Annotated in this window: 45 protein-coding genes, 1 pseudogene and 1 riboswitch (2 of these 47 only partly in view); of the genes and pseudogenes, 31 read left to right on the plus strand and 15 right to left on the minus strand. The window is 71.5% G+C overall.

From position 1 onward, the window contains the following. From pulA to AB0F88_RS15275, 3 genes are all read left to right on the plus strand, one after another. A protein-coding gene (pulA, locus tag AB0F88_RS15265) for a pullulanase-type alpha-1,6-glucosidase (protein WP_362682971.1) crosses the window boundary here: on the plus strand, positions 1 to 1787 show its 3' portion. 4078 nt of this gene lie to the left of the window's left edge; only the last 1787 of its 5865 coding nucleotides appear in the window; its start codon lies beyond the left edge, outside the window; it ends in the stop codon at positions 1785 to 1787. A gap of 127 nt (positions 1788 to 1914) precedes the next feature. Next, entirely contained in the window at positions 1915 to 3645 is a 1731-nt protein-coding gene (locus AB0F88_RS15270; RefSeq protein ID WP_362682974.1) for a carbohydrate-binding module family 20 domain-containing protein, read from the plus strand. 94 nt (positions 3646 to 3739) lie between these two features. Continuing rightward, on the plus strand, positions 3740 to 4615 hold the full coding sequence (locus AB0F88_RS15275; protein WP_362682977.1) for an AEC family transporter: 876 nt from the start codon (positions 3740 to 3742) through the stop codon (positions 4613 to 4615). A 13-nt stretch (positions 4616 to 4628) separates the two neighbouring features. Here AB0F88_RS15275 and AB0F88_RS15280 read toward each other — a convergent pair whose 3' ends face one another. Further along, a complete protein-coding gene (locus AB0F88_RS15280) occupies positions 4629 to 5585 on the minus strand; it encodes a GntR family transcriptional regulator (RefSeq protein ID WP_362682980.1) in 957 nt (318 codons plus the stop codon). Between the two features lie 137 nt (positions 5586 to 5722). Between AB0F88_RS15280 and AB0F88_RS15285 the strand changes: the two genes are divergently transcribed. Both AB0F88_RS15285 and AB0F88_RS15290 read left to right on the plus strand, forming a co-directional pair. Further along, the gene (locus AB0F88_RS15285) at positions 5723 to 6334 is read left to right on the plus strand and encodes a GNAT family N-acetyltransferase (protein WP_362682983.1); all 612 of its coding nucleotides are present in this window, start codon (positions 5723 to 5725) and stop codon (positions 6332 to 6334) included. A gap of 48 nt (positions 6335 to 6382) precedes the next feature. Then, positions 6383 to 7261, plus strand: a complete 879-nt coding sequence (locus tag AB0F88_RS15290) for an alpha/beta hydrolase (RefSeq protein ID WP_362682986.1) — start codon at positions 6383 to 6385, stop codon at positions 7259 to 7261. A 162-nt stretch (positions 7262 to 7423) separates the two neighbouring features. On the opposite strand, the gene AB0F88_RS15295 is transcribed toward AB0F88_RS15290, so the two are convergent. The 3 genes from AB0F88_RS15295 to AB0F88_RS15305 form a co-directional block, all read right to left on the minus strand. Further along, complete coding sequence (locus tag AB0F88_RS15295; RefSeq protein WP_362682989.1) at positions 7424 to 9820, minus strand: serine/threonine-protein kinase; 2397 nt, start codon at positions 9818 to 9820, stop codon at positions 7424 to 7426. 137 nt (positions 9821 to 9957) lie between these two features. Then, positions 9958 to 10608: a response regulator transcription factor gene (locus tag AB0F88_RS15300; protein WP_362682992.1), complete on the minus strand. Its 651-nt coding sequence runs from the start codon at positions 10606 to 10608 to the stop codon at positions 9958 to 9960. Beyond that, positions 10605 to 11714 (minus strand): histidine kinase, encoded by a 1110-nt coding sequence (locus AB0F88_RS15305; protein ID WP_362682995.1) that lies wholly within the window; start codon positions 11712 to 11714, stop codon positions 10605 to 10607. The genes AB0F88_RS15300 and AB0F88_RS15305 overlap by 4 nt, the downstream gene beginning before the upstream one ends. Positions 11715 to 11824: 110 nt before the next feature. On the opposite strand from AB0F88_RS15305, the gene AB0F88_RS15310 reads away from it, so the two are divergent. Continuing rightward, positions 11825 to 12781 (plus strand): ABC transporter ATP-binding protein, encoded by a 957-nt coding sequence (locus AB0F88_RS15310; protein WP_362682998.1) that lies wholly within the window; start codon positions 11825 to 11827, stop codon positions 12779 to 12781. After that, positions 12778 to 13542, plus strand: coding sequence for an ABC transporter permease (locus AB0F88_RS15315; protein ID WP_362683001.1), 765 nt, complete (start codon positions 12778 to 12780; stop codon positions 13540 to 13542). The genes AB0F88_RS15310 and AB0F88_RS15315 overlap by 4 nt, the downstream gene beginning before the upstream one ends. A 377-nt stretch (positions 13543 to 13919) precedes the next feature. On the opposite strand, the gene AB0F88_RS15320 is transcribed toward AB0F88_RS15315, so the two are convergent. The 4 genes from AB0F88_RS15320 to AB0F88_RS15335 all read right to left on the minus strand — a co-directional run bounded on the left by AB0F88_RS15320 (position 13920) and on the right by AB0F88_RS15335 (position 19787). Beyond that, complete coding sequence (locus AB0F88_RS15320; protein WP_362683004.1) at positions 13920 to 14717, minus strand: metalloregulator ArsR/SmtB family transcription factor; 798 nt, start codon at positions 14715 to 14717, stop codon at positions 13920 to 13922. Positions 14718 to 14889: 172 nt separating this feature from the next. Further along, complete coding sequence (locus AB0F88_RS15325; protein WP_362683007.1) at positions 14890 to 15606, minus strand: MgtC/SapB family protein; 717 nt, start codon at positions 15604 to 15606, stop codon at positions 14890 to 14892. A gap of 159 nt (positions 15607 to 15765) precedes the next feature. After that, a complete protein-coding gene (locus tag AB0F88_RS15330) occupies positions 15766 to 16038 on the minus strand; it encodes a hypothetical protein (RefSeq protein ID WP_362683010.1) in 273 nt (90 codons plus the stop codon). Between the two features lie 227 nt (positions 16039 to 16265). Beyond that, positions 16266 to 19787 carry a S8 family serine peptidase gene (locus tag AB0F88_RS15335; RefSeq protein ID WP_362683013.1) on the minus strand — a complete coding sequence of 1174 codons (3522 nt, stop codon included), beginning with the start codon at positions 19785 to 19787 and terminating at the stop codon, positions 16266 to 16268. Positions 19788 to 20088: 301 nt separating this feature from the next. On the opposite strand from AB0F88_RS15335, the gene AB0F88_RS15340 reads away from it, so the two are divergent. The 7 genes from AB0F88_RS15340 to AB0F88_RS15370 all read left to right on the plus strand — a co-directional run bounded on the left by AB0F88_RS15340 (position 20089) and on the right by AB0F88_RS15370 (position 29250). Next, positions 20089 to 21051: an alpha/beta hydrolase family protein gene (locus AB0F88_RS15340; protein ID WP_362683016.1), complete on the plus strand. Its 963-nt coding sequence runs from the start codon at positions 20089 to 20091 to the stop codon at positions 21049 to 21051. Positions 21052 to 21288: 237 nt separating this feature from the next. Then, positions 21289 to 23346, plus strand: coding sequence for an N-acetylneuraminate synthase family protein (locus tag AB0F88_RS15345; protein WP_362683019.1), 2058 nt, complete (start codon positions 21289 to 21291; stop codon positions 23344 to 23346). A 57-nt stretch (positions 23347 to 23403) separates the two neighbouring features. After that, complete coding sequence (locus AB0F88_RS15350; protein ID WP_362683021.1) at positions 23404 to 24333, plus strand: glycosyltransferase family 2 protein; 930 nt, start codon at positions 23404 to 23406, stop codon at positions 24331 to 24333. Further along, entirely contained in the window at positions 24330 to 25619 is a 1290-nt protein-coding gene (locus tag AB0F88_RS15355; RefSeq protein ID WP_362683024.1) for a polysialyltransferase family glycosyltransferase, read from the plus strand. Before AB0F88_RS15350 ends, AB0F88_RS15355 begins: the two co-directional genes overlap by 4 nt. A 191-nt stretch (positions 25620 to 25810) precedes the next feature. Further along, positions 25811 to 27514 (plus strand): serine hydrolase domain-containing protein, encoded by a 1704-nt coding sequence (locus tag AB0F88_RS15360; protein ID WP_362683027.1) that lies wholly within the window; start codon positions 25811 to 25813, stop codon positions 27512 to 27514. 6 nt (positions 27515 to 27520) lie between these two features. Continuing rightward, complete coding sequence (locus tag AB0F88_RS15365) at positions 27521 to 28195, plus strand: response regulator transcription factor (RefSeq protein WP_362683030.1); 675 nt, start codon at positions 27521 to 27523, stop codon at positions 28193 to 28195. Continuing rightward, on the plus strand, positions 28192 to 29250 hold the full coding sequence (locus tag AB0F88_RS15370) for a HAMP domain-containing sensor histidine kinase (protein ID WP_362683033.1): 1059 nt from the start codon (positions 28192 to 28194) through the stop codon (positions 29248 to 29250). The genes AB0F88_RS15365 and AB0F88_RS15370 overlap by 4 nt, the downstream gene beginning before the upstream one ends. A gap of 30 nt (positions 29251 to 29280) precedes the next feature. On the opposite strand, the gene AB0F88_RS15375 is transcribed toward AB0F88_RS15370, so the two are convergent. Further along, entirely contained in the window at positions 29281 to 30483 is a 1203-nt protein-coding gene (locus AB0F88_RS15375; RefSeq protein ID WP_362683036.1) for a DUF6716 putative glycosyltransferase, read from the minus strand. Between the two features lie 115 nt (positions 30484 to 30598). Then, a complete protein-coding gene (locus AB0F88_RS15380; protein WP_362683039.1) occupies positions 30599 to 31639 on the minus strand; it encodes a hypothetical protein in 1041 nt (346 codons plus the stop codon). A 188-nt stretch (positions 31640 to 31827) separates the two neighbouring features. Here AB0F88_RS15380 and AB0F88_RS15385 point away from each other — a divergent pair, with 188 nt between their 5' ends. From AB0F88_RS15385 to AB0F88_RS15425, 9 genes are all read left to right on the plus strand, one after another. Next, the gene (locus tag AB0F88_RS15385; protein WP_362683042.1) at positions 31828 to 32709 is read left to right on the plus strand and encodes an oxidoreductase; all 882 of its coding nucleotides are present in this window, start codon (positions 31828 to 31830) and stop codon (positions 32707 to 32709) included. A gap of 15 nt (positions 32710 to 32724) precedes the next feature. Next, the gene (locus AB0F88_RS15390; RefSeq protein ID WP_362683045.1) at positions 32725 to 33303 is read left to right on the plus strand and encodes a TetR/AcrR family transcriptional regulator; all 579 of its coding nucleotides are present in this window, start codon (positions 32725 to 32727) and stop codon (positions 33301 to 33303) included. Positions 33304 to 34002: 699 nt separating this feature from the next. Then, a riboswitch (cyclic di-AMP (ydaO/yuaA leader) is annotated at positions 34003 to 34141 on the plus strand. Positions 34142 to 34159: 18 nt separating this feature from the next. Next, a complete protein-coding gene (locus tag AB0F88_RS15395) occupies positions 34160 to 34855 on the plus strand; it encodes a CHAP domain-containing protein (RefSeq protein WP_362683048.1) in 696 nt (231 codons plus the stop codon). A 682-nt stretch (positions 34856 to 35537) separates the two neighbouring features. Continuing rightward, on the plus strand, positions 35538 to 36887 hold the full coding sequence (locus AB0F88_RS15400; protein WP_362683051.1) for an ABC transporter substrate-binding protein: 1350 nt from the start codon (positions 35538 to 35540) through the stop codon (positions 36885 to 36887). Between the two features lie 83 nt (positions 36888 to 36970). Further along, on the plus strand, positions 36971 to 37915 hold the full coding sequence (locus AB0F88_RS15405; protein WP_362683054.1) for a sugar ABC transporter permease: 945 nt from the start codon (positions 36971 to 36973) through the stop codon (positions 37913 to 37915). 95 nt (positions 37916 to 38010) lie between these two features. Continuing rightward, positions 38011 to 38817, plus strand: coding sequence for a carbohydrate ABC transporter permease (locus AB0F88_RS15410; RefSeq protein ID WP_362683057.1), 807 nt, complete (start codon positions 38011 to 38013; stop codon positions 38815 to 38817). Continuing rightward, the gene (locus tag AB0F88_RS15415) at positions 38814 to 40238 is read left to right on the plus strand and encodes a GH1 family beta-glucosidase (protein ID WP_362683060.1); all 1425 of its coding nucleotides are present in this window, start codon (positions 38814 to 38816) and stop codon (positions 40236 to 40238) included. The genes AB0F88_RS15410 and AB0F88_RS15415 overlap by 4 nt, the downstream gene beginning before the upstream one ends. A gap of 34 nt (positions 40239 to 40272) precedes the next feature. After that, positions 40273 to 41280, plus strand: coding sequence for a LacI family DNA-binding transcriptional regulator (locus AB0F88_RS15420; RefSeq protein WP_362683063.1), 1008 nt, complete (start codon positions 40273 to 40275; stop codon positions 41278 to 41280). A gap of 106 nt (positions 41281 to 41386) precedes the next feature. Next, positions 41387 to 42376 (plus strand): phosphotransferase, encoded by a 990-nt coding sequence (locus tag AB0F88_RS15425; protein ID WP_362683066.1) that lies wholly within the window; start codon positions 41387 to 41389, stop codon positions 42374 to 42376. A gap of 86 nt (positions 42377 to 42462) precedes the next feature. On the opposite strand, the gene AB0F88_RS15430 is transcribed toward AB0F88_RS15425, so the two are convergent. Beyond that, entirely contained in the window at positions 42463 to 43071 is a 609-nt protein-coding gene (locus AB0F88_RS15430; protein WP_362683069.1) for a TetR family transcriptional regulator, read from the minus strand. A 130-nt stretch (positions 43072 to 43201) separates the two neighbouring features. Between AB0F88_RS15430 and AB0F88_RS15435 the strand changes: the two are divergent. From AB0F88_RS15435 to AB0F88_RS15445, 3 genes and pseudogenes are all read left to right on the plus strand, one after another. Then, a pseudogene (locus AB0F88_RS15435) lies at positions 43202 to 43321 on the plus strand (SDR family NAD(P)-dependent oxidoreductase); the annotation flags it as partial. Between the two features lie 266 nt (positions 43322 to 43587). Continuing rightward, positions 43588 to 44805 carry an FAD-dependent oxidoreductase gene (locus AB0F88_RS15440; protein ID WP_362683072.1) on the plus strand — a complete coding sequence of 406 codons (1218 nt, stop codon included), beginning with the start codon at positions 43588 to 43590 and terminating at the stop codon, positions 44803 to 44805. A 65-nt stretch (positions 44806 to 44870) separates the two neighbouring features. Further along, a complete protein-coding gene (locus AB0F88_RS15445; protein WP_362683075.1) occupies positions 44871 to 46202 on the plus strand; it encodes a class II 3-deoxy-7-phosphoheptulonate synthase in 1332 nt (443 codons plus the stop codon). Between the two features lie 89 nt (positions 46203 to 46291). On the opposite strand, the gene trxA is transcribed toward AB0F88_RS15445, so the two are convergent. Next, entirely contained in the window at positions 46292 to 46663 is a 372-nt protein-coding gene (trxA, locus tag AB0F88_RS15450; RefSeq protein ID WP_329083319.1) for a thioredoxin, read from the minus strand. A gap of 398 nt (positions 46664 to 47061) precedes the next feature. On the opposite strand from trxA, the gene AB0F88_RS15455 reads away from it, so the two are divergent. From AB0F88_RS15455 to AB0F88_RS15465, 3 genes are all read left to right on the plus strand, one after another. Next, positions 47062 to 48960, plus strand: a complete 1899-nt coding sequence (locus AB0F88_RS15455) for a cellulose binding domain-containing protein (protein WP_362683078.1) — start codon at positions 47062 to 47064, stop codon at positions 48958 to 48960. A 240-nt stretch (positions 48961 to 49200) separates the two neighbouring features. Continuing rightward, positions 49201 to 50085, plus strand: a complete 885-nt coding sequence (locus AB0F88_RS15460) for a hypothetical protein (protein WP_362683081.1) — start codon at positions 49201 to 49203, stop codon at positions 50083 to 50085. Between the two features lie 455 nt (positions 50086 to 50540). Continuing rightward, on the plus strand, positions 50541 to 52043 hold the full coding sequence (locus tag AB0F88_RS15465) for a DUF1996 domain-containing protein (RefSeq protein ID WP_362683084.1): 1503 nt from the start codon (positions 50541 to 50543) through the stop codon (positions 52041 to 52043). Between the two features lie 116 nt (positions 52044 to 52159). Here the strand turns inward: AB0F88_RS15465 and AB0F88_RS15470 are convergent, their stop codons facing one another. Continuing rightward, positions 52160 to 54535, minus strand: a complete 2376-nt coding sequence (locus AB0F88_RS15470) for an ExeM/NucH family extracellular endonuclease (RefSeq protein WP_362683087.1) — start codon at positions 54533 to 54535, stop codon at positions 52160 to 52162. A gap of 162 nt (positions 54536 to 54697) precedes the next feature. Between AB0F88_RS15470 and AB0F88_RS15475 the strand changes: the two genes are divergently transcribed. Further along, positions 54698 to 55759 (plus strand): pentapeptide repeat-containing protein, encoded by a 1062-nt coding sequence (locus tag AB0F88_RS15475; RefSeq protein ID WP_362683090.1) that lies wholly within the window; start codon positions 54698 to 54700, stop codon positions 55757 to 55759. Between the two features lie 105 nt (positions 55760 to 55864). Here the strand turns inward: AB0F88_RS15475 and AB0F88_RS15480 are convergent, their stop codons facing one another. Next, a complete protein-coding gene (locus AB0F88_RS15480) occupies positions 55865 to 56701 on the minus strand; it encodes an alpha/beta hydrolase (protein ID WP_362683093.1) in 837 nt (278 codons plus the stop codon). A 165-nt stretch (positions 56702 to 56866) separates the two neighbouring features. On the opposite strand from AB0F88_RS15480, the gene AB0F88_RS15485 reads away from it, so the two are divergent. Then, positions 56867 to 57553, plus strand: a complete 687-nt coding sequence (locus AB0F88_RS15485; protein WP_362683096.1) for a permease prefix domain 1-containing protein — start codon at positions 56867 to 56869, stop codon at positions 57551 to 57553. A gap of 88 nt (positions 57554 to 57641) precedes the next feature. Here AB0F88_RS15485 and AB0F88_RS15490 read toward each other — a convergent pair whose 3' ends face one another. Then, positions 57642 to 57671, minus strand: partial view of a helix-turn-helix transcriptional regulator gene (locus AB0F88_RS15490; protein WP_362683099.1) — the 3' portion only. The gene runs 300 nt beyond the window's last position; only the last 30 of its 330 coding nucleotides appear in the window; the start codon falls outside the window, past its right edge; the stop codon is at positions 57642 to 57644.

Genomic DNA, 57671 nt, shown 5'->3' on the forward strand with positions numbered 1-57671 from the left:
CCGCGTTCACCGGCGACTCGGCGGGGATGGGGGAGCTGCGCGGGCTGGCGAAGGACGGGCTCACCCACGTGCACCTGCTGCCCGTCTTCGACATGGCGACCGTCCCGGAGAAGAAGGCCGACCGGACCGAGCCCGACTGCGACCTCGCCTCGATGCCCCCCGACTCCGAGGAGCAGCAGGCCTGCGTCGCGAGGACGGCGGCGAAGGACTCCTTCAACTGGGGCTACGACCCGCTGCACTACACCGTGCCCGAGGGCTCCTACGCCGCCGACCCCGACGGGTCGTCGCGGATCAGGGAGTTCCGCGGCATGGTCGGCGGCCTGAACAAGGCAGGGCTGCGGGTGGTGATGGACGTGGTCTACAACCACACCCACGCCGCCGGCCAGGACCCCGCCTCGGTGCTCGACCGCATCGTGCCCGGCTACTACCACCGGCTGCTCGACGACGGCACGGTGGCCACCTCCACCTGCTGCGCCAACACCGCGCCCGAGCACGCCATGATGGGCAGGCTCGTCGTCGACTCCGTCGTCACCTGGGCCCGCGAGTACAAGGTGGACGGCTTCAGGTTCGACCTGATGGGCCACCACCCGAAGGCGAACATGGTCGCGGTCCGCGCGGCCCTCGACAGGCTCACCGTCGCCCGCGACGGCGTCGACGGAAAGTCGATCATCCTGTACGGGGAGGGCTGGAACTTCGGCGAGGTGGCCGACGACGCCCGCTTCGAGCAGGCCACCCAGGCCAACATGGCGGGCACCGGGATCGGCACCTTCAGCGACCGGCTGCGCGACGCGGTGCGCGGCGGCGGCCCGTTCGACGCCGACCCCCGCGTGCAGGGCTTCGGCTCGGGGCTCGCCGGGGCGCCCAACGGCTCACCGGCCAACGGCGACGAGGCGCAGCAGAGGTCCCGGCTGCTGAACTACCACGACCTGATCAAGGTCGGGCTCGCCGGCAACCTCCGTGACTACACCTTCACCGCCTCCGGCGGCGAGCAGGTCAAGGGCTCGCAGGTGAGCTACAACGGCTCCCCCGCCGGGTACGCCGCCGCGCCGGGCGAGATCGTCACCTACGTGGACGCCCACGACAACGAGACACTGTTCGACGCGCTGGCGTACAAGCTGCCCCCGGCGACCGCGATGGCCGACCGGGTGCGCATGCAGTCGCTCTCGCTGGCCACAGCCGTCCTCGGGCAGGGCACCTCGTTCATCCACGCGGGCAGCGAGCGGCTGCGGTCCAAGTCGCTCGACCGCAACTCCTACGACTCGGGCGACTGGTTCAACCGATTGCTGTGGGACTGCTCGGCGGGCAACGGCTTCGGCGCCGGGCTCCCCCCGAAGCCCGACAACGAGGACAAGTGGCAGTACGCCAGGCCGCTGCTCGGCGACCCGGCGCTGAAGCCGGACTGCGCTGCGATCGGCGCGGCCCGCGCCCGGTACGGGGAGCTGCTGAGGATCCGCTCCTCCTCGCCGGTCTTCGGCCTCGCCACCCTGGCCGAGGTGCAGAGGCGCGTCACCTTCCCTGTCGGCGGCGCCTCGGAGACCCCGGGTGTCGTGACCATGCACCTGGACGCCACCGGGATCGACCCGCGCTGGAAGTCGGTCACCGTCGTCTTCAACGCCACTCCCGAGGCACGGCCGCAGACCGTCGCCGCGCTGAAGGGCGCCCAGGTGACGCTCCACCCCGTCCAGGCGGCCGGCGACGACGCCGTCGTGAAGCGGTCGGCGTTCGACTCCGCCACGGGCACGCTGACGGTCCCGGCCCGCACGGTCGCCGTCTTCGTCCAGCCCTGACCCCGCACACCCCGGAAAGGCTTCGTCCAACCCTGACCCCGCACACCCCGGAAAGACGGCCGGGCCAGGTGTTGCAGCACCCGGCCCGGCCAGGGAACCCGTCCATCGATCCTGGAGGCCCCCCACCGTGAAACCCTACAGAGTCGTCATTGCCACGGCGTTAAGCGCTCTGGCAGGCGCCGCCACGCTGGTGCCCGGCGCGCTCAGCGCCCCGGCGCAGGCCGCGCCGCCCACCCCCGGCCCGATCGTGAAGCTGTGGAACTGGAACTGGAACTCCGTCGCCAGGGAGTGCGTCGACGTCCTCGGCCCGGCCGGGTACGCCGCCGTGCAGGTCTCCCCGCCCAGCGACTCGATGTCGCGGGGCGGCGCGGTCTGGTGGGACGTCTACCAGCCCGCCCGCTACACCCTCACCAGCAAGTTCGGCGACGAGAACGCGTTCAGGAAGATGGTGAACGCCTGCCACTCCGCCGGGCTCAAGGTCCACGCCGACGCCGTGATCAACCACATGACCGGCCAGGGCAGCACCAGCTACGGCGGCTACACCTTCGGCAAGTACGACTACCCCGGCCTCTACTCCGCCGCCGACTTCCACTCCCCCACCTGCGGGATCAACGGCTCCGACTACGTCAACGACGGCCGGCGGGTGCAGAACTGCGAGCTGGTCGGCCTGGCCGACCTCGACACCGGCTCCGAGTACGTCCGCACCCAGATCGCGGGCTACCTCAACAAGCTGACCTCCCTGGGCGTGGACGGCTTCCGCGTCGACGCCGCCAAGCACATCAACCCCGGTGACCTGGCCGCGATCAAGGGCAAGCTCACCGGCTCGCCGTACATCCACCAGGAGGTCATCCAGGGCGACGGCGAGGCGATCAGCCCGAGCCAGTACACCGGCGTCGGCGACGTGCACGAGTTCGTGTACGGGCGCAAGCTCAAGGAGCAGTTCAACGGCGGCCAGATCAGGAACCTGCAGTCCTTCGGGCAGAGCTGGGGCCTGTCGGTGCCCGGCGACAAGGCCGTGGTGTTCGTCGACAACCACGACACCGAGCGCAACGGCTCGACCATGAACTACAAGTACGGCGACGCCTACCGGCTGGCCAACGTCTTCATGCTCGCCTGGCCGTACGGCACGCCGAGGGTCTACTCCGGGTTCACCTGGAGCGACGCCGAGGCCGGCCCGCCCTCGGCCGGCGGGGGCTTCGCCACCGACGCCGACTGCGGCAACGGCCGGTGGACCTGCTTCCACCGCCAGATGAACGGCATGATCGGCTTCAACCGCGCCGTGCAGGGCACCTCGGTCGGCAACTGGTACGACAACGGCAACAACGTGATCGCCTTCAGCCGGGGCGCCAAGGGCTGGGTCGCGATCAACAACGAGGGCGGCGCCGTCACCCGCACCTTCGCGACCGGCCTGCCCGCCGGGACCTACGCCAACGTCGCGGGGAGCGGCTCGGTGACCGTCGGCTCGGGCGGCTCGGCCTCGGTGACCGTCCCGGCCAGGGGCGCGGTCGCCGTCCACACCGGCGCCTCGGGCCCCGGCCCCAGCCCGACCCCGACGGTCAACCCCGGCCAGGTCGCCACCACGTTCAACGCCACCGTGACCACGAACTGGGGCCAGAACGTCTTCGTCGTCGGCGACGTCGCCCAGCTCGGCTCCTGGAACCCGGCGAACGCCGTCGCCCTGTCGTCGGCCGCGTACCCGGTCTGGAGGGCCACGGTGAACCTGCCGTCCGGCACGGCGATCCAGTACAAGTACATCAAGAAGAACTCCGACGGCTCGGTGACCTGGGAGAGCGATCCCAACCGCTTCTTCACCACCCCCTCCGGCGGCACCGCGACCCGCACCGACTCCTGGCGCTGACCTCGGGCCGGCCCAGACCGGCGCGGCCCGGAAAGCCGTGCCGGTCGGGGCCGGGCTCCCGGCCCCGCGCGAGGGCCCGGCTACGGTATGCCGGGTGCAGTCGGTTATCGCGGCATTTATCCCCATATGGTGTATCGGCGCCCTCGGCTGGCTGGCCGCCCGGTTCGAGTGGGCGAGCGACCAGGCCCGGCAGGCGCTGACGCGGTTCGCGTTCACCGTCGCGATGCCCGCGGTGCTGTTCACCACGCTCAGCCGTACCCCGCTCGACCGGATCCAGCCCGGCCCGCTGCTCGCCTTCGCGATCAGCACCTTCGCCGTCGGCCTGCTCGCGCTCGCGCTGTTCCGCGGCGGGCTGCCCGAACGGGTGCTCGCCGCGATGTCGTCGTCCTACGTCAACGCCGGCAACCTCGGCATCCCCGTCGGCCTGTACGTCCTGAACGACGCGACGTTCGTGGTGTCGGTCCTGATCTTCCAGGTCCTGATGGTCTCCCCGCTGATCTTCCTCGGCCTCGGGGCCGGGCGCGCGTCCTTCCTCGCCCCGCTGCGGACGCCGATCGTGATCGCCTCGTTCCTCGGCCTGGGCGTGTCGGCCCTCGGCCTGCGGCCGCCCGACCTCGCGCTGAGGCCACTGGAGATCCTCGGCGGCGCCGCGGTGCCCCTGGCGCTCTTCTCGCTGGGCATGTCCCTGAACGGCTCCGCCGTCTCCTGGCGCAGGACGGCACCGGCGGTGATGTTCAAGCTGCTGCTCCAGCCGCTGGTGGCCTTCCTCGTCGGGCGCTTCCTGCTGCACCTCGACGGCCCGGCGCTCTTCGCTGCCGTCCTGTTCGCCGGGCTCCCCACCGCGCAGAACACCTATGTGTACGCCGCCGAGTACGGCCGCCCCACCGACCTGCCCCGCGACGCCATCCTCGTCTCCAGCGTCCTGTCCCTGGGCACCCTGTCCGTCATCGCCCTGCTGGGAGCCGCCTGATCCGAAGACGGGACTACGGGCGCGTCCGTTCCACCAGGGCGGCGAACCCGTCGAGGTGGCGCGCGAGGCTGTACTCGAACAATCCGTCCACGTCCGGCACCTCCTCCCCGGTGAGCGTGGCCAGCAGCGGGAATCGTCCGGAGCCGAGGAGCTCGTCGGCCCGCTCCCGCTGTGCCAGCCACCACCGGTCGAGCGTCACACCGGTCTCCTGCTCGGCCTCGGCCTCGTCCGCCATGGACAGCGCGACGCTGAGGACCAGTGCGGGCAGCGTGAGCGCCTCGCGGATCCGTGTCGTCATGGGCAGTGCGAGCCCGTCGAGCGCGCGCAGGGTCCACTCGGTGTGCCTCATCACGTTGGGCGCCAGCGACGGGCGGACGAGCGAGACGGCCCTGGGCAGCCAGAGGTGTCGCCGGCACAGCTCCCACTGCAGGCGGGAGATCAGTTCGAGCTTGGCCCGCCAGCCGTCCGGCCCCGGGACGGGAAGCTCCGGTTCGCCGAAGACCTCGTCGGTCATCTGCGTCACCAGTTCCTCCTTGCTCGAAACGTGCCGGTACAGCGACATCGGGCCGACACCGAACTCGGCCGCGAGCCGCCGCATGGACACGGCGTCGAGTCCCTCGGCGTCGGCGATCGCCACGGCGGTGCGGAGAGTCCGCTTCCGGTCCAGTGCCCGCTTGGGAACGCCGGCCCGCCGTGGTCTCGGGGGAGGGGTCACACCGACCGGCTGCTTCCGGCCCGTGAGGGCGCCGACCACCGTGCCGGCGCCGACCCTCGTCTCGACCAGCCCGTCGTCGCGGAGGGTGGCCATCACCCTGGTCGCGGTCGCGACCGCGACACCCCATCGCCGGGCGATCTCCCGGACCGAGGGCACCCGGTCTCCTGGCCGCAGGTCTCCGGCCAGGATCCGGGCACGGATCTCCGCGACGATCTGCCGGTACGGCGGTTCCGCTCGCTGCGTCGACGACGGCATGGAAAAGTCCCCGATCTCCTGGTGAGGTGGCCACTCGCCAAAAGTGTACTAGTTCAATCTCTCCGTACCAGTTCACTTCAACGCGCTGAATACTCGAAAAATGACCGTTTTCCAGGCTGTCTCAATACGCTGTACCCATGACAGTCGATACACCGTATGCATCAGTGCGACGGGCGGATGACACGGACCGGCAGGCGGTGATGGACGTCCTGACCGAGGCGTTCACGGACGATCCCCTTGTCCGCTGGCTCTTCCCCGAGGCGGGCAGGCGCGGCCCTCTCCAGGTGCGCCATTACCGCTCCCTGCTCGCCCATCCCACCGCCGAGGCCTACCTGGCCGGCCGTCGCGAGGGCGCCGCGGTATGGCTGACGCCGGCCGCGGGCCGGACGCCCTACCAGGAGCACCCGGACGCGCCCGAGGCGGGCCGGGAGACGGCCTCCGGTGAGGACGGGGCACGTCTGGCGGTCCTGGGCCGGGCGCTGGCCCGGCGCCACCCCGATCGCGAACCGCACCTCTACCTCCCGTGCATGGGGGTGGTCGGCGGGCGGCGGGGCGCCGGGCTCGGCTCGGCGATGTTGCGGCACCGGCTGGAGCGAGCGGACGCCGACGGGCTCGCCGCGTATCTGGAGGCGAGCTCGCCCCGGAGCCGCGCCCTCTACCTGCGGCACGGATTCGAGGACCTCGGCGAGCCGGTTCGCGTGGCGGACAGCCCGCCCCTGTGGCCGATGTGGCGCCCGCCGCGTCGTTGACCGTCACCCCGCACATCACCCGTCCGACGAACAGAAGGAAGAACGTCGATGACAACGAACCGCGACGCCGACCGGCGACCGGCGACCCTGGTGCTCGTCCACGGCACCCACTCCTCGTCGGCCTGGGCCTCCGGGCTGACCGCCGAGCTCACCCTGCGCGGGCACCGGTGCGTGGCCGTCGACCTTCCGGGACACGGCGCCGAGGCGTTCTATCCCCGTTCGTACCAGGCCCCGCAGGACCTCGAGGAGCTGGCGACCGAACCGTCACCGCTCGCCGAGATCACCATCGACGACTACGTCGAGCGCGTGGTGGACGTGGTGCGCCGCGCCCGCCGCCACGGGCCCGTGATCCTGGCGGGCATGAGCCAGGGCGGCGTCACCGTGAGCAGGGTCGGCAACGCCGTCCCCGAACTGCTCGAGCGGGTCGTCTACGTCGCGGCGTACTGCTGCGTGGACCTGCCGAACATGGCCGCCTACCTCGAGACGCCGGAGAACGGCGACAGCCTGCTCCCCCGGATCGCCGCGACCGTGGTCGCCGATCCGGCGGTCCTGGGGGTGACCCGGCTCAACTGGCGCTCGGCCGACCCGGCGGTGTTCCACGCCGTCAAGGACACCCTCGCCGGGGACTTCACCGACGAGGGGGTACGGCGGCTGCTCGGCGTGCTGGAGCCGGACGAGACCGCCGGCATCCCGCTGGCCGAGGCCCGGGGCGAGGCACACACCTGGGGCCGGATTCCCCGGACCTACGTGCGTTTCACCCTCGACCGGCTGATCCCGCCCGCGTTGCAGGACCGGTTCATCGAGGAGGCCGACCGCCTCACCCCGGACAACCCCACCGACGTGCGAAGCGTCGCGGCCCCCCATGTCGGCCCGTTCGACCGGCCCGAACTGGTGGAGATCTTCTCGGAGCTCGCCGCCGGTCGCTGACCCGGCGCGGCACGTTCCTGGAACAGTCGCGTACGGGAACAGTCGCGTACGGCCGGTGATCGGGAGTTCCGGCGAGGCGGAGCGGGCCCCCGGAAACCCGGGGACCGTAAGCTCAGGGACCAGGCACCCGGAGCCCAGGACACCAGGGCACCGGGGCGCCGGTCAGCCCAGGCGCCAGACGCGGACGGTGTCGTCACCGCCTCCGGTGACCGCGACGGGGCGCCCGCCGAGCTCGGTCACCGCGGCGGCGAACACGTTGTGGTCGTGGGCCTTGAACGGCCGCCCCGCCGGCTTTCCGGTGTCGAGGTCGTGGACCCGCGCGGTGGAGTCGTTGCTGCCGGAGACGACGACGGTGAGCGACCCCACCCGGCCGACGGCCAGGGAGTAGACCCAGCCGCTGTGGCTCCGGATGGGCGGGCGTGCCTCACCCGCGCCCGCGGCGTCGTCGATGTGGATGTCCTGCGCGCCGCCGGCGGACAGCACCACGAGCCTGCCGTCCAGCTCGGCCGTGGTGACGACGGTGACCTGGCCCCGCTGGGTGAGGATCGTCTCGCCGGGCCCGGAGCGGAGCGGCCAGCGGCGCACCGTGCCGTCGCCGCCGCCGGTGAACACGACGGGCTCGCCGTCGAGCTCGGCGACGGCCAGGCCGAACACGGCGCCGTCGGAGGCACGGCGGGCCTTGCCGATCGCGGCGCCTGTCCTCAGGTCCCACACGCGCAGGCTCCCGTCGCGGCCCCCGGTCACCACGACGGGCTCGCCGTCGAGGGTGGCCAGGGCGAGGGAGAAGACGGGCGCGGCGGCGTCGATGGCCCTGCCGACCGGCTTGCGGGCGGCGAGGTCCCAGCGGCGTACGGTGCCGTCGTCGCCGCCCGACACCGCGATCGTCCTGCCGTCCAGCTCGGTGACCGCGACGGAGCGCACCCAGTTGGTGTGCCCGGCGAGCGTGGCCAGCGGCCTGCGGGTGGCCAGGTCCCACAGGCGGACGGTGCGGTCGTTGGCGCCGGAGACGATCACGGACCTGCCGCCGACCCGGGCGATCGCCACCGACTGCAGGTCGTCGCGATGGCCGCGCAGCGGGCCGCCGACCGGCGCGCTCCTCCAGTCCCCGGTGACCGAGGTGGGGGTGGCCGCGGGGGACGCCGATCCACCGGGAGAGGGGGAACCGCCGGGAGACGGCGAAGTGCTGGGCGGCGCTGATTCGCCGGGCGAGGGGGAACCGCCGGAGACCGACGGGGATCCGGTCAGCGCGACGGGGGTGGGGTCCGCGGGCTCCTCCCCCGTACCCGCCAGCAGTGGCGGGAGCACGAAGACCCCCGCGGAGACCGCGACGGCGGTGGCGGCGACGGCGACCCCGATCCGCCACGGCCGCGACCGTCCGGACCCACCGGGCACGGTCGCGTCGGCGAACCCCTCCCGCGCGTCACCGGGAAAGGCCGGTACCCCGGGATCCGCCGGGCGCCACTGCCCCGGCGCGGCGCCCGGGCCGATCGGTGACGGCCCGGCGTACGACGGCTGCGGGGGCGCGGTGCTCCGCCCGGGTGGCGGCAACGGCGGGGACGGCGGCTCGGACGGCGACCGAGAGAGCGGCTGCCGGGACGGCGGGAGCCGGGTGGGCCGCCGGGAGTCGGCACCCCACCCGGGAGACGGCTGCCCGGACTCGCCGTCCCGACCGGGGGGCGGCTGGGGCGACGGTGGCCGGTCCCGTACCGGGTGCCCGGCCTGCGGCGGTGAAGGTGGCGCGACGGCGCCCGCCGACGGCTGGCGGATCAGCCGGAACAGCAGGTCGGAGGCGACCGGCCGGTCGCCGGGGTTCTTGGCCAGGCAGGTGCTCAGCAGCGGCCGAAGCCCTTCGGGCACCCCCGACAGGTCGGGCTCGGCGTTGAGGATGCGGTGGAGCACGGCCGGGATGGAGTCCTGGCCGAACGCGGGGCTGCCGGTGGCGGCGAACACCATCGTCACGGCCCAGCTGAACACGTCCGAGGGGGCGGCGACGAGCTGACCGTGCACCTGCTCGGGTGACATGTAGGCCGGGGTCCCGATGGCGCCGCTGGTCTGGGCGGACCCGGCGTCGAGCGCCTTGGAGATGCCGAAGTCGATGACCCGCGGGCCGTCGAAGCCGAGGAGCACGTTGGCCGGTTTGAAGTCGCGGTGCGCGATCCCCGCCTGGTGGATGGCGACGAGCGCGGTGACCGTGCTGATCGCGACGCGCTGCAGGGCGGCGCCGTCGCGCGGCCCCTCGCTCTCGACGGACTGTTGCAGCGACGGCCCGTCGATGAACTCGCTCACCACGTAGAGGTGGTCGTCGCTCTCCCCCGCGTCGAGCACCCGGGCGGTGCAGAACTCGGCGATCTGCCGGGCGACGGCGATCTCCCGCTGGAAGCGCGCCCTCGCGACCTGGTCGGCGGCGAACCTCGGGTGCAGCACCTTGACCGCGACGCGCTCACCGGCCGGGTCACGGCCGAGGTAGACCGTGCCCTGCCCGCCCTCGCCGAGCCTGGCCTCGATCGCGTACGGCCCGAAGGCGGTGGGGTCGCCGGATCTGAGCTTCGTACCGGCCATCGTGCTCCTCCCCACCGCGAACCCGCCCGAGTGGTCCGGCGGCCGACGCCCTGCCGCGCGCCGGGTTCCGGGCAGCCGAGTCCCGGAAAAGAGCATGCCAGTATCGGCAAATTGCACCAAATGACGGCTGACTACTATCAGTCGAGGATGCTGGCGTGCAGGGCGCGCAGCACCGCGTTGGTCCGGTCGCGCGCCCCGAGTTTGAGCAGCACGGTCGAGACGTGGTTCTTCACCGTGCCTTCCGCCAGGAACAGGGCCTGGGCGATCTCGCGGTTGCTGTATCCCTCCGCGACGAGCCGCAGCACCTCCACCTCCCGTTCGGTGAGCTGCTGGATCGCGGGCAGATCGTCGTCATCCGCCGGCCGGCGGCGGTGCACCGCGCGCAGCAGCCGATCGGTGATCGACGGCGAGATCAGCGTCCCCCCGTCGGCCAGGACGCGGATGGCCCGGGTCAGCCGTTCGAGCGTCACGTCCTTCAGCAGGTAGCCGCACGCCCCCGCCCGCATCGCGTCCAGCACCAGGGTGTCGTTGTCGAACGTGGTCAGCACGAGCACCGGCGGCGAGCCGTCCGCGCGCTCCTGCAACGCCCTGAGCACCCAGATGCCGTCGTGGCGGGGCATGCGCAGGTCGAGCAGGACGACGTCGGGGGCGTGCTCCTCGATCGCCGCCAGCGCGGACATGCCGTCGTCGGACTCCCCCACCACCTCGATGTCGTCGGTCAGGTCGAGCAGGCTGCGGATGCCCTGCCGCACCAGGGTCTGGTCGTCGACCACGATCACCCGGATCATCGCGCGGGCACCCTGGCGGTGACGCGGAAACCGTCGCTGCCGTCGAGCCGCACGTCGCCGCCGATCGCGTCGATCCGCTCGCTCAGGCCGCGCAGCCCGTTGCCCGGTAGCAGCTGGGGACTGCCGCGCCCGTCGTCGACGGAGGTGAGCCTCACACCCCGGTCCGGTGTGCTCTCGATCCGGATGCGCAGCGAGGTCGCGTCCGCGTGCCGGACGGTGTTGGTGACGATCTCCTGGACGACGCGGATGAGCGTCATGGCCACCTCCTCGGTGGGGCGTACGTCGTCGTCGATCCACACGCCGATCTCGAGGCCGGGGATGTCGCGTACCACGGCGGTCAGGGACTCGCGCAGATCGGGTGCGTCGGCGCGCAGCTGCCCGACGGTCGTGCGCACGTCGCGGAGCAGGTCCCGCGCCACCCGGTCGGCGCGTTCGATGTGCACGCGCGCGCCGGGGCCGTCGCGGTGCCGGGCGACCTCCAGCTCCAGGGTGAGCGCCGTGAGCTGGTGCCCCATCAGGTCGTGCAGTTCCCGGGCGATGCGCAGGCGTTCGTGGGCGCGTGCGGTGTCGGCCAGGATGACACTCGCCGCCCGCAGCTCCAGATGCGCCTCGCTCAGCTCGCGGCGCATCCGCTGCTCCCGGATGATCGCCAGCGAGCTCAGCAGCGTCGCGGTCTGGATCAGCAGGTACAGCAGCGCGCTGAGGCCGATCTGGGGGAAGGCGGCGCCGGCGAGGCCCGCCGTCACGGCGATGACGGCGGTGTTGAGCACGACCACCAGCGGGCCCGCCCACGGCGGCGCGATGTACGCGCCCAGGGCCGCGACGAAGACCAGCAGGATCGGCAGCCACCCGGCGCCGGGCGCCGTCAGGATCGTCAGCCACCCCAGCACGACGGCCGCGCCGTAGCAGGCCCACGCCCGCCTTCGCCGGCAGTCCTCCCAGAGCACGGCGGTCAGCGAGGTGACCAGCAGCGCCACGAACAGCGCGCCCCACACCGGCCGGGGCACCCACGTCCCGGCCGCGCCGAGCAGTATCGGAGTGCCCACCGCGAGGCACACCAGCAGCACCGCCAGCCCCGCCCACACGTCCGGCTCGATTCGCCGCATACCACCACTTTACTGGCGCTCGCATCCGCGCCGAGGTGCCGAAAGTCATGGGTGCCGATGCTGACCATCGGCACAGGCGCCAGGGGCTCGCCCTTCCTAACGTCGACGGCATGCATGCGACAACGTCATCTCCCGCCGTCGAGGCGGACCGTCTGCACAAGCGCTACCGCTCCAAGGTCGCCGTCGAGGAGGTCAGCCTCTCGGTCACCACCGGCGAGATCTTCGGCATCCTGGGACGCAACGGAGCCGGCAAGACCACCACCGTCGAGCTGATCGCCGGGCTCAGGCGGCCCGACCGCGGCACCGTCCGCGTGCTCGGCCTGGACGCCCGGCGCGACCGGGCCCGGCTGCGCCAGGTCCTCGGAGTCCAGTTGCAGGAGGCCACCTTGCACTCCGCGCTCACGGTCACCGAGCTGGTCCGCCTGTACGGGACCTTCTACCGCGACCCGCAGCCGACCGGCGACCTGATCGAGTCGGTCGGCCTGACCGCCTCCCGCCGCACCCGCTTCGAGAATCTCTCCGGCGGCCAGCAGCAACGGCTGTCGATCGCGCTCGCCCTCGTCGGGCGGCCCCGGGTGGTGATCCTCGACGAGCTCACCACCGGTCTCGACCCCGAGGCACGCCGCCAGATGTGGTCGACCCTCGAGCGGCTGCGCGAGTCCGGCGTGACCGTCCTGCTCGTCAGCCACTCCATGGAGGAGATCGAACGACTGTGCGACCGGGTCGCGCTGCTCGACGAGGGACGGGTCATCGCCCTCGACTCGCCCTCCGGACTCGTGCGAAGGGCCGGGTTCGCCCAGAGGGTCACCTTCCGCACGGCCGCCCCCGTACCGGGCGGGCTGCTCGAAGGACTCGACGAGGTCGAGCGGGTACGCGCCGACGGCGACCGCGTCGTCGTCGAAGGCCGTGGTGACCTGCTCCAGGCCGTCAGCGTCGCGCTCGTCCGCGCCGGCGTCGTGGCGACCGGGACGCGCAGCGAACAGGCCGGCCTGGACGACGCCTTCGCCGTCCTGACCGGGCACCGGCTCGACACCAGGCTCGACACCGAGGAGGGGACGGTCCGATGACGGACATCGTCGTCCACCGCCCCGGCCCGCGCGCCTGGGCCGAACTGCTGATCTGCGAGCTCAAGGTGGTCGCCCGCGACACCGCCGGGCTGGTCGTGCCGATCGGCATGCCCATGCTCATCCTGGTGATGAACGCCTCGTCCGCCGGCCGGGAGACGGTCGCGCACGGCCGCACGGCGTTCGACGTCTACGTACTGCCGCTGGTGTTCACGATGGTCGTGGCCACGACCGGCATCGTCAACATGCCGAGCTTCCTGGCCTACTACCGCCGTAGCGGCATCCTGCGACGCCTCGGGGTGACGCCCGCCTCGCCCGCGCTGGTTCTCGTCGCCCAGGCGGCCGCCGGCGCGCTGCAGATCACCGTCGGCATCGCGGCCGCCTGGCTCCTGGCCCTGCTGGCGTTCGACGCCAACCCCCCGGTGCGTGTCGGCGCGGCGCTCGGCGTGCTGGCGCTGACGGTGGCCGCCATGTACGCCGTGGGCCTGATCGTCGCCGCGCTGTCGCCCACCCCGAACTCCTCCGTGGCGATCGGCCTGAGCGTCTTCTTCGTCCTGGGCGCCACCGGCGGCATGTTCGGCGGGCGCGACAGCCTCCCGGAGGTGATCACGACGATCGGGCAGTGGCTGCCGTTCGGCGCCGGGAGCCAGGCCCTGTCGGCCGCCTGGATCGGCGCCCCCGTCGAGGCCTCCAACCTGATCGGCCTCGCCGCCTGCGTCGTGTTCGGCAGCGTCGTCGCGGCCGTGTTCTTCCGCTGGGACTAGCCGGCCGTACCCCCGCCCAGCCCCGGCCCCGGCCCCCGGGGACGGCCGGACGGGACGGTCCGCGAGCCGGCCCCCGCCAGGCTCGCGGCTTTCCCGGCAGCCGGTACGACACCCACGGGGAGCGGCACCGGCGTCATCGAAACGATGACGAGGACGGATCCAGCGCTTGCACACCCGCCCCCGGTGGATCGGTCAGGACGGGTCTTTTTGAACGTTAGGCAGGACGGCGGCGGAAATCACGAGTATCCCCTACTCATCCCGCGGGATCCCCGCCCAGCAAAAGCCGCGAATCCTCACGTCATGGGCCGGGGAGCGGTCGATGACGGGGCCGGGGTGTTCCTCCGCGTTCCGCGGGGAACCAGGGCCCCGCCCGCTCCCTAGCCGAGCGGCAGCGTCTCGCCCGATTCCAGCAGGGTCTTCAGGTTCGACAGGATCTCGGGCCAGCCCTCGCTGACACCCTTGATCATCTCGCTGCCCGCGACGAGGCCCTCGTGGGTCACGGTCAGCTTGACCGTGGCCCCGCCGGCGGGCTCGATCTCGAAGGTGATCTTCGAGATCGGCTCCTTCCTGAGCTCGGCGAGCTTCTCGTCGCTCCAGCCGAACATGTCGGCCACTTCCTGCTCGTAGTTGTGCCAGGTGTACGACAGGCGCTTGCCGGGCTCGGCCTCGAGCACCCGCTGGCCCCAGTCGTTGTACTCGCCGTCCGCGGTCACCTTCCACTCGATCGGGGCCCCGGGCGTCCAGTCGGATCGCGGGCCCCCGCCACCGAAGTAGCGGCTGATGAAGGCCGGGCCGGTCAGGGCCTCCCACAGCCGGTCGGGAGTGGTCCTGATGTAGCTGATGTAGACGAAGCTGGTCTCGGACACGTCCGTACCCTCCAGGGCTCGTTTCAGGTCGGCGAGCGCGCGCGCCCGCTCGCGGTCGTAGCGGCCGATCCACCGATCGGCGATCTCGTTGATGGGCGCGGCGTTGAGGTAGTGCAGCTTCTCCCTGCCACGCCTGACCGTCTCCACCAGACCGGCCGCCTCCAGGACGGACAGGTGCTTGGTCACGGCCTGCCGGGTCATGTCCAGCCCCTCGCACAGCTCGCGCAGGGTCTGGCCGTTGTCCCGGTTGAGGCTGTCGAGCAGCCTCCGGCGACTGGTGTCGGCGAGGGCTTTGAATACCGCGTCCATGCTGTCTCACAGAGTTAGGCAACCATTCGGATGCATGTCCGAATATAGGCAACTTTTTGGTTGCATGTCAACACGTACGTCGCGGCCCTCGCCTAAAGATCTTTCGCGGGGTGACGAGCACGGCGGCCGTGACGACGCCGAGGAGCGATCACCGAGGGCGCGCGACCGCGGGTCAGGGCATCGCCGAGTTGGCGTCCCGGCTCACCACGGCGAGCACCCCGTCGATCTCGGAGAGCGCCGTGGTGAGCTCCGCTATCGAGCCGGCGCCGTGCACCGTGAGCCAGAGCGAGACGGTCGCCGGGCTCTGCCCCTCGGGGCGCTGGCCGACGGACAGCTCGTCCACGCCGAATCCCCGCCGCGTGCATTCGGCCAGTGCCCGCCGCAGCACGCCCTGCTCTCCGAGGTAGGTCAGGTGGAGCCGCGAGGGTGCGTATTTGGACCGGGGAAGCCGGTCGGCCAGCGGCGTGAGGACGAACACCGTCGCGAAGTACCCGGCGGTCACGATGATCGCCAGCAGCCACAGCCCGGCCCCCGCCGCCATGCCCACCCCGGCGGTGAGCCAGACCGCCGCGGCGGTGGTGAGGCCGCGGACCGCGTCACCGCGGACGAATATCAGTCCCGCGCCCAGGAAGCCGATGCCGGACACGATCTGGGCGGCCACGCGGGACGGATCGAGATTGACGTCCTTGCCCAGGACATCGGTGAAGCCGTATTTCGACACCAGCATGATCAGGGCGGCGGCGAAGCCGACCAGGGTGTGGGTGCGCAGGCCCGCGCTCTTCTGGCGGACCTCCCGCTCAAGGCCGATCATGGCCGAGAGCGCGAAGGCCAGGCACAGTGCCCCTATCTGCGCCCAGCCCTGTCCGGCGAGTTCACCGAGAGGCGCCATCCCCATCACCCCCGGTCCTGGTCCCGGTCCCGTGTCCCGGTGAAAACGTCCCCGACCCCTGGCCCGGTGAAGGCACCCCGGGTCCGATCCCGATCCCGGTGAAGGCGGCCTCGATCCCCATCCCGGCCCCGGTGAAGGCGCCCCCGGTCCCGGCCTCGGTTACGCCGCCTCGGCGGCCAGCCCGGCCTGCCGCAGGGCGGGGAACCGCCGCTGTTCCGACAGGTAGTGACCGAATCCGACGACGAGCGCGACGGGCCATTCGATGACTCCAAAGGCTCCCAGCGCGCCCAGCACCCCGTAGAAGACCAGCCGATCCGGCGGCGGCAGGGTCAACGTCCCGATCACCGGCACGTCGATGTGCGGCGGCAGCCGTTCCTCCTTCGCCCGGACACGCGTCCTGCCGTTCGAAGCGGTGGTGGTTGTCCTGGCCATGGCAGCCTCCGTGAATCACGACACACCCCGCCAATCCCCGGCCACGCACGACCCGTAACGTCCTTTGGCCAGGACTTTGCCCACCCGATCCGCTCTCGGCCCATCGGCCCGCGAACCGTCGAGCCGTCGGTCCACCGGCCCGTCCCCCGGTGGCCCGTGGAGCACCTGGGACGAGCACGGCCCGTCCCGTGGGGAAGACGGGACGGGCCGGTGGGGGGTTCAGGCCACTACGGGGTGGCCTTGTCGGGGCGCTCGGAGATACGGACGCTGTTGAGCACGGTGTCGCCGGTCCGCTTGGCGAACCGCACGTTGAGCTGGCCGTCGGTGACCTTCACCGTGTACTGCCGGGTGGTGGCGGTGTACGCGCCGGTCTCCAGGGCGAGGTCCAGCGCGGGGATCGCCAGCTGACCCTCGACGATGACGTCGAAGACGCGCTGGCCCTCACGCTTGCCCCGGGTCTCGGCGAAGCCCAGCTCGACGGCGTAGGTGCCGTTGGGCACCTGGTCGAACCGGTACTCCAGCATCCCCTCGCGGACGCTCCTGAACAGCGCCTGCTCGGTGGTGCCGGTGATCGTCCTGCTCGTCGTGTTCGTCTTGGTGCCGGTGCCGACGTAGCCGTGACCGCCGGTGCCGTGCTTGCGGTCCGCGGTCCAGCGGTCACCGGCGGCGTCGACGACGTCCCTGGTGCCGCCCACCTCGACGGCGACCTGGTGCTTGGGCACCACGACCGTCACGACGATCTCGATCTGCGGGTTGCGGCCGCTCGCCGAGCGCACCAGCAGCTTGCCGGTGCGTACGGTGCCCGGCGTGACGCCCGCGCTGGAGGCTGTCACCTTCAGCGTCACCGACGCGCCCTTGGCGAGCTCGCCGGTGGCGGGCGCCACGCTCAGCCACCCCTGGGCGGGGTCTGTCAGCACGGTGTAGGCCGTGGTGACGCCCAAGTTGGACAGTTCGACCGTGCCCGTCCTGGTGGTCTCCGCCGGTTGCACCAGGGTCAGCTCGGCGGCCGAGGCCGTCACCCGGCCGGTGGCCAGCGCGGTGTCGGCCCGGGTCACGCCCCCGGCGGTGACGGTGACCTCCTGGGTGAAGGTCCCGTAGTTCTCCTTGGAGACCTCGACCCGGTAGTCGCCCAGCAGGATCTGCCCGAGGAAGGTGCCGTCCGCCCCGGTGGTGAAGGTCGCCACGTCGCCGACCTTCACCGTCGCGCCCGCCAGCGGTTCGCCGTCGTTGGCGTCGGTGACGACGCCGGTCAGCAGGCCGTGCCGGCTCGCGGTGAAGGTCAGGCTCTGGCCGTCGCCGATCGCGGCGCCGTTGAAGGAGTACTGCAGCGCGTCGGTGCCGTCGGCGTTCTCGATGCCCACCGTGGCACCGATCCCGGCGTCGCGCTCGCTGTCGACGCTGTCGTAGCGGTACCCGACCGACCCGTTCTCGCCGAGCAGCGCCGAGAACGAGACGCGCTGGGTGGCGTCGGCGTAGAAGCGGGCGTTGCGCCACTCGACGACGAAGGTCCGGTTCGGCGCGGTCCCGACGGTGGCGGTGTAGACCCCGGACTGGTCGTCCAGCACGAGGTCGTCCCAGAAGGCGTAGAGCGCCGCGTTGGGCGCGCCGGCGGCGGGCAGGGCCACGTTGGCCGCCAGGGCGGTGCTCTCCCTGAAGGCCAGGAACCCGTTGCTGCTCACCCAGGCGCCGGTGTAGCCGGTGCCGTAGAACGGGAAGGTGAACGGCAGCGCGATCTGCTGGACCGCGTCGTCGCCGGTGAGCGTGCTCCTGGCGGTGCCCGCGACGTACGCCTCGGCGGCGCTGTCACAGGTGTAGCCGAAGGAGTCGGCGCGGCGCGGCAGGTCCACGTCCTTGGTGAGGTCGCCGTTCACCGTGATCGGCACGGTGAGTTCTCCCGCGCACCGGGAGCCGGGGGTGACCTTCAGCCGGTGGTCGCCGTCGGGCAGCGTCAGCCGGTACCGGCCCGCCGCGTCGGCGACCGCGCTGACCGGGGTGCCCACCGCGGTCAGCGTGGCGCCCGGCTCGGGGGCTCCCGCGGCGGTGACCGTGCCGGAGACCGTGCCCGAGGACAGCCGCGTCACCGACACGTCCTGGGTGACCGTCCGGTCGGACACGACGGTGACGGTCTCGACGGTGGCGTCGTCGTACCCGAACTTCTTCACGGTGAGCCGATAGTCGCCCGCGAGCAGGCGGGGCAGCTCGTACGTCCCGTCCTGCGCGGTGGTGGTCGCGCGGTTCAGCGGCCCGGTGACGGTGACGGCCGCCGCGGCCAGCGGCTCGCCGCCTGAGGTGACGGTGCCGCTCAGCCCGCCGAGCTCGGCGGTGGGGGTGGCCTGGACCGCCGCGAACGCGTCGAGCCTGCCCTCGCCCCAGATGTTGTTGTCCGCGGCGGTGCCGCCGCAGCGCGTGTCGTCGACGTCGATCGCGGTCCGGTCGAGCAGCTCCCGGGTGGTGGCGATGTCGCCCAGCAGGGGCGGGGAGGCCGACCACATCAGCGCGACGGTGGCCGCCAGGTGCGGCGCGGCCATCGACGTGCCGGAGTTGGACCCGTAGCCGCCGTTGGTCACGGACGAGCGCACGTTCACGCCGGGTGCCGCGAGGTTGGGCTTGATCTCGCCGTTCTCGCCGGCGCCCCGGGTGGAGAAGGTGGCGATCGCGTTGTTGACGTCGAACGCGCCGGCGCTGTAGCCGGCGACGTACTGGCCGGGCGAGCCGCTGGAGTTGCAGCCCGCGTTCGTGACGTTGCCGTTGGCGAAGACGGGGAAGATGCCCGCCGCGACCCACGCGTCGACGGTCTCCTTGTACCAGGGGTCGAAGCCGTCGCCGCCCCAGGAGTTGTTGACGATGTGCGGCGCCAGGTCGGGACGCGGGTTCTCGCCGTCCAGGTCGGTGGGCGCGAGCACCCACTGCCCGGCGGCCAGCAGCGAGGCGTCGGAGCAGGTGGTGGACTCGCAGCCCTTGGCGGCGATCCACTTCGCGCCGGGGGCGACACCGATCGTGTTGGCGCCTCCGTCGTCGCCCACCATGGTGCCCATGGTGTGGGTGCCGTGGCCGTTGTTGTCGCACGGCGCGGTGCCGGAGCAGACGCCGGCCGGGTCGAACCAGTTGTGGTCGTGGTCGACGACGCCGTCCGCGCTCCTGCCCCGGTACTTGGCGGCCAGCGCGGGGTGGTCGAACTGCACGCCGGTGTCGATGTTGGCCACGACGACGCCCTCGCCGCGGACGCCGAGCTCGCCCCAGACCCGGGGGGCGTTGACCCGGTCGATGTTCCACTCGATCGCGTTGATCCTCGCCACCTCCTTGCCGGGCAGCGGCTCGGGCACCTTGGTGACCCGGCTGGGCTCGATCCGGTCCACCTCGGGCCGCTCGGCGATCTCCTCGGCCAGCTTGGCGTTGCCGGTCACCCGGATGGCGTTGACGATCCAGAAGGAGGTGAAGTCGGCGTTCTCCGCGGTCAGGAGCTTGCGCAGGCCCGCCTGCGACGAGGTGGCGAGTTCGGTCTTGGCCCGGAAGACCTGCGCGGCCTTCTCCGTCCTGGCCTTCGCCCTGCGGGCCGCGCCGAGGTCGGCGTCGCTGTTCAGGCGTACCCAGAAAGTGGCCTTGTCGTCGGTGGCCAGATCCGCCAGGACGGCCTTGTGGATCTTGTCAGGGGCGGGTGCGGCCTGGGCCACCCCCTGCGGGAGGACGAGCATCAGGGCGGTGGCGATCCCGGCCAGGACCGATCGCCGGTGTCGAGGGGTGTTTGACACACGATCTCCTTCACTCACTCCGGGCGGGAGTCTCCCGCCCGGCAGAGCGACGCGGGGTGCGCACGATCTTTACAGCCCACGTGGAGAATCTTGAATAGATCTTGTGTAATTTTCAAGCTTTCGGATTACTAAAAGGCCATATGTCACCAGAATTAACATGAATGGACCGGCCCAAACAGCGGGCCGTACCGGCCATGAGCTCCCGCGCCCGCACCGGACACGCCGCCTCACCACCTCCTCCGCGGGGCCGTTACGGCATGTGGGCTTCACGCGATCAGCGGGACGCGGGAGGATTGACGGCGTGAACCGCACCGCTGTACGTCTGGGAGTGCTCCTGCTGGCCGCCGTCGCGGTCGTGGCGGTGATCCTCGCCCTGCTGCCCCCGTCCTCCACCGGCACGTACGGCAAGGAGGACGCCCGAGCCTCCGCCGTCGCGGTGAAGAAGCTGGGCGAGCGCGACCACGAGCTCACCGTCACCTCCGCCTCGCTCGGCCGCGAGGGCAAGGTCAGGGTCCTGCTGCCCGCCGGGTGGGAGCCGGGCTCTGGTCCGTGGCCGGTGCTGTATCTGCTGAACGGCTGCTGCCAGTCCGGATACGACACCTGGGTGACCAAGGGGGGCGCAGCGGAGCTCACCTCGGGCTACCCCGCGCTCGTGGTCATCCCCGAGAGCGGTCCCGTCGGTTTCTACTCCGACTGGCGGGAGGGGCCCGGCTGGGAGACCTTCCACCTCACCGAGGTGCGGTCCGTCCTGGAGCGCGACTACGGCGCCGGGGACCGGCGGGCGGTGGCGGGACTGTCCATGGGCGGGTTCGGGGCGATGTCGTACGCGGCCCGCCACCCCGGCATGTTCCAGGCTGCGGCCTCCTACTCCGGGGTGCTGCACACCCGCGACGGCAACGGCGGCGTCGACTGGCTGCTCGGGCAGTACGGCGAGAAGTCCGTGAAGCTCTGGGGCTCCCCCCAGGATCCGGAGTGGGCCGCCCACAATCCGGCCGACCTCACCGGCGCGCTGCGCGGGGTGCGGCTCTTCGTCTCCAGCGGCGACGGCGCCCCCGGCCCGCTGGACGACGCCTCCGAGGCGCGGGACGAGGGCGAGGCGTCCCTGCTCCTGCAGGCCGTGACCTTCGTCGAGCGCGCCAAGGCGAGCGGCGCCGACGTGGCGGTCGACTTCTACGGGCCCGGCACCCACTCCTGGCCCTACTGGCGCCGCGGCCTCGAACGCTCGCTCCCCATGCTCATGGGCTCCATCGGCGCGTCCGTCTGAGGATCTGCGGGTCACCGGCGGACCGGTGACTAGGAAGCCGGTACCCCGCGGGCCACCGGCGGGCCGGTGGCCGAGGGGCCGTGGAGCACCGGCGAGCCGGAGCTCCCGGTCGCGCGGAAAGTTAAGACGGGCGACTCTGGGCGTTCAGCTCAGACACCCCTTTCCGGTCACCCCCGTGGCTAGGTTCCTATGACACCCCAGCTCAGGGGCGTTCGCCGTATGTCATGAGGAGCCACCTTGCGAGTCCTGGCCGTTGTCCCCGCCCGTGGAGGTTCGGTGGGGGTCCCCCTGAAGAACCTGGCCGCGGTGGGCGGCAGTCCCCTGGTCGCCCGTGCGGTACGGGCCTGCGTGCGCGCCGAGCTGGTCGACGAGGTCGTGGTCAGCACCGACCACGAGGGGATCGCCGAGGCCGCCCGCGCCGCGGGCGCCACCGTGATCCACCGGCCGGAGGAGCTGAGCGACGCGAGCGCCTCCAGCGAGTCCGCCGTGCTGCACGCGCTGGACCACCTGTCCGAGGTCCCCGACGTGGTCGTCCTGGTGCAGTGCACCAGCGCGTTCATCGACCCCGCCGACCTGGACAGCGCGATCGCCAAGGTCCTGGACGGCAGCGCCGACGTGGTGTTCTCCGGGCTGGAGACGCACGAGTTCCTGTGGAGCGCCGCCGGCGCGGGCGTCAACCACGACCCGTCCCACCGCCCCCGCCGCCAGGACCGCGAGCCGAACTTCCGCGAGACCGGCGCGTTCTACGTGATGCGCGCCGAGGGCCTGCGCGAGCACGGCCACCGCTTCTTCGGCGCCGTCGCCGTGCAGCAGGTGCCCTCGCGCCACGCCATCGAGATCGACACCCCCGAGGACCTCGAGATCGTACGGGCGCTCGCGCCCTTCGTCGACGAGCCCGAGCCGATCGACGTGGACGCGGTGATCACCGACTTCGACGGCGTGCACACCGACGACCGCGCCTACGTCGACCAGGACGGCCGCGAGATGGTCGCGGTCAGCCGCTCCGACGGCATGGGCATCTCGCTGCTGCGCCGCTCCGGCGTCAAACTGATGATCATGTCCACCGAGCACAACCCGGTGGTCGCGGCCCGCGCCCGCAAGCTCGGCGTGCCCGTCCTGCAGGGCCTGACCGACAAGCGGACCGTGCTGCGCGACTGGCTCGCCATCGAGGGGATCGACCCGTCCCGCGTCGCGTACGTCGGCAACGACGTCAACGACCTGGGCCCGATGAGCGACGTCGGCTGGCCCGTCACGGTCCCCGACGCCCACCCCAAGGTCCGCGCCGCCGCCAGGACCGTGCTGACCCGGGCCGGAGGGGCCGGGGCCGTACGGGAGCTGTGCGACCGGGTCCTCGCGGCCCGCCCGCTGGAGGAGGCCGTCACCGCTCCCGCGCCCCGCGCCGAGCTGCGGCTCACCCCGGTCGCCAAGCCCGTCCAGATCGGCGACTCGCTGGTCGGCGCCGGCCAGCCGGTCTACATGATCGCCGAGATCGGCATCAACCACAACGGCGACCTGGACATCGCGCGCAGGCTGATCGACGTGGCGGCCGAGGCGGGCTGCCAGGCGGTCAAGTTCCAGAAGCGCACGCCGGAGATCTGCGTGCCGCTGGAGCAGCGCGACCAGATCCGGCAGACGCCCTGGGGCGAGATGACCTACATGGAGTACAAGATCAGGACCGAGTTCGGCCTGAAGGAGTACACCGAGATCGCCAAGCACTGCCAGGAGCGCGGCCTGGACTGGTTCGCCTCCCCGTGGGACGTGCCGTCGGTGGAGTTCCTCGAGTCGATGGACGTGGTCACCCACAAGATCGCCTCGGCGAGCGTGACCGACCTGGAGCTGCTGCGCGCGCTCGCCTCCACCGGCAAGCCGCTCATCCTGTCCACCGGCATGTCCACGCTGCAGGAGATCGACCAGGCGGTGGAGATCCTCGGCACCTCCAAGCTGGTGATGATGCACGCCACCTCCACCTACCCGCTTCCCCCCGAGGAGGCCAACCTCCGCGCGATCGTCACCCTCCAGGAGCGGTACGGCGTGCCGGTCGGCTACTCCGGCCACGAGCGCGGCCTGCAGATCTCGCTCGCGGCGGTGACCCTGGGCGCGGTGACCGTGGAGCGGCACATCACGCTCGACCGCACCATGTGGGGCTCCGACCACGCCGCCTCGCTGGAGCCGGCCGGGCTGGAGCACCTGGTCCGCGACATCCGGATCATCGAGACCGCCCTGGGCGACGGCGTCAAGCGGGTCTTCCCCGGCGAGGAGGCGCCCAAGTCGCGCCTGCGCCGCGTCACCGTGTGACCCTCCGGCCGGAAAGCCGCCTCGTACGAACCTCCGACCGGGAACGGGAAGAACAACTTGATCAAGCTGTCCGTCGTCGTCCCGGTGCGGGACGCGGAGGCCTACATCGGTGACGCGCTGACCTCGCTGGTCAGGAACGCGCGCCGGGACTTCGAGTTCATCGTGGTGGACGACGGATCCGCGGACGCGACCGGGCAGATCGTCGAGGACTTCCGCGACGACCTGCCCGGTCTGGTCGTGCTGCACAACGACGCGCCGGTCGGGCTGGCCGACGCGCGCAACCTCGGGGTCGCCCTGGCCTCGGGCCGCTACCTGACGTTCATGGACGGCGACGACTGGCTCGCGCCCGGCTACCTGGAGGACCTGGTCGGGGCGATCGAGCGGCTCGGCTGCGACTTCGTCCGGGTCGACCACGTCCAGGCCGAGGGCAGGAAGCGGGTGATCCACCGGGCGCCGCTCGCCACCCGGGAGGTGGTGCTGAAGCCGCGCGACCACATCCTGCCCGCCCGGTCGAAGACCATGGTCGACTACCCGTACGCGTGGGCGGGGATCTACCGCCGCGACCTCGGCGAGCTGCTGACCTTCCCCGGGCACCTGCACACCGCCGAGGACAGGCCGTGGATCTGGCGGCTGCACCGCGCCGCGAGCTCGTTCGCGGTGGTGTCGCTGGCCGGGCTGTTCTACCGGCGGATGGTGGCGGGCTCGCTGACGCAGATCGGCGACGCCAGGCAGCTGCACTTCTTCGACGCCTTCGACCTGGTCTTCGAGGACCTGGAGGAGGAGTTCGCACCCAAGGCGGTGCGCATGTTCCGCGCGCTCCTGGCCCACCACCTGGAGATGGGCGAGCGGTTCTCCCCCGAACTGCGCGCCCGCTTCGAGGAGCGCGGCGCCGCCACCCTGAGGCGGTTCCCCGCGGACCTGCTCGCCGAGACCCGCCTGGACCCGGAACGCGACCAGATCCTGCAGAGACTCCTGGAGGGCCGATGACGCAGCTGTTCTACGCCTCGACCCTGTTCGGCGCGATGACGCTGGCGGCGGCGATCGACGACGGCCGCTTCGGTCCCCGCGCGGGGCGCCGGATCCTGCTGGTGTCCAACAACGCGGCCATCCCGGAGATCACCCCGTCCCTGGACGAGACCCCCGGTTTCGCCGCGCTGCGCCCGCGCTTCGACGAGGTCCACTCGTGGAACGAGATCGTGGCCCCGCTGCACCCCTCCGACTGGAAGGCCCGCGTCATCGAGGTGCCGATGCTGAGCCGCCTGGTCGGCTCGCACCTGTCCCTGGGCGACGGGCCCGCCGAACTGGTCCTGGAGTCCGTCGCGGTCCCCCCGGCCAGGACCCTGGCGGGGCTGGTCAAGGACTGCCCGATCTCGGTCTACTCCGACGGCCTGATGAGCTATGGCCCGACCCGCGACCCGCTGCCGCTGGAGATCTCCGGCCGGATCACCCGGCTGCTCCACCTCGACCTGGTCCCCGGCCTGACGCCGCTGCTGCTGTCGGAGTACGGGGTCCCCGCCGAGATCATCCCCGGCCGGGCCTTCCTCGACGTGATCGGAAGTGTCGGCGGGGAGACCAGCGACGCTCCCCCGGGCCGGGCGATGATCCTCGGGCAGTACCTGTCCGCCCTCGACCTCGTCACCCCCGAGGAGGAGTCGCGGCTGCACGACGACATGCTGCGCGGCCTCGCCGCGCGGGGGTTTCGCGGCGTGCTGTTCAAGCCCCACCCGGCCGCCGGGCGCGGGCACGCCAGGCGGCTGCGCGAGACGGCCGCCGAGCTGGGCGTCGAGCTCGAGGTGGTGGCGGAGACCGTACCCGCCGAGTCGTGCTTCGCCGCGCTGCGGCCCGAGCTCGTGGTCGGCTGCTTCTCCACCGCCCTGATCACCGCGAGCCGCTACTTCGGGCTCCCGGTGGCGACGGTGGGCGGCGAGCTGGTCCTGGAGTGGCTCACCCCGTACGAGAACAGCAACCGGATCCCGGCCACCGTCACCGACGCCCTGCTGCCGCGCCTGTCGGCGGACGGCTCGCTGGAGGAACCGCCGCCGGTCGACCTTCCCGCCCTGGTGGGCGCGGTCGGCTACTGCATGCAGGCCGAGGTCCATCCGGGGCTGCGCGAGAGCGCCGCCGCCTACCTGGAGGCGCACGGCCCCGCCCGCTACTTCAAGCGCCAGCGCCTCGGCGCCCTGGACCTGATCGCCCCGCGGGCCGCCGCCGCCCCCCGGGAGCGGAGTCCCCTGGGCAGGCTCCGCGACCGCCTGTCGAAGGCGTTCCCCTAGACCCGCGGACCCGGTAGACCCGCGGACCCGGCCCCGCCAAGGCAGGGCCACAGCAGGGCCACGGCAGGGCCACGGCAGGGCCACGGCGGGGCCGGTGAACGGCCGCCGTCGTGGCGGGGCCGGGCGGGACCCCGGCCCGGCGCGGTGGCCGTTCACATCAGGTTTGCAGGCGGGGTCCTAGCTTCGCCCTCATGCGAAAATCCTTTCCAGCGATCGCCGCCGTCGCGCTGATCGCGACCCTGGCGGCGTGCGACGCCGGCCCGGCCGGCCCGGCGGGCCAGGAGCCGCGACGGACCGCGGACGCCGGCGCGACGCGGTGCGACCACCGGCTGGACACGGCGTTCCGCGCGTGGGCGAGGGCCGGGTTCAGCGGATCGATCGCGATCACGAAGGGCGGCAGGGTCGAGTGTCTCGCCGCCTACGGCACGGCCGACGACGCCACTGCAAGGCCGAACACGCCGGAGACGGTGTTCAGCATCGGATCGGTCACCAAGGCCTTCACCGCGGCGGCCGTGTTCGCCCTGGTGGAGGAGGGGAAGCTCTCGCTCGACGACCGGGCGGGGCGGATCCTGCCCGAGCTGGGCGGCGCCGCGGCCAAGGCGACGGTCAGGCAGCTGCTGCTGCACACCGGCGGGCTCAACGGCTCGCACGCCGGCGGCGACCACGAGCCGCTCGGCCGGGACGCCGCGGTGGCGGCGATCGGCGCGCTGGAGCCGGCCCACAAGCCCGGGCGCGGCTACCTGTACTCCAACGCCGGCTACACGTTGCTGGCGCTCGTCGTCGAGAAGGCGTCCGGCCGGAGTTTCCGCGCCTACCTGGCATCGAGGATCCTGCGGCTGCCCGGCGGACGGGTCGCGGGGGGATTCTGGGACGGCGAGCCGGCTGTGGCCGGCCCCCGGGCCGCCGGCCGCCTCGAGAACGGCACGACCGGCCACCCGGGTGGTTTCGAAGGGCCGTACTGGGCCGTGGAGGGCAACGGGGGCCTCGCCATGACCATGCGGGATCTGGCGGCCTGGACGCACGCGCTGTTCACCGGGCGGCTGCTCTCCCGCGAGTCGGCCAAGACCATCGGCAGGCCGGGGCACGACCTGGGCGGCGGCAGGTCCGAGACCCCCGGCTGGGTGGCGTTCGACGAGTCGCTGTTCGGCGAACCGTTCCTCGCCACGGCCGGGGGCGGCGGCGAGATCGGCCACAACACCACCGTCGCGTGGATCCCCGGGCAGGAGCGGGTGGTCGCGATAGCGGCCAACAGGCCGGAGGTGAGCGCCGAGGACCTGCTGCGGGCGGTGGGTCCGGCACTGCTCGGCGGCGGCCCGCTGCCCACCCCCACCGTCGCGGCCCGCGACGGCGGCGATCTCGCCGCTATCGTCGGATCGTATGAGCTGGAGACGGGGGGTTCCTTCGACGTGAGCGCGACCGCAGGCAAGGTGACGGTCTCCGCCACCGGCCCCGACGCCGTCACGGCGCTGTTCCCGCCGAGCGGTTCCACCGCCGGTGACATGCGCGGGCACGACGAACGCGTGCTGGCGCTGCTCGCCGGCCGGACGCAGGAGGGCCGCAAGGAGCGGGAGTCCCTGACCGCCTCCTTCGGGCCCGTGAGCGACGTCGCCCTGGCCGGCACCGTGACCGTCGGCGGCGAGGTGCGCACCTACGTCACCGTCACCGCGGGAACCCGGCCGGTCCTCGGCTGGTACACCGTGAACGAGCGAGGGGGCGTCCAGGCGGCGGAGGTCCCCACGAAACCCCCGAGGCTGGCCTTCGTCCCCTCCGGGGACGGCCGCTACGTCCCCGACGACCCGACCGGCACCGGGCCGCGGGTGAGCCTCTCCCTCCGGGACCGGAACCTGGTCGTCTCCCGGGCGGACGGGACGTCGACCGCCCGGCGGACCGGCTGACCCGCCGTGCGCATCCTGATCGTCGAGGACGACCCCGACCTGGCCGAGCTGGTCGCCCTCGGCCTGCGCAACGAGTCGTACGCGGTGGACCTGGCGGCGACCTACCGCGAGGCGGAGGAGGCGCTGCGGACCACGGCCTACGACGTGGCCTGCCTCGACCTGTCCCTGCCCGACGGCGACGGGCTCGACCTCGTGCGCCGGCTCGCCCGCGATCCCGACCTGCACCGCCCCCGGCGCACGCTCGTGCTGACCGCCCGCGACGCCGTCGCCGACCGGGTGGCCGGGCTGGACGCCGGTGCCGACGACTACCTCGTCAAGCCGTTCCACTTCGCCGAGCTCGTCGCCCGGCTGCGGGCGCTGGGCCGCCGCGGCGACGACCACGGCTCGATCCTGCGGGTGGGCGAGCTGACGCTCGACCTGACCGCCCACCGGGTGTGGCGATCCGGCGTCGAGCTCGGCCTCACCTCGCGCGAGTACGCGCTGCTGCGCTACTTCATGCACCACCCCGGTGCGACGCTCTCGGCCGAGGACCTGCTGGAACACGTGTGGGACGCGCACGCCAACCCCTTCACCGCCTCGGTACGGGTCATCCTCAGCCGGTTGCGCAGGAAGCTCGGCGATCCTCCCCTGATTCTCACGATCACCAATGCCGGCTACCGGTTGGAGGTGCCCTCGTCATGACCCGTCCCTGGTGGTCGCTGCGCGCGCGCCTGGCCGTGCTCGGATTCCTCGCGAGCTACCTGCCGGTCCTGCTGCTGTTCGGCGTGATCCTGGTGACCGACACCGAGACGACCCTCCGGACGCTCGACGGCGCGGAGGTCGTCCGGAGCACCTCCACGCACAGGTCGGCGTGGGTCAGCTGGACCATCCTCGCGCTCGCTCCTGCCGCCGCCGCGCTCGCCTGGTGGTGGGCGGGCCGGGCGACGGCCCCGATCGAGCGGGTCCGTGCGGCGGCCGACGACATCGGCGGAACGGACCTGAGCCGGCGCATCGCCATGGATCGCGGACCGGCCGAGATCGTGGCGCTGGCCGCCTCCTTCGACGCCATGCTCGACCGGCTGGAACAGGCCGCCGCGACGCAGTGGCGGCTGATCGACGAGACCAGCCACGAGCTGCGCGTGCCGCTGTCGGTCCTGATGACCAACGCCGAGGTGCTCCTCGATCACCCCGCGCCCACCGTCGAGATCTACCGGCGAGGGCTGCAACGCTCGCGGGCGGCGTCCGAACGGCTCCAGACGACGATCGACCATCTGCTGGTCGACGCCCGCGCGCGGGCCCGCGCCGTCGACCGGCGGCCGGCCGACCTGATGGCCCTGGTACGCGGCGTCGTCGAGCACGCCGGCGTGCTGGCGGCCGGCAAGGAGATCGGCCTGTCGGTCACCGGCCCGCCCGCCGCCGTGTGCTCCGTCGACGAGCCCACCATGAGCCGGGCGATCTCCAACCTCGTCGACAACGCGATCAGATACGCCCCGGCCGGTTCGACGGTGGAGATCGACGTCGAGGTCACCGGCGCCGAGGCCGCGGTGACCGTGACCGACCACGGCCCCGGCATCCCCGCCGGCGAACGCGAACACGTCTTCCAGCGCTTCTGGCGCGGCCGGCGCGACGTCCCCGGCACCGGGCTCGGCCTGCCGATCGCCCGGCAGATCGCGCTGGCCCACGGCGGCGACCTCACGCTGGACCCTTCCCGGCCCGGCGGTGACGGCTGCGCCTTCCGGCTCACCCTGCACCGCTGACCGGTCTCGAGGACGGTCCCCGGGCCGTGGCTAGCCGAGCGCCTTGAGATAGCGGCGCATCCGGCGCTTGGCGCGATAGCCGACGCGCAGCACGTTCGGCGGGACCTCCACGCGCATGCGGGCGCGGCGGCGGGCCGCGGCGAACTCGGGGCCCTCGAGCAGGGACCTCGCCGGGACGAGGCGCCCGGAGCGGGCCTGCCCGACCAGGGAGACCATCCGCGACACCCAGTCGCTCTCGCCGCCGGGGTGGAAGTAGTTGACCTTGCACCAGGCGTCGTCCGGGTCCAGGAAGCGACCGGCGGAGAGGTCGTCGAGGGTGCCGAGCAGGCCGCTGTCCTCGAAGACCAGATTGATCATCTCGGCGCCCACCCCGAAGTCCGACAGCACCAGGAGCGGCACCTTCTGGGCGATCGCCTCCAGCGCGGCGGTCGAGCTGACGGTGACGAACCCCGCCGCGTGGGCCAGGTGCTCGTGCATGGGCCCCACCGCGAAGCGCACGGCCCCGGCGTGCACCCGGCCCTCCTCGGCGAGCGACTGCCACAGGCGCTGGTAGTGGTGGCGCTCGTTGTGGGTCTGGCGCTCGGTGTCCAGGGCGCGGAGCTTGACGACGACGTCGAGGTCCGGCCGCCTCCCGGCCAGCTCGGCCAGGGCGAGCAGGACGCGCTCGCGCTCCTCCCTGCGCCTGGGCACCTTGGCCTGGGTGGCGAACACCACCCGGTCGCGCGGCCCGGTGGCGGGGACGTCCACGCCGTCGCGCAGGAACGGCAGCCGGGCCAGCCCGACCTGGCCGCCTCCGCCCAGCCTGCGGCCGATCTCGGAGAACTCCTCGACCTCCCGGCCACTGTGCAGCACGAACAGGTCGCACCCGCTGCGGAACAGCCACGCCTTCTCGGTGGCCGGGACGGAGATGCCCGGCAATCCCGAGACGAACACCGGCCGGGGCCGCAGCCCGGCCAGCACCTCGCCGACCAGCACGTCCACCACGGGCCCCGTGCAGGCCACGAGCACCACGTCGGGCCGCAGACGCTCCGCGGTCCTGCGCAGCGCGCGGGCCGACAGCACGGGCGGGTCGGCCGCCGAGCCGGCGACGGCTGCCTGGATCTGCGCCGGCGACGGGGTGATGGGGGTGCGGATGACCGCCAGCTCCGTCTCGCAGCCCGAGGGCAGGTCCCTCAGCAGGCAGGCCGCCCACTTCAGGTAGGAGTCGGAGTCGGCCACGGCCAGGACCTTCAAGGAGAACCTCCGGCGGGGAATCCCCGGTTTCGCGCGGTTTTCGTACGGTTTCGTGTGGAGAGAAGTGCGGCGCGCGTCCCGCGAGCGGCGGGCCCGCCGGGCGCCGGCCGCGGGGTCATGGCCCGGTGACTCCCGTGTCGTGATGGGCGAACCTCGACAGGTGGGAGCGGAGGGAGGGAACCGCCTCGGCCGTCCACCACTCGTCGGGGACGTCCACCGTCTCCACGGCGACGCCCCGGGCCGAGAGCAGCACCCGCAGGGAGGTGACCGCGGTGGACGGCAGGCTCAGCACCCGCTGCTCGGCGGCGAGCCCGCGCAGGGTCATCTCTGCGGGGGTCCCGCCGTCGTAGACGGTGATCCCCGGCTGCTCCCCGACCCGGGCGAGGTCGTCGGGATCCTCGCGGCGGTGCGGGAAGTAGGCCACCGGACCGTCCGAGCCGAGCCCGGCCAGCCAGCTGAAGTAGCGGTCGCGGTGGATCAGGCCGTTGCGGACCAGCGAGGTGCCGAGGACGACGGTGCGCTCCTCGGGACGGGGCGCGCGCAGCGGCTGGGAGCGCAGCCAGGCGAAGTCGTGGGTGACCAGCTCGGCTCCCCCGGCGCGTACGGCCTTCGCCAGGTCGGGGGGCACGGGCAGCGCGGTGAAGATCGACAGCCGCCCCGAGCGGGCGGCGGCGCGCAGCCTGAGCCCGGCCGCCGCGCCGAGGGCGGTCCTGAGCCTTCCGGCCTTCCCCCTGGCCCTCAGCAGGGGCGTTCCCATCCTGCCGGTGAGCAGTTCCAGGAGCCGGATGGTGGCGAGCCCGTCGTCGACGATCACGATCCGGCCCGGGAGCGCGGTGAGCCAGCGGAACTGGACCTTGCCGGAGAAGGCGTCGCCCACCACCCAGGTCTCGCCCCGGCGCGGCCGGGGCATGTCCGGCCTGGCCGCGGTGAGCTCCAGCCCGCTGGGCAGGGCGAGACGGCCCAGCTCGCGGCCCGTCACGGCCAGCGGGCGGAGTTTCGCCCTGGGCACGAGATGGCTGCGGGCACCGAGCAGCCCGGCATGATGGGCCTCCACCGCGCAGAGCATCTGCAGCGGGGACTCCACCCAGGCAACGGCCGAACCCTGTTCCCGCGCGTGGTCTCGGCCGTCCTCCACGCCGGGCGATGACCCGTTCACGACTGCCACAACCTAACCCGGTGTCCTTAAGCGCCCGGGAACTGCGGATGAACAGCCGACCACGCGTGCTTGTGGGTGATCTTTCCGGCCTTTACCGTGGTGTACGGAACGGTTTCGTACACTTCGTGGTCCGGTACGGATCCGTCCTTCGATTCGGAAGATCCGTCAATCCGGAAGAGGAGCGAGCGATGTGGACAGCTGACGAGATCCCCGACCTGACCGGCTCCGTCGCGGTGGTCACCGGGGCGAGCGGCGGCATCGGCGTGCCGACGGCGCTCGAGCTGGCCAGGCACGGCGCCCGGGTCGTCCTGACCGCGCGCGACGCGGACAGGGGCCGGGCCGCGCTCGACGCGGTCAGGGCGGCGGTGCCGGGGGCGGCCGCGGAGGTGAGGGCGCTCGACCTGGCCGACCTCGGCTCGGTGCGCGCGTTCGCCGAGACGGTCGACGGGCCGCTCGACCTGCTGGTCAACAACGCCGGGGTGGGGCCGATGCCCCGGCGGACCACCGCCGACGGTTTCGAGACCCAGCTCGGCGTCAACCACCTGGGGCACTTCGCGCTGACCGGGCTGCTCATGCCACGCCTGCTGGCCGCCCCCGCCGCCCGGGTGGTCACGGTCTCCAGCGACGCCCACGCCGTCGGCGCGATCGACTTCGACGACCTGGCTCTCGACCGCCGGTACGGCAGGTTCTCCGCCTACGGCCGTTCCAAGCTGGCCAACCTGCTGTTCGCCCTGGAGTTGCAGCGCCGCGCCGACGCCTCGGGGACGGCCCTGCTGAGCCTGGCGACCCATCCGGGCATGACGGCCACCGGCATCATGAAGGCCGGCGCCCTCTCCCGCCCCCTCAACGCCCTGCTGCGCCTGGCGCTGCAGCCGCCCGCCAAGGGCGCCCTGCCGTCCCTGTACGCGGCGACCTCCCCCGAGGCGAGGGGCGGGCAGTACGTCGGGCCGGGGCCGAAGGTGCTGCGCCCCTCGCCGAGGGCGCTGGACGCGGCCGTGGCGGCGAGGCTCTGGGAGAGGTCGGAGGAGCTGACCGGCGTACGATTCTGGGAGATCAGGCAGCACTCGTGAACCACCGGAGGCACCTTGCGTCTCGATCCCGCGCGGGAACGGGCGATCCTCGACGCGACTTCGGGCCTGCTGTCCGAGGTCGGATACGACCGGATGTCCGTCGACCAGATCGCCAGGCGGGCCAGCGCCAGCAAGGCCACGATCTACCGTCGCTGGCAGGACAAGGAGGCGCTGGTCGTGGACCTGATCTGCAACCACCTTGAGATCGAGGTCGCGCCGCCGCCCGACACCGGGACGATGCGCGGGGATCTGATCGAGGTCGTGGACGGGTTCTGCCGGATCCTGGAACGGAGACACTCGATGATCTTCGGCCTGTTCCCCGCGCTCCTCACCTCCCCCGACCTGGCCGCCGCCCTGCGCGACAACGTGCCCCGCGCCGACATCACGGGCACCACCCCGCTGCTCGACCGCGCCAGGGAGCGCGGCGAGCTTCCGGGGCCGGTGGACGCGGCGGAGCTCAGGAAGGTCACCGAGGCGCTGGTGTGGTACCGGCTGTTCTTCACCGGAAAGCCGCTGGACCGGGAGTTCGTCGAGGAGACGGTCGACCGCTTCCTGCTTCCGCTGTTTCGCGCGTGGTCCGGCCCCGCGACCTGAGCGGACACCTTCCCGGAACGCGCTCCCCTGCGCCGCGCGCCTTTACCTTCGCGGACGACGAGGCCTCCTGGAAAGCGGGTTCCTTTACCTCCCGCCTTTACCTTCGCGGGCGTCGGGCCCCTCCGGGAGCACGTTTCTTTACCCTTCGGGCGGCCAGTCCCGCCGACGGCCCGATCGCGCCCATCCCCACCGCCCTGAGCTGCGGAAACCCCGTCAGGCACGGGCAAGCGGCCGCCGGATCCCGCGCGCCCCGCCCTGACCCCCATGGGAGAACCCCTACCATCCGAATACTTTTTACCATCGAATGCCTGTTCGATAATCCGAGAGCACGCCACCTCGGACCAGGGGGCTCGCCCGCACGTCACAGCACCTCCCGGCCGGCGGCTCGCAGGCGGGTCCGGAAACCCGGGATCGCCGCGAGGACAGGGGATCCCGGCCTCGGCGAGGCGCCCTCCCGCCCGCCGGGAAGGGGCGCGGCCGGCACGGTCCCACCCCGCCCCCCGGGCCGGACGGCACCCCGCGACACCGGCCCGGTTCGGACGTATTCCCAAGCCAGGGCAATATGTCCTACTTGTAATCGTCTGTCCCCCTGGCGTACCTTCGTCCTATTCATGGCAATTGCCTAGGTCTATCCAGGTCTGTGCATTGCCGTCACATTGCCCGACTGTGTCCCACCTGGCGGAGACCTTCCGCCGCTGGTGGGCGCGGCCGCCGAATCCGCGAGGTCTGCGGAACCGGGGAACCACGTTCCTGGGGTGAATCAGCGCACTCGTGCGCCGTAGGGCACTTCCCAGCCCGAACCCGTCAGCTAACCCGGTAGGCGGAATGGAAGCGAAGCAAGGAGTCGAACCCCCGTATGGCTAAGCATCGCCTCATCTCCACCCCCCGCGCGGCATGCGCCGTCCTGGGTGCCTGTATCGCCCTGACGACCGGCACCACCGGCGTCGCCCTGGCCGACGGCCACGGCGTCGTGAACGCACCCCCCGTCGACACCAAGGCACAGGATTCCAAGGCCGCCAAGACCCCGCTCCAGATCGTGGCCGAGAGGCTGCCCAAGGTCTCCGCGGCGAAGGTCCTGGACATCGCCTCCAAGCAGATCGGCATCCGCGAGAACTCCCAGGGCGGCGGGACCAAGTTCCACTCCTGGTACATGTCGAGCCCTCGCGCCAAGGAGACCCTCGCCCGCGACGGCGGCAACACCGTGTACGACTACGCCAACGCCCCCTGGTGCGCGATGTTCGTCTCCTGGGTCGGCGAGATGGCCGGCATCCGCCCCACCATGGGCTGGGACGCCTACACCGTAGCCCACGCCGAGTGGTTCAAGGACAACGGCCACTGGGGCACCATCCCCACCCCCGGCGCCGTCGTCTACTTCGACTGGGACGGCGGCAAGAGCATCGACGGCATCGACCACGTCGGCTTCGTGAAGAAGGACAACGGAGACGGCACGATCACCACGATCGAGGGCAACACCGGCAACGGCGACGTCGAACAGCGCGTCCGGCCCGTCTCCCAGGTCGTCGGCTACGGCTACCCCGTCTACTCCAGCTGACCCCGCACCCGCCGCCCGCGCCCGCCGTCCCCCGCGGCGCGGGCGTCCCGGCCCCCCGCCGGTGAACGGCCGCCCGATCCCCCGCTCCCGGGGGCGCCGCTCGAACGAGCGGCGCCCCCGGGAGCTTTCCGCGTCCTCCCCATCCCCATCCCGGCGACGCTCGCCGCAGCGCCCCTCCCCCACGCCCGCCCCGGCGGCCCCCCTCTCGCGTCCCTCCCCCACGCCCGCCCCGGCGGTCCCCCTCTCGCACCCCTCCCCCACGCCCGCCCCGGCGGTGGCGGCACCCGCGCTCGCGCCTCTTCCCCGCGTTCCCCGCGTTCCCCGCGCTTGCCCTGACACCCCCTTGACAGCCTTCCGCCGCCACCGCCGAGGGCGCCCGCGGCGGCCACCGTCCCGCACGGACACGAAATGCCCCGACTGTATGTCCGTGAGATGGGAGCGCTCCCAATCACCCTGATGAGGCGTTTGTGCACCTTCGATACCGATAGTCCTGCCTAAAACAGCCGGATGTAACGGTTGAGTTTCGGCATATTGACGTCCTGGTTGCCTATCGTCCACTCTTCGTGGGAGCGCTCCCAAAGCACATTGAGGAACGACCTCGTCGCGAGGACCGCGTTTGTCGGGGACCGGCCCGCGATGTCGCCTCCCAATGATTCGGGCGACCACCTGAGAGGGGTCCGTAATGTTGAACAACAAGCGGCACGGCAAGCTGGCCGCCGTCGCGGTCATGGCGGCCACCGCCCTGGCCATCACGTCGTGCAGTTCCAGCGAGCCGCCCGCGCCCGCAGCCGGCACCGGTTCCGCCGCTCCGGCCGAGCCGGTGACCATCACCGTGCACACCTTCGGCGGCGGCGAGAACTTCGGCTACGACAAGGCCGTGGAGAAGTGGAACGCGGCGAACCCGAACATCCAGGTCAAGTACCAGAACCTGACCGACCGTTTCGAGGACGTCTACCTCCCGCAGCTGCTCCAGCGCCTGCAGGCGGGCAGCGGCGCGGCCGACATCATCGCCCTGGACGAGGGCGCGATGGGCCTCATGAAGGCCCGCCCGCAGTTCTTCACCGACCTGGCCGAGTACGGGCTGGACAGCCGCAAGGCCGACTTCCCCGCGGCGAAGTGGGACAACGGCATCAACGCCGACAACAAGCTCTTCGCCCTGGGCACCGACATCGGCGGCATGACCATGTGCTACCGCAAGGACCTGTTCGAGAAGGCGGGCCTGCCCACCGACCGCGAGGAGGTCGGCAAGCTCTGGCCGGACTGGAACGCTTTCAAGGCGATCGGCGAGAAGTTCAAGGCCGCCAACCCCGGCAAGACCGATCCCAAGTTCATTGACGGCCCGAACACGCTCTACAACGTGATCCTGTCGCAGGAGGCGCCGAAGAACGGCAACATCGCCTACTTCGACAAGGAGAACAAGCTCGTCATCGAGACGAACCCGGCCATCAAGACCTCCTTCGACACGGTGAAGGCCTTCAGCGAGGCGGGCCTGACCGCCAAGCTCGCCTCGTTCAGCCCGCCGTGGAACGCCGCGATCAAGAAGGGCGCCTTCGCGACCATGGGCTGCCCGGCCTGGATGCTCGGCGTGGTCTCCGGTGCGGCCGGTGACGGCAACAAGGGCAAGTGGGACGTCGCGTCCGTGCCCGGCGGCGCCGGCAACTGGGGCGGCTCGTACCTGGCCATCCCCAAGCAGAGCAAGCACCCCAAGGAGGCCGCCGAGGTCCTGAACTACCTCACCGGCAAGGAGGGCCACGTCATGGCCTTCCAGGAGGCCGCGGCCTTCCCGAGCTCCATCCCCGCGCAGCAGGACCCGGCGGTCGCCGACCTGAAGAACGCGTTCTTCAACGACGCGCCGACCGGCCAGATCTTCGGCGCCTCGGTCAAGGACCTGCTGCCCGTCTTCCTCGGCGAGAAGCACGCCCAGGTCAAGACCTCGGTGGAGAAGGTGCTCGAGGGCATGGACCAGGGCTCGGTCCCCTACGACCAGGCCTGGACCAAGTTCCTCGAGGCCGGCGTCAAGGCAGCGGGCTGATCCCCGTACCGACCCGCATCGGCCCGGCTGCGGTTATCCCGCGGCCGGGCCTGTCGCCTGCCCCCGCTGAAAGGCTCTGATCGATGACATCGTACGTCGGCTCCCCGGCCGGGCGCCGCGGACCGAGTCGGGGCAACGGGTGGGCCCGGTTCGACCTCCGGGCGACCCCCTACTTCCTCGTCTCCCCATATTTTCTGCTCTTCGCCGTCTTCGGCATCTTCCCGCTCGGCTACACCCTCTGGGTCTCGCTGCACGAGTGGGAGCTCGCCGGGGACAAGACCCTCGTCGGCCTCGACAACTACATCGAGCTGATCACCGACGAGGCCTTCTGGAACGCGGTTTTCAACACCCTCGGCATGTTCGTCATGTCGACGATCCCGCAGCTCGTCCTGGCCCTTCTGCTGGCCAACGCGCTCAACAAGCGCATCCGGGGACGGCTCTTCTTCCGCCTCGGCGTGCTGCTGCCGCTGATCACCTCCGTCGTCGCCGTCGCGGTGGTCTTCACCCAGCTGTACGGGCGCGACTACGGCATGATCAACTGGTTCCTGAGCTTCTTCGGGGTCGACGCGATCAACTGGCAGAACGAGAAGTGGTCCTCGTGGATCGCGATCTCCACGATGATCGACTGGCGCTGGACCGGCTACAACGCGATCATCCTGCTGGCCGCCATGCAGACCATCCCCAAGGACCTCTACGAGGCCGCCGCCATCGACGGCGCCACGCCCAGGCGGCAGTTCTGGCAGATCACCATCCCGATGCTGCGCCCGACGATCGTCTTCGTCGTGTTCATCTCCACCATCGGCGGCCTGACGCTGTTCACCGAGCCGGTCATGTTCGACGGCAACCCGACGATGAGCGGCGGCGCCACCGGCCAGTACCAGACCGTGGCGATGTTCATCGTCAAGGAGGCGTTCCGCGACTTCGACTTCGGCTACGCCGCGGCCGCCTCGTGGCTGCTGTTCGCGCTGATCCTCATCGGGACACTCATCAACTACTCCTTCACCCGCCGTATCGGGGGTTCCAAGTGACGGTCACCCAGATCCGGCGACCGCCGGCGCAGCACGCCCGGCGGCGGCCTCCCGGCCCGTCGGCCGCACGGAACCGCATCTGGGACGCCGGTCCCATGACGAAGGTCGTGCTGGCCTTCGCCCTCGTGCTGTCGGCGTTCCCCATCTACTACATGTTCATCATGGCCACCCGGACCAACGAGGAGGCCATCGACGTACCGCCGCCGCTGCTCCCCGGCGGCCACCTCGGCGAGAACATCGCGCGGCTGCTGTCCACCGAGGACGCCTACTTCATGACCGGCCTGGTGAACTCGGCCATCGTCTCGGTCACCGTGACGGTCTCGGTCGTGCTGATCTCCACCCTGGCCGGCTTCGCCTTCGCGAAGCTGCGCTTCCGGGGCAGCAAGATCCTGCTGGGCCTGATCCTGGTGACGATGATGGTCCCGCTCCAGCAGATGGGCGTCGTGCCGCTGTACGAGCTCATGGTCACCCTCGGGTGGACCGGCCAGCTGAAGGCGGTGATCCTGCCCTTCCTGGTCAACGGCTTCGGGGTCTTCATGATGACCCAGTACGCCACCCAGGCGGTGCCGGACGAGCTGGTCGAGGCGGCCCGCGTCGACGGCGCCTCCACCATGCGCATCTACGTGAGCGTCATCCTCCCCGCGCTCCGGCCGGGCATGGCGGTCCTCACGCTCCTGGTCTTCATGCAGACCTGGAACGAGTTCATGTGGCCGCTGATCGTGCTGAACCCGGACAACCCGGTGGTTCAGACCTCGATCGCGGCACTCAACCAGGCCCACGGAACCGACTACGTGATGCTGTTCACCGGCACCGCGGCGTCGGTCCTGCCGCTGTTCATCGTTTTCATCGCGTTCGGCCGCCAGATCGTCGGCGGACTCATGGAAGGTGCGGTCAAGGCGTGACGACGCAAGAGACGCGGATTCAGACCCCGGAACTGATCTTCCCGACGAACTTCGTCTGGGGCGCGGCCACCTCCGCCTACCAGATCGAGGGCGCTGTGTCGGAGGGCGGCCGAGGCCGCTCCATCTGGGACACCTTCGTCAAGCAGCCGGGACGGGTGGTGAACGGCGAGCACGCCGACATCGCCATCGACCACTACAACCGTTACCAGGACGACGTGCGGATGATGGCCGAACTCGGCCTCGGCGCGTACCGCTTCTCCGTCTCCTGGCCCCGGATCCAGCCCGAGGGGCGCGGCGCCGTCAACCAGGAGGGCATCGACTTCTACAGCCGCCTGGTCGACGAGCTCCTCTCCCGGGGCGTCGACCCGTGGGTGACGCTCTACCACTGGGACCTGCCCCAGCCCCTGGAAGACGCGGGCGGCTGGCCGGCACGGGACACGTCGAAGCGCTTCGCCGACTACGCGGCGGCCGTGCACGACGCGCTGGGCGACCGGGTCCGCAACTGGAGCACGGTCAACGAGCCCTGGTGCTCGGCGTTCCTCGGGTACGCCTCGGGCGAGCACGCCCCCGGGCGCCGCGAGCCCGACAAGGCCGTGTACGCCGCCCACCACCTCCTGCTGGCGCACGGCCTGGCCGCGCAGGCGATCCGGGCCCAGCGGCCGGAGACCGTCATCGGCGGCTGCGTCAACCTGTACGCGATCTCGCCCCAGACCTCCTCCGAGGCCGACCAGGACGCCGCCCGCCGCATCGACGGGCTGCAGAACCGCTTCTTCCTGGACGCCCTGCTCAAGGGCGAGTACCCGGCAGACGTCCTGGAGGACCTCGGCCGCCCGGCGGGGCTCGTCCACGACGGGGACATGGAGATCATCTCGACGCCGCTGGACAAGCTGCTGATCAACTACTACAGCCGCTTCACCGTCTCGGGCACCCCGGGCGGCGCCGCGTCGGCCGCGGCGGCGCCCACCGACACCGGGTCGCCCTGGGTCGGCAGCGAGCACGTGTCGTTCGTCGAGGGCGGGCGGCCCGTGACGGCGATGGGCTGGGAGATCGACCACTCGGGGCTGCTGGAGATCCTGCACCGGCTGGCCTCCGAGTACCCGCGCGTCCCGCTGGTCATCTCCGAGAACGGCGCGGCCTTCGACGACGTCGTGGGCTCCGACGGCGTCGTCCACGACCGCGACCGGGTGGACTACATCGACGCCCACCTGCGCACCTGCCACGCCGCGATCGAGGCCGGGATCCCGCTGGAGGGCTACTTCGCCTGGTCGCTGATGGACAACTTCGAGTGGGCGTGGGGGTACGGCAAGCGGTTCGGGCTGGTCCACGTCGACTATGAGACCCAGGCGCGAGTTCCCAAGGAGAGCGCTCTCTGGTATGCCGGGACCATCAGGCGTGGAGGCCTGAGCGGTCCGGCAGAATAGGGGCCGGGAAATTCACCACTGGGGGCGTGCACACATGAACGGCGACCGTCGTCCGACGCTTGAGGCGGTCGCGGCCCTGGCCGGTGTCGGCCGGGGCACGGTGTCGCGGGTCATCAACGGCTCACCGAAGGTGAGCGAGAAGGCTCGCGACGCCGTGCTGCGGGCGATCCAGGAGCTGGGCTACGTGCCCAACCGGGCGGCCCGCGCGCTGGTCACCCGGCGTACCGACACCGTGGCGCTGGTGGTCTCGGAGTCGGAGCACCGGGTCTTCGACGAGCCGTACTTCGCCGGGACCATCCGCGGCATCGGCTCGGCGCTGTCCGAGACCGGCCTGCAGCTGATCCTCACGATGGCGCAGTCGGCGCAGGATCACGAGCGGCTGGAGCACTACCTGACCGGGCAGCACGTCGACGGCGTGCTGCTGATCTCCCTGCACGGCGCCGACCCGCTGCCGGGGCGGCTGGAGGCGATGGGCGTGCCGACCGTCATCGGCGGCCGCCCGGTCGGCCTCACCCCCTACAGCTACGTCGACGTCGACAACCGGGCCGGGGCCAGGCAGGCGGTCAAATACCTGCTGGCCAAGGGCCGCCGCAGGATCGCCACCATCGCGGGCCCCCAGGACATGGGCGTGGGCGTCGACCGGCTCGCGGGCTACCGCGACGCGCTGCTCGCGACCGGCGTGAGCGAGATGGTGACGTACGGCGACTTCAGCGAGGAGAGCGGCATGGAGGGGATGCGCAGGCTCCTCGCCGAGCACCACGACGTGGACGCCGTCTTCACCGCCTCCGACCCGATGGCGCTGGGCGCGATGCGCGTGCTGCGCGAGGCGGGCAGGTCGATCCCCGGCGACGTCGCGGTGATCGGCTTCGACGACTCCCCCGCCGGGGCGCACTCCTCCCCCGCCCTGACCACCGTGCACCAGCCCACCGAGTCGATGGGCCGGCAGATGGCCCACCTGCTCGTCGCCCGCATCAACGGCGAGCAGCTGGAGCAGCCGGTGGTGATACTGGACACCCACCTGATCGAGCGCGGGTCGGCCTGACCCGGCCCGCCCTCGTCTCCGCACCCGGCTCACCCTTGCCCGGCGCGCCCCGTCCCGGGCGCGCCGCCGTTCCCCCGAGCAGCACCGAGGCAGGACAAGGCAGGAAATGGACAGCAGGACGAAACGCCCGCTCGCGCCCTCGGAACTCGACGCGCTGGCGCGGCGGGCCCTGGGCGCCGGCCTCTCCTCCGCCACCGAGCTGACCGACGGCTTCGCCAACGCCGTGTGGCGGCTGACCCTGCTGGACGGGCGCGAGGTGGTCCTGAAGCTGTCGCCGCCGCCGGAGCTGGAGCAGCTGCGCTACGAGCGCGACCTGCTGCGCACCGAGGCCATGGTCTACGACCTGGCGGGCCCCGCCGGGGTGCCGATGCCCGAGCTGCTGCGCGCCGGGTTCGACGACCCGGTGCTGGGCGGCGACTACCTGATCCTGTCCGCCCTCGACGGGGTGCCGTGGAACCGGGCGGAGCCTGCGGAGGCGGACCGGCGGGCCCTGCGCCGGGAGCTCGGCGGCCACCTGGCCCGGCTGAACGCGATCACCGGCGACGTCTACGGCTACCCGCACGCGGGCCTGACCGGCGGCACCTGGCGGGAGGCGTTCCTGACGATGACCGGCGCGCTCCTGGCCGACGCCGGCCGCTACGCCATCCCGCTGCCGAGGCCGGTGCCCGAGATCGCGGCGGCGATCGCGTCGGGCGCGGGCGCGCTGGACGAGGTCGTGACCCCCCGCCTGGTCCATTTCGACGTGTGGCCGGGCAACGTCTTCCTGACCCGCGACGAGACGCCGCGCATCCAGGCGATCATCGACCACGAGCGGGCCTTCTGGGGTGACCCGCTGGCCGACTTCGTCACCCCCACGATCTTCGGCAGGCTGGACGAATCCGACCCGATCGTCGCCGGGTACCGCGACGCGGGCGGCGTGGTGGAGTTCACCGGCCCCGCCCGCACCCGGATGGTCCTCTACCGCCTCTACCTCGCTCTGATCATCCTGGTCGAGAACGGCCCCCGCCAGTACCCGGAGAGGGAGTACGCCTCTCTGCGCGACCGCTCCGCCGCCGTCGTGCTCGAAGCCCTCGACGTGCTTTCCGCGACGCGGTGACCTGAGCCGGCCGCCGTCACCGCCCGCCGGGGCGGGGGCGCGGCCCCGGCTGTCGAGGCCCTCCTCGTTCTCGCCGCCCTCCAGGTTCAGGGCGCCGAGGCGCGCAACGCCGTCAGGGCCGCGTCCAGCGCGGCGCGCAGCGGCTCGATCGACTGCATCGTCTGGGTGAGCAGCAGGCCTCCCTGGAGCGCCGCGAAGACCGCCAGGGTCAGCGCCTCGGGGTCGGCGTCGGCGCGCAGCAGGCCGGCGGCGCGCATGCGGGTGAGCCCCGCCCGCAGGTATCCGCACCAGCGGGCCATGTGCGCGGCCACCTCGGCCGCACGCTCGGGATCACTGCCGATGAGCTCGCTCGCCATCGCCCCGATCGGACAGCCCCAGTGCGGCTGCGAGCCGTAGTGCGCGAGGACGGCGTCACGCCAGCCCTCCCACGCCTCCCAGGTGTCGAGCGTGTCCAGAAACGGTCTCTGCGCCTGGAGCACCCGCTCGGTCTGGAACGACGCGATCGCCGCGACCAGATCGCGCTTGCCGGCCGGGAAGTAGTGGAACAGCTGGCTCTTGCTGGTCCCCGTCCCGGCCCGGATGTCGTCCAGGGTCGTGCCACCGACCCCGCGGGCCAGGACCAGGTCGGCGGCGGCCTCGACGATGCGGGCACGCGTGAGCGCCCCTTTGACGGTGAACTTCGCCGTGCTCGACATGCCCCCAGCATAGCTTCCTGGACCGTACGGTCCAATCGACTGATACAGTCTGGACCCGGCAGTCCAAAATGGGGTGCCGACGGACCATCGCGACCCGGTGGCCCATCGTGCGAGAGAACGGAAGTACCCCATGGGTGAAAGGCTTGACGGCAAAACGGCGCTCGTCACCGGCGCCACGAGCAACATCGGGCGTGCCGTCGCCACCGCGTTCGCCGCCGAGGGGGCGCACGTGGTCGTCACCGGCCGCGACGCGGCACGGTGATCGACGTCGACGGCGGCCGCGTCGGCGTGGCCGTCATCGCCGGGTAGGGGCTCCCGGGCCGGCGGTGACCGGCCACCAGGTCACCGGCAGGGCCCCAGGCCGGAGAGGGCCGGAGAGGGCCGGGATCCGGCACTTCCGTGGGGTCGCGTGATGTCCGCACACACCGCGATCCGACACTGAATGAGGGATGGATCGCCGTCGAGCCTGTTTCCTTCCGCCGGATCCCGTGCCAGAATTTCACTGGGTGATGAATTATGAGACGGAACACATGCGTGATCGCCGGGGGCGGCCCGGCGGGGGCGATGCTCGCACTGCTGCTGGCCAGGGCCGGCGTCGAGGTGACGCTCCTGGAGAAGCACAACGACTTCCTGCGCGACTTCAGGGGTGACACCATCCATCCCTCGACCCTGCAGATCCTCGACGAGCTGGGCCTGGCCGAGGAGTTCCACCGGCTCCCGCACCGCAAGGCGTACGGGATGGAGATCCACACCGACGACGCCACGGTGCCGGTCGCCGATCTGAGGAAACTCAAGGGCAAATATCAGTACATCGCCTTCGTCCCGCAGTGGGAGTTCCTCGACCTGCTGACCACCGCCGCCAGGCGGTATCCGAACTTCCGCCTCATCATGGAGGCCGAGGTTCACGGGGTGATCCGCGAGGGCGACGCGGTGCGCGGGGTGCGCTACCGGGACGCCTCGGGCGAGCACGAGCTGCGCGCGACGCTCACCGTGGCCGCCGACGGCCGCCACTCCGACGTACGCCGGGCCGCCGGGCTCGTCCCCGTGGAGCACAGCGCCCCCATGGACGTGCTCTGGTTCCGGCTGCCGCGCGAGCCCGCCGATCCCGGGGTGACGTTCCTGCGGATATCCAACGGGCACCTGATGGTGGCGATCAATCGCGAGATCTACTGGCAGCTCGCCTACCTGATCCCCAAGGGCGGCTTCGAAACCCTGCGTTCCCAGGGGATCGAGGCGGTCCGCGAGCCGGTCGCCAGGCTCCTGCCCTTCCTCGGGGGCCGGGTCGGGCAGCTGCGGGACTTCGAGGCGGTCAGCATGCTGTCGGTCGCGCTCAACCGGCTGCGCCGCTGGCACCGCCCCGGCCTGCTGGTCATCGGCGACGCCGCGCACGCCATGTCGCCGATCTTCGGCGTCGGCATCAACCTGGCCGTGCAGGACGCGGTCGCCGCCGCGAACCTGCTGGCCGCGCCGCTCGCCGCCGGGGCCGAGATCCCCGAATCACTGCTCGCGAGGGTCCAGCGGCGGCGCACCCCGCCCACCGCCGTCACCCAGTTCGCCCAGCGCGTCGTCCAGAGCCGGCTGATCCGGCCGGCGTTGAGCGGGCGCCCCGGGCCGGTGCGGCTGCCCCGCGACATCTCCCGGCTTCCCTTGGTCGGCTTCCTGGCCAGGCGTTTCGTCGGCCTGGGCGTCCTTCCGGAACATGTTTCCAGTCCGGTTGAATCTCACCAGGTATAAAGACCTTCTCACTACGTGGACAATCAGGTCTGTTCGAACAGCCGCTTGCAATAGCCTGGTATGTCGTGAGCATCAACCTCGATTCCTGGCGGCGGCTGCCTGCGGCGCAGCAGCCCGAGTGGCCCGACCGCGGCGAGCTGGACAAGGTCGTCGGCGAGCTGAAGGGCCTCCCGCCCCTCGTCTTCGCGGGCGAGTGCGACAACCTCAAGGCGGACCTGGCGGCGGTGACGCGGGGCGAGGCCTTCGTCCTCCAGGGCGGAGACTGCGCCGAGACCTTCGGCGGCGCCACCGCCGACGACGTGCGCAACAAGCTCAAGACGCTGCTGCAGATGGCCATCGTGCTGACCTACGCGGCGAAGGTCCCCGTGGTGAAGATCGGCCGGATGGCCGGGCAGTTCGCCAAGCCGCGCTCGAAGAACTTCGAGACCCGCGACGACGTCGAGCTGCCCGCCTACCGGGGCGACATGGTCAACGGCTTCGACTTCACCCCCGAGTCCCGCGTTCCCGACCCGTGGCGGCTGCTGCGGGCCTACCACTCCTCTGCGGTGACGCTCAACCTGATCCGCGCCTTCACCAAGGGCGGCTACGCCGACCTGCGCCAGGTGCACGCCTGGAACCAGGACTTCGTGATCGAGTCCCCGGCCGGCAAGCGCTACGAGCAGCTCGCCCGCGAGATCGACCAGGCGCTGGCCTTCATGCGCGCCTGCGGCGTGGAGCCCGAGGAGTTCCACACCGTCGAGTTCTACTCCTCGCACGAGGCGCTGATCCTCGACTACGACCAGGCGCTCACCCGGATCGACTCGCGGACCGGCCGCCCGTACGACGTCTCGGCGCACATGGTCTGGATCGGCGAGCGCACCCGCCAGCTCGACGGCGCCCACGTGGAGTTCTTCGCCAGCATCCGCAACCCGATCGGCGTCAAGCTCGGCCCGACGACCAGCGCCGAGGACGCCCTCGCGCTGATCGAGAAGCTCAACCCGGACAACGAGGCCGGGCGCCTGACCTTCATCACCAGGATGGGCGCGTCGAAGATCCGCGAGCACCTCCCCGAGCTGGTGGAGAAGGTGACCGCGAGCGGCGCCCAGGTGGCGTGGATCTGCGACCCCATGCACGGCAACACCTTCGAGGCGCCCAGCGGCCACAAGACCCGCCGCCTGGACGACGTCCTGAACGAGGTGGCGGGCTTCTTCGAGGTGCACCGCGCGCTCGGCACCCATCCGGGCGGCGTCCACATCGAGTTCACCGGCGACGACGTCACCGAGTGCGTGGGCGGCGGCGCCGAGATCGTCGAGGATGACCTGGCCAGGCGCTACGAGACGGCCTGCGACCCGCGCCTCAACCGTGGCCAGTCGCTCGACCTGGCCTTCCGGGTGGCCGAGCTCTACCGCTCGGTCTGACCTTCCGGGTCACGGGCCCCGGTCACGCGAAAGCCCCGCTCCATCGGATTTCCTCTCTCCGGCGGAGCGGGGCTTTCGCGATCCGGGCATCAGCCCTTCTGGGCGCCCAGCTCGTTGGCGAGCTCGGCGCGGATCGCCTCCATGTCGAGCGCGCGAACCTGGCCGATGAGGTCCTCAAGGGCGGGCTCGGGCAGCGCGCCCGGCTGGGCGAAGACGACGATGCCGTCACGGATGGCCATGATCGTCGGGATCGAGGTGATCTCGAACCCCTGCGCGAGCGCCTGCTCGGCCTCGGTGTCGATCTTGCCGAACTTGATGTCCGTGTGCTTCGCCGACGACTTCTCGAAAATCGGCCCGAAGGTGCGGCACGGTCCGCACCAGGCCGCCCAGAAGTCCAGCAGGACGATCCCCTCATCGGCGATGTCGTTGAAGTTCTTCTCGGTTACCTCGATGGTGGCCACCGGTGGCTCCTCCTGTCGTTCACGTCTGTACGGCTGGCATAACCACTTCCCTCCCCCGCGCATTCCATCCCGCCGTCCCGCCGGGTCGCGGGAACCCGCCGGACCGGCGGACACGGCCGGGGCGGCGAGCCCGGACGCCGTCCCCGTTCTCGATCGGTGCGCCGGCCGCCCCGAACGCGGCGCGCCACTCCGAAACTTTCTGATCGACAGGCCTCGCAGGGGAAACAGGGCTTTCTTTCAGCTAATTTCCGAAAGTTTTACCGAGAACATAAGAATATTTCCAGCTCATAGGCGGGGGAAAAGATCGCTTTTCGAAATATTTCGGCATCTGTGTTGACGTCTTTCGGTCGCGTTCCCAAACTGATCGCCAACACCCCCACCCGGAAGGGAGAGCCCTAGTGATCATCGGATTGACCCGCTTCAAGATCCCCTCGAGGGCCGTCGCGCCGGCGGTGGCGGCGATGCTCTCGATCACCGGGGCCGTGACGGTGACCTCCGCCACCGCCACCACCGCCGCCGTCGCCGCTGTCGCCGCCGGAGTCGAGAACGAGGGTGCCGACTGCGCGGTGACCGGCCTGCCCGACACGGGATCGCTGCCCACCGACTCCAGGCTCCCCGACCCCTTCAGGAAGCTGAACGGCACGCGTATCTCCACCACATCCGAGTGGCGGTGCCGGCGCGAGGAGATCAAGAAGCTGGCGGAGAAGTTCGTCTACGGCGAGAAGCCCGTGAAGCCGGCCACCGTCACGGGGACGGTCTCGAACAGCAGCATCACCGTGAACGTGAGCCACAACGGCAGAAGCTCCAGCTTCTCCGCGGGTGTCTCGCTGCCGAGCGGGTCCGGCCCCTTCCCCGCGGTCGTCGTCCTGGGGGGATTCGGAGCGGACACGGCCGCCATCAGAGCGGCCGGTGCCGCGGTCATCAGCTACGACCCCTACGCGGTCGGCCGGGAGGGCACGCCGCGCACCAACAAACAGGGCGCCTTCTACAGCGTCTACGGCTCCTCGAGCAGCACGGGACTGCTCATGGCCTGGGCCTGGGGGGTGAGCCGGATCATCGACGTCATCGAGCAGTCCGGCGGCGGTGTCCTCAAGGCCGACGCCACCGGCGTCACGGGATGCTCGCGGTTCGGAAAGGGCGCCTTCGTGGCCGGCGCGTTCGACCAGCGCATCGCGCTGACCATGCCGATCGAGTCGGGGAGCGCCGGCGTGCCCATCTTCCGCGGGATTCCCGGGGAAGGCGCCCAGAGCCTGAGCAGCGCCTACGGAGAACAGCCCTGGCTGGGCGACGCGTTCGGCTCCTTCACCGGCAGCCCGGCGCGGCTGCCGGTGGACACCCACCAGATGGTGGCCATGGTCGCGCCGCGCGGGCTGTTCATCATGGACAACCCTCACATCGCCAATCTGGGCCCCAGGTCCGCGAGCGTGGCGGCCCTGGGCGGGGCGGAGGTCTACAAAGCGCTCGGCGCGGGAGACGACATCACCTACTGGTCCGACGTCCAGGACGGCAGCCACTGCGCCAACCGGTCCGAGTGGAGGACCCCGCTGCAGCAGAACATCCAGAAGTTCCTGCTGAGGACGGGCAACGCCCCCGGCGCGATCAGGATCTCCTCCAGGGCGTCCGGCAACCTGGCCGAGTGGAGGGACTGGCAGACCCCGGCCCTCGGCGATTCGGGCGACAGCACCCCGCCGAGCACGCCGGGCACCCCGGTCGCGTCCGGCGTGACCGCCATCGGCGCCACGCTGACCTGGGCCGCGTCCACCGACCAGGGCGGTTCCGGCCTGGCCGGCTACGACATCCTGCGCGCGCCCGGCGCGAGCGGCGGCGCGTTCACCCAGGCCGGCACCTCGGCCACGACCTCGTTCACCGACACGGGCCTGGCCCCGAGCACCACCTACCGCTACCAGGTCAGGGCACGGGACGCCGCGGGCAACACCTCGCCGGTCTCGAACACCGCGGAGGTCACCACCCGGCCCGGCACGTCCACCGGAGCCTGCACGGCCGTTCCGACCGTGCAGACCCAGTGGAGCACCGGGTACGTCATCCAGCCGCTGACCGTCACCAACACCGGCACCTCGGCGATCACCGGATGGACGGTCACCTTCACGCTGCCGGCCGGGCACACGCTGACCGGCTCGTGGAACGGCACCACCACCGTCAGCGGGCAGACCGTGACCGTCAGGAACGTCGGCCACAACGGCGACCTCGCCCCCGGGGCCGCCACCGCCGGCGTCGGCTTCCAGGTGAGCCGCCCGAACGGCGACACCGCGCTCCCGTCCGGATACGCCTGCGCCTGACGGGCCGGCCCCGGCTCCGCGCCCGACGGCCGGGCCCCGGCCCACCCGTCCCTCGACCGGGCGGGTGGGCCGGGGCCCGGCGCGCGAGAACGAAAGATTTCTTTTGCCTATTTCTCCCGCTTTAGCATCATTTCTTATGACTGTTCATTCATGCCGGATACCTCAGAACTGAGACATTCGGCGCCTACAAGGCTACGCTCTGCACGGCTTGGTGCCATTCTTTTGTGCCGGGGAGCGTTTGTGAAGATCAGGGAACTGCTCAGCCATCTGTGGTGGCAGGGAGTCGCGGCCATCGTGGGGGTCTTCGCGCTGATAGCCGCGATCATGGCTTTGCTTCCGGATGATCCACCGCCCGCTCCTCCTCCGTCGGTCGAGGTGCGGAACAACTCGATCACCGGCGACAACAACCAGTGCAACGCCCAGGGAGAGGACATCCGGTTGAGTTGCGTCCTTCCCGCTGCCCCGATCCGCTTCGGGGACGTTTCCATCGCCTGGCCGTACTCCTCCTACTACGTGTTCGCGGGAAACGCGACGGCCCTGCCCACGCCACCGCCGTACGGCAAGGAGGACCGCGCCAATCACTGCGACAAATGGGCCGACTGGCTCGCGAGCACACCGGGGATGTACGCCATAGGACCAGGTGTCGAGGTCGGCATGACCTCCAGCGAGACCGAAGTCGTGGCCATCACCCGCATCGAACCCAAGGTGTTCGAGCGGAAGCCGCTGCCGGCCGACCACACGGTCATCAGGTGCCAGTTCGGTTCGGGCGGCGATGCGGGCTTCATCGCCTCCGTCGACACTCGAAGACTCAGCACGAAGGTCGAGGACTACAGCACGGGAAAGCAGTTCAGCATTCCTCCCGGTTCTCTTTACCTCAGTGGCCAGGAATCCGCATCCGGCCAGATAAAATTCAGATCCGAACCGCGTTTCCTCTACGAGGGCGCTCTGGAGATCACGGCAAAGATCAATGGCGTGGAGAAAAAGATCACGCTCGGCGAGCCGGACCGCCCCCTCCGCTGGATCACCGACGAAGAGGAGACGGCTCCCTGGCGTCCGGAAGACGAGCACGGCTGGGACATGAACACGCGGGCGTGGAAACGAGGACACCAGGTATTCCAGGGATAGCTCGCACAGGGGCCGGCTGACGGCCCGACCGCCTCACGGCCCCTGCGGGTCACCTGCGGCGTCGTGCCGGCTGCTCCACCCCGCCGTCCCGGAAAGGCGCCGCGAGCGAAAACCGAATGCGCCGCGAAGCGACGTGGAAGGTCCACGGCCGTCGCCGGGGGCGTCGTGCGTCGCGGGGATGGATCTCTTGTCGCGTCGCCCGCGCCCAGGGCAGAAGCGTTCTCGGCCGGCGGGACACAAGCGAGACGGGCCGGGATGCGTGACCGACAGGCCCGGTTCCGGTGCCGGCGTCCGGGGAGACGGACCGGGCGCGGGGCGGACGACAAGACGGTGCAAACTTCTCCGAAGTTTTCGTTATCCACCCGCGGCCCGCGGGTCTCCTGTGTAGCGGTGCTTGTGAGCGCCGCCAGAAGTCCCCTGCACGACTTCCCAACAGGACAAGGACTCCATTCACTATGAGCACAACCGCCTCGCGCGGCATCCGAGCCGGACGCGCGTCCGTCGGACGTCAGGTCCGCCGCCTGTCGCTGGCCGGTGTTCTCGTCGGCCTCCTGAGCACCTCCGCGGTGAGCGTCGCCTCCCCGGCCGCCGCGGCCGAGGTGCCCCTCTCGCAGGGCCGTAACGCCACCGCCTCCTCGGCGGAGCGCGGCGACCTGTCGGCCGCGGCCGCCGTCGACGGCAAGACCGGCACCCGCTGGGGCAGCAAGTTCAGCGACCCGCAGTGGCTCGCGGTCGACCTCGGCAGGTCCACGGCCATCAAGAAGATCGTCCTCAACTGGGAGAACGCCCACGCCACGGCGTTCCAGATCCAGACCGCCACCGGCGGTAACGGCCCCTGGAAGACGGTGTACAGCACCACGGCGGGCAAGGGCGGCGTCCAGACCGTCAACCTGTCCGCCACCGGCCGGTTCGTGCGGCTGTACGCGACCAAGCGGTCCGGCCAGTACGGCGTCTCGCTGTGGGAGTTCCAGGTCTTCGGCACCGGCTCGGGCACCACGAACCCGACCCCGACGCCGACCACGAAGCCGACTTCGACCCCGAAGCCGACCTCGTCCCCGAGCTCGACGCCCAAGCCGACGCCCAGCGCCACCCCGACCACCGGCACGCCCGCCGGCGGCTGGGTACCGGTGAACCAGGCCGCGTGGAAGAAGACCCTGGACGCCTACAACAAGGTCGCGCCCCAGGCGGTCCCCGCGGGGATCGTGAGGGTCCCCGAGTTCCACACCAACTGTGAGGTGGCCAACGAGGCCAAGGACGACCCGGTCGTGCTGCCCGGCCTGGTCGGGGCCTCCCACATGCACACCTTCTTCGGCCCGAAGGTGACGGCGAACACCACGGTGGAAGACCTGTTCACGAGCGCCACGAACTGTGACGCGCCCGGGGACCACAGCGCCTACTGGGCGCCGACCCTGCTGAAGAACGGCAAGTCGGTCCCGATGAAGAACTTCCGCGTGTACTACGGCTCCCGGCTCAAGGACCCGTCGGAGGTCGTGCCGTTCCCGCCGGGTCTGGTCGTGGTGCAGGGCGACGCGAAGCGGCAGGTGGCGACGCCGAAGGGTGCCTCCGGCCAGTTCTGGTGCGCCGGCAGCGCGGAGATCGGCCGTAGCGCCGACGGCAACTGGCCCGTCTGCGAGAAGGGCGGCAACCTGATCTACCAGCTGACGTTCCAGGACTGCTGGGACGGCAAGCACATCGACTCGCCCGACCACAAGTCGCACATGGGACCGGCCAAGAACGGCACCTGCTCCGGCGACTACCCGGTCGCGGTCCCCAACCTCTCGTTCATGCTCGGCTACGACTCCCTCGGCGGTGACGGCCTGGCGCTGTCGTCGGGCATGCCGTCCTCGATCCACGGGGACTTCATGAACGCGTGGAAGCCTGAGGCTCTCGGCGCGCTCGTGAAGGTCTGCCTCAACGCGAAGGCCAAGTGCGGCACCACGCCTGGCTGGGGCCGCTGACCGATCCCCGCCACCACCTCGCATGACATGCCGTGCCGGTGATCCCGCGTTTCGCGGGGCCACCGGCACGGTGCGCGTGGTCGTGGTCGATCAACGGCACTGCCCGCCGGGCAGGGTCAGCGCCTCCCGCCGGGCAGGGTCAGCCCGATGACCACGGGGTCGTGGTCGGAGGAGCGGAACGCGTCGGGCTCGTAGAGACCCGGCGGGTTGAACTCGGTGTTGTAGTCGAGGATCCGGCTCTCGTCGGCGTTGATGTGCCAGATCGTCGCGCTGGTCACGCGCTTGAGCAGGTCCTTGCCGACCAGTGCGTGGTCCAGCTCGCCGACCAGGCCGTCGAAGAGGTAGCTGTAGCGCAGCGGTGCCGGGACGAACCTCTTGGTCACGCTGGTCAGGCCGGCGGCCTCCAGGGTGTCGATCGGGTCCTCCTCGCCGTAGGCGTTGAGGTCGCCGAGGACCAGCGGGTTGGTCAGGTCCAGGCTGTCGATCAGGCCCAGTGTCGCCTGTGCCTGGCGTACGCGCTCGCCGTTGTAGCAGCTCTGCCCGTCACCCTGGTCGGCGTCCGGGCCCACGGCCTGCTCGTCGCAGCCCTTGGACTTGAAGTGGTTGACCAGCACGGTGAAGGACTGGCCGCCCTGGACCCGGCGGAAGGTCTGGATCAGCGGGGGCCTGCGGAAGACCGGGTCGGTGGAGGAGCGGGCGGCCCCCACCGGCTGCACCCTGCCCGGCTTGTAGATCGCCGTCACGTGGATCAGGTCGGTGCCCGGGTAGGGGTGGGCGACCGCCGCGTAGGTGCCCGCGCCGACCTCGGCGTTGAGCGCGTCGACCAGGGCCTGCACCGCGGTCTGGCCGTTGTTCTGGACCTCCATCAGGCCGACGACGTCGGCGTTCATGCCCTTCAGCGCGGCGACCAGCTTGGCCAGCTGGCGCTGCTGCTCGGCGGCGTTGCTCGCGCCGCGCGAGCCGAGGGTGGTGAACCAGTTGAGCGTGTTGAAGCTGGCCACCTTGACGTTGCCGATGACCGGGAACGGCGCGGGCAGGCGCGGGTTGGTCCGGAGGAAGTCGATCTTCTTGGTCGGCTGGAGCCGGTACTTGCCGAAGCCGTACCCCAGCACGCCGGTGACGCCGAGCGCGGTGTCGCCCAGGCGGACGGTGCGCGGGTCGGTGTAGGGGATCGTCGCGGGGTTCTCCACCGAGGAGCCGTCGTCCACCAGCAGGGTGCGCCGCGCGTTCCTGGCGGCGTCCACGCCCGGCCGGTCGGTCGGCTGGAACATGCGTCCCTCGGAGGCGACGGTGACCTCGCCGTAGCGGCCCAGGTTGTAGTGGTCGTTGAGGGTGAGCGGCTCGGGGAAGGTGACGAGCATGCTCTCGACGGGTTCGAAGGTCGTGCCCTCGGCGCGCGGCAGGTTCTGCCTGGCGGGCGCGACGGTGCCCTTTCCGCAGACGTCCACGGCGGTGACCGGCGACAGCTCGGTCCAGCCGTTGAACTCCACGGCCCTGCCGGTGACCAGGACGCGGTCGCCGACCTTGACGTCCTTGAAGGAGTCGCGGGCGAAGGCGAACAGGGCCTCGGAGGTGGCCGGGTCGGCGTCCGGGGTCGGGTCCTGCAGGAAGAAGCCGCCGAGCTGCGCGGTCGCCTGGAAGTCGGCGGTCACGACGCCCTCGACGCGGACGTTCTGGCCCGCCAGCGGGCTGACGTCACCGCTGCCCTGCACCTGGGCGATCTGGTGGGTGGCCGGGGTCTCGCACGGCTCCCCCGTCGGCGTGGGCGTCGGGGTGGGGCTCGGGGTGGGCTCCACGGTCGGGGTCGGCGTGGGCGTCGGCTCGACGGCGCCGCAGGGCGCGGCGGCGGTGGCCCGGTTGCGCGGCGCCGGGGCCGCGGCCTCCACGTCGGTGCCGTTGACGTCGGTGTCGGCGCAGCCGTGGTCCCTGCGCACGCCGGCCAGGGTGGCCGAGAGCGCGGGGGCGGCGGTGCCCTCGAAGTAGTTGGCGGTGCCGTACCCGACCAGGTCGGCGATGAGCGCCGTCTGCTCCGGCGCGCAGGGGGCGGAGCCGCCGTTGCACGCCAGCCCCTCGGCCGAGCGGACCAGGGCCGCCTTGCCCGCGGAACCGCTCAGGTTGATCGTCCCGGTGGTGTCCGCGGCGGGCAGCGGGGAGCCGTTGGCGCCTCCGGCCAGCTGGACCAGGTGGTACTGGCCGGGCGCGAGGGTGCCCGCCAGGGGCACGACCGGGTTGGCGCCGAAGTTCCCCGTACCGGTGGCGCTCGCGTACTGGACGGACCAGCCGTCCAGGGCGACGGGCGCGGTGCTGCGGTTGAACAGCTCGACGTAGTCGTTGGCGAGCGGCGCTCCGGCGTTGCCGCCACCGCCGTAGACCTGGCTGATGACGACGGTGCCCGGTTCCGCCAGGGCCGGGGCTGAGGCGAGGGCCGCGACGCCGGTGGTGGCGAGGCCGGCGGCGACAAGGGCGGCGAACGCCCGGGATAAAGCACGCATGAACCGGAGCGTAAGGCTCTATGCATTGCAGAACACTCACATATAAGTGGATAGACGGTGAAATCGAGAATGTTGACACTTCATGTCTATCCAGCCTGGCCAGATATGGCTTTCCTTGACCTAGAAGTCGCTTGCTCCGGCGCCTGCGGGTATCACTTGGACATGAGAACTCTGGACGTGGGTTGGGTGACCTGCGCCGCCTCCCCGGAGTGCGCCGGATCCGCGCGGCAGCCGTACGGCCGGTGCCTGGCCCATCTGGACGCCGCCGAACTCGACGAGGTCGTCCGCGGCCTCTCCCCCGGCTCCGCCGTCGACCTGCGGGCCACCGTCGTCGGCAGGGACCTGCTGGAGCGGATCCTCGGCGCGACCCGGGGGCGTCTGGGCCGGGCCCGGTTCGACTGGGCGACCTTTCCCGAGGGCGTGCGGTTCGGCGACATCGCGTTCGGCGGGGACGTCTCGTTCGACCACGCGCACTTCCGGCGTCTCGCCTCGTTCTTCGACGCCCGTTTCGCGCGCAACGCCTCCTTCCGGGAGGCCAGGTTCGACCGGGGGCTGTCCCTGCACGGTGTCGCCATCACCGGGCACGCGGCCTTCGACCGGGTCTCCATCGACGGTGACGCCCTGTTCGGGGGCGCTCTCTTCAACCGGACCGCGTCGTTTGAATGCGCGGATTTCCATGGTTTTGTCACCTTTGACGGCACCGGCTTCGCGGGCGACGCGACCCTGAGAGGGTGCAGGTTCCGCCGTACGGTGTCCTTTCGCAAGACGAGTTTCGGCGGGCTGGCCGGGTTCGACGGGGCGCGTTTCTCGGCGGGCGGCTACCTGGCCCCGATCTCGGTCGGCCGCCACCTCACCCTCGCCGGGGCGTGGGCGGGCAAGGGCCTCGACGTGACCACGAGCGGGTGCTCGGTGGACCTGCGGCACCTGGAGGTGGGCGGGCGGCTGAACGTCCGGCTCGACGACGCCGAGGCCGACCTGGAGGGGGCGACCCTGCACGGCCCCGCCACGGTGCGGGGCCGCGACGGCGCCCGGGTGACCTCGCTGCACGAGGTGGACGCCGAGGAGCTGGAGCTCGCCGACCTGGACCTCAGCACCTGCCTATTCACCGGCATCCGCCACCCGGAAGGGCTCAGGATGAGCGGTTGCGCGCTCGCCGTCGTCCCGCGCGGTGCCCGGCTGGGGTCGCGCTGGTGGTCCCTGTGGCGCGCCCCCGACCACGGGTGAGACCCCCGCCCCGGGCCGCGCGGCCCGTCAGGCCCCGGACCGCGCGGCCCGTCGGCGAACCCGGGGTGGCGGTGAGGCCAGGAGTGAGGCCAGGAGGCGGTGAGGCTAGGAGGTCGCGCGGGTGCTCTCCCCCGGGCCGATCCCGGCCAGGAAGGCCGTGACGTCGGCGGCGAACCGGCCGCTGCGGAACACTCCCAGGTGGCCGAGGCCGGGATAGGTGATCAGGCGGCCGTCGCGGACCCCCTCGGCGGTCTCCCGGAAAAGCTCGACCGGGTAGTCGAGGTCCCTCTCACCGCCCAGGACCAGGGTGGGGGCGACGATGTCGGCCAGGCGCCCGCCCAGGTCGAACCCGTCCTCCGCGCGGGCGAAGGCGAGCATGTCACGGGGGTCGCCGGGACGTACCAGCGGGTCCAGCAGCCACAGCAGCACCCTGGCCAGAGCCCGCCCGGCGGGCGAGGCGGCGGCCGTGATCGCCTGGTGCTGCAGGCCGCGCCGCCCGGCGGCGACCTCCTCGGTGTAGCGGCGCTGGAGCCGCCTGACGTTCGGCGTGAGCCGGTGCGCCGCCCCGGCCACGACCAGCGCGCGCACCACGTCCGGATGGTCGGCCGCCAGCTGCAGCGCCACCGAGCCCCCCGACGACAGGCCCAGCACGTCGACCGGCCCGTCGAACTCCGCGTGGAGCGCCTCGGCGTGCCGGGCGGCGATGTCGGCCATCGTGGTTCCCAGAGCCATGCCGGGAGCGCGGCCCACGGCGTACAGCCGGAAGTGGCGGGCCAGCGGGGCCAGCACCCGCAGTTCCACACCGCGCGCCGGCCCCGCCGGGTTGGCGTGGGCGGGGGTGAACCAGCGCAGCACGACGAGCGGCGGGCCGTCGCCGAGGGCGTAGTACGGCAGGTCGTTGGCGAGCGTGCCCTCCCGCACCTTGAGGTCCCTGAATCTCACGACGAAGTCCCCCTCCCGCCGGTGTCGCTGGATTCGAGAGTATTCGCAGGTGAGCGCGGGTCGACTCGGGGTCTTCTCAGGGTCGTCCCCGATGCGCGGCTCCCGGAGGGGAGACCAGGATGGGGAACGCATACCCTGGACGGGAATCGGGCGACTGGAGAGTACATGGCAGGCACCGGGGTCATCGAGGACTACGTGACCGGGCTCAGCCGTACTCTCAGGGGTCCTCGGAGACCGAAGCTCGACCTGATCACCGAGGCGCGCGACAGCCTGCTCGACACCGCCGAGGCGCTGGAGGGCGACGGCCTGAGGCGCGACGAGGCCGAGCGGGCCGCGGTCGAGGAGTTCGGGCCGATCCGCGAGATCGCGCCCGGCTACCAGGAGGAGCTGTCCAAGTCGGCGGGCCGGAGGCTGGCCGTCCTGCTGTTCGTCGGCGTGCCGCTCACCGCGATCATGTGGAACGTGATCTGGAAGATCTTTCCCAGCGCCCCGGCGTACGAGACCATGCCGGACTGGTTCATCCTGGTCGCCCGCGGCGTGGACGCGCTCCAGATGTTCATCGGCCTGGTCGGCGGGCTCGCGTTGCTCGCGCTGGGCCGGGGACTGCGCAGGATCAGGCGGCCCCGGCTCGTCACCCGGGCCCTGGGCCTGTTCGTCTGGGCCATGCTGCCGGTCATGCTCGTGTCGTGCGGGGCACTGATGTTCGGCTCGCGGAACTCGGCCGGGTTCGAGGACTACCCGCCGGGGACCGTCGCGTCGCTGGTGAGCTACGCGATCTGGTCCGTGCAGCTGTACTGCGCCTTCCGCTGCCTGAGCATCACCCGGCGCGAGCCCGCCGTCGCGACCGCCTGAGCCCCGTAACCGCCTGAGCCTCGCGGCCGCCGAGCCTCGCGACCGTCCGAACCCGGTGACCGCCTGAGCCCGGCGGCTCCGGGAGGCGTCAGCGGTTGGCGCGCGGTTCCAGGACGCT

Origin of the sequence: Streptosporangium sp. NPDC023963 (assembly GCF_040639135.1) — a bacterium.
Classification (GTDB): domain Bacteria; phylum Actinomycetota; class Actinomycetes; order Streptosporangiales; family Streptosporangiaceae; genus Streptosporangium.

Excerpts from the sequence above, each read along its gene's own strand:
- AB0F88_RS15280 (WP_362682980.1), bottom strand. The coding sequence starts at position 5,585 with ATGCCGTCGTCGACGCAGCGAGCGGAACCGCCGTACCGGCAGATCGTC.
- AB0F88_RS15285 (WP_362682983.1), top strand. The coding sequence starts at position 5,723 with ATGACAGTCGATACACCGTATGCATCAGTGCGACGGGCGGATGACACG.
- AB0F88_RS15290 (WP_362682986.1), top strand. The coding sequence starts at position 6,383 with ATGACAACGAACCGCGACGCCGACCGGCGACCGGCGACCCTGGTGCTC.
- AB0F88_RS15295 (WP_362682989.1), bottom strand. The coding sequence starts at position 9,820 with ATGGCCGGTACGAAGCTCAGATCCGGCGACCCCACCGCCTTCGGGCCG.
- AB0F88_RS15300 (WP_362682992.1), bottom strand. The coding sequence starts at position 10,608 with ATGATCCGGGTGATCGTGGTCGACGACCAGACCCTGGTGCGGCAGGGC.
- AB0F88_RS15305 (WP_362682995.1), bottom strand. The coding sequence starts at position 11,714 with ATGCGGCGAATCGAGCCGGACGTGTGGGCGGGGCTGGCGGTGCTGCTG.
- AB0F88_RS15310 (WP_362682998.1), top strand. The coding sequence starts at position 11,825 with ATGCATGCGACAACGTCATCTCCCGCCGTCGAGGCGGACCGTCTGCAC.
- AB0F88_RS15315 (WP_362683001.1), top strand. The coding sequence starts at position 12,778 with ATGACGGACATCGTCGTCCACCGCCCCGGCCCGCGCGCCTGGGCCGAA.
- AB0F88_RS15320 (WP_362683004.1), bottom strand. The coding sequence starts at position 14,717 with ATGGACGCGGTATTCAAAGCCCTCGCCGACACCAGTCGCCGGAGGCTG.
- AB0F88_RS15325 (WP_362683007.1), bottom strand. The coding sequence starts at position 15,606 with ATGGCGCCTCTCGGTGAACTCGCCGGACAGGGCTGGGCGCAGATAGGG.
- AB0F88_RS15330 (WP_362683010.1), bottom strand. The coding sequence starts at position 16,038 with ATGGCCAGGACAACCACCACCGCTTCGAACGGCAGGACGCGTGTCCGG.
- AB0F88_RS15355 (WP_362683024.1), top strand. The coding sequence starts at position 24,330 with ATGACGCAGCTGTTCTACGCCTCGACCCTGTTCGGCGCGATGACGCTG.
- AB0F88_RS15360 (WP_362683027.1), top strand. The coding sequence starts at position 25,811 with ATGCGAAAATCCTTTCCAGCGATCGCCGCCGTCGCGCTGATCGCGACC.
- AB0F88_RS15370 (WP_362683033.1), top strand. The coding sequence starts at position 28,192 with ATGACCCGTCCCTGGTGGTCGCTGCGCGCGCGCCTGGCCGTGCTCGGA.
- AB0F88_RS15385 (WP_362683042.1), top strand. The coding sequence starts at position 31,828 with ATGTGGACAGCTGACGAGATCCCCGACCTGACCGGCTCCGTCGCGGTG.
- AB0F88_RS15395 (WP_362683048.1), top strand. The coding sequence starts at position 34,160 with ATGGCTAAGCATCGCCTCATCTCCACCCCCCGCGCGGCATGCGCCGTC.
- AB0F88_RS15400 (WP_362683051.1), top strand. The coding sequence starts at position 35,538 with ATGTTGAACAACAAGCGGCACGGCAAGCTGGCCGCCGTCGCGGTCATG.
- AB0F88_RS15405 (WP_362683054.1), top strand. The coding sequence starts at position 36,971 with ATGACATCGTACGTCGGCTCCCCGGCCGGGCGCCGCGGACCGAGTCGG.
- AB0F88_RS15410 (WP_362683057.1), top strand. The coding sequence starts at position 38,011 with ATGACGAAGGTCGTGCTGGCCTTCGCCCTCGTGCTGTCGGCGTTCCCC.
- AB0F88_RS15420 (WP_362683063.1), top strand. The coding sequence starts at position 40,273 with ATGAACGGCGACCGTCGTCCGACGCTTGAGGCGGTCGCGGCCCTGGCC.
- AB0F88_RS15425 (WP_362683066.1), top strand. The coding sequence starts at position 41,387 with ATGGACAGCAGGACGAAACGCCCGCTCGCGCCCTCGGAACTCGACGCG.
- AB0F88_RS15430 (WP_362683069.1), bottom strand. The coding sequence starts at position 43,071 with ATGTCGAGCACGGCGAAGTTCACCGTCAAAGGGGCGCTCACGCGTGCC.
- AB0F88_RS15440 (WP_362683072.1), top strand. The coding sequence starts at position 43,588 with ATGAGACGGAACACATGCGTGATCGCCGGGGGCGGCCCGGCGGGGGCG.
- AB0F88_RS15465 (WP_362683084.1), top strand. The coding sequence starts at position 50,541 with ATGAGCACAACCGCCTCGCGCGGCATCCGAGCCGGACGCGCGTCCGTC.
- AB0F88_RS15470 (WP_362683087.1), bottom strand. The coding sequence starts at position 54,535 with ATGCGTGCTTTATCCCGGGCGTTCGCCGCCCTTGTCGCCGCCGGCCTC.
- AB0F88_RS15475 (WP_362683090.1), top strand. The coding sequence starts at position 54,698 with ATGAGAACTCTGGACGTGGGTTGGGTGACCTGCGCCGCCTCCCCGGAG.
- AB0F88_RS15485 (WP_362683096.1), top strand. The coding sequence starts at position 56,867 with ATGGCAGGCACCGGGGTCATCGAGGACTACGTGACCGGGCTCAGCCGT.